The following is a 57,671-nucleotide window of genomic DNA, read 5'->3' as shown; positions in this document are numbered from 1 at the left end:
ATGGGAGCAGGTGAGCGATGAAGTATAAGGTCGCCAACCATAGCGCCAATTTTCCAACACAATTGAATTAACTCCAATTACAAAAATCCCGCACCTAAATGCGGGATTTTATTTTTAACAACTCTTCTACACCTAATCCCACACCGGCGCAAAACTCGGGTTCGCAATACGCTCACCACAATCAAGCCCATCGATCAGCGCCACATCGTCCGGCGATAAATGGATGTGTTGCGCGGCAAGGTTGGATTCGAGGTTGTGCTTTTTTGTCGACATGGGAATCGTGGCCATGCCTTTGTTCAGAATCCAGCGCAGTACCACTTGCGGTATCGGGTGGCCGGTGCGGTTTGAAATGTCTTGCAATACCGGGTCTTTTAACACCTTGCCGACGGCCAGGGGCATGTATGCGGTTGGTTGTATGCCTTGCTGTTTCATAAAACGGCGCAGTGTGGTGTTTTGCAAATAAGGGTGGACTTCGATCTGGTTGGTGGCGATGTTGTCGACGCCGAGGATGTTGATCGCTTCCTGCAATTGCGCCACTGTGAAGTTGGAAACACCGATCTTGCGTGCGAGCCCCTGGGTTTTGGTTTTGTTTAATTCCGCGAGATATTCACTCATCGGTACGCCGTCCGCTTGTGTGGGCCAGTGGATCAAAAGCAGGTCGACGTACTCGGTTTGCAGAGCCTGCAAACTGTCGTTAACGGAGGGGATAAATTTGTCCGCGCCGAGGTTGTCGAGCCAAACTTTGGTGGTGAGGAAAATATCGCTGCGCGCGATGCCGCTGTCGGCAATGGCTTTTCCGACCTGTGCTTCATTGCCGTAGATCTGCGCGGTGTCGATGTGGCGGTAACCGGCGTCCAATGCCAACCGCACGGCGTTGTAGGCGTCGTCATCTTTCAGGCGAAACGTGCCCATCCCTAAAGCTGGAATGGCTTGTGGCGAAATGGTGTCTGTCGTCATGAATAATCTCCGATAAAAAGGACAGGTTTTCCTGCCGGTGATGCAAGGGTTTTACTCTGCGTCAGCAATAACCTGCGCAGGGATGACTTTATCTTTACGCTCCAGGGCGCCGGACCAGCGGGTCAGGGCCAGCGCTAACAGAACCACCAGCGCGCCGATCCAGCCGGTATCGGTCAGGGGTCGTTCCGCTATCACCAGGCCGCCGAACCAGGCGCCGAAGGCGATGCCCAGGTTGAACGCGGCGATGTTTAAACCCGATGCTACATCCACAGCCTGCGGGCGGTATTTCTGGGCCAGTTGCACTACATAGACCTGCAAGCCCGGCACGTTGCCGAAGGCAAAGGCGCCCCAGATCAATACGGTCAGTACGGCAAGTACCGGCGACTGGGCGGTGAAGCTGAACACGGCGAGCACGGCGGCTAACCCGATAAAGATCACCGAGAGCGCTGGCACCGGGCCTTTGCGATCCGCCAGTTTACCGCCCCAGATATTCCCCACCACCGTGGACACACCATACACCAGCATGATGAGGCCGATAGCGCCGGGCGCGAAGCCGGTCACCTGTTGCAGCACCGGGGCAAGATAGGTGAAGGCGATAAAGCTGCCGCCGTAGCCAACGGCGGTCATGGCAAATACCAGCAACAGGCGTGGCTCAGTCAGCACCTGCAATTGTGACAGCAGGGAATTGGCGGGCGTTTGCTGCAGGTTTTTCGGCACCAGTAGGGCGCTGCCGATCAATGCAATCACACCCAACAAGGCCACGACTAAAAAGGTCGCACGCCAGCCAAGCTCCTGGCCGATAAAGGTACCCAGAGGGACGCCGGTCACCAGCGCCAGGGTCAGGCCCGAGAACATCAGCGCGATGGCGCTGGCTTCTTTGTCCTTGCTGACCAGGCTGGTGGCGATGGTCGAGCCGATGGAGAAGAACACGCCGTGGGCCAGGCCGGTCAGTACCCGCGCCAGCACCAGGGTTTCATAACCGGGCGCGAAAAAGGCGAGCAGGTTGCCGCCGATAAACAGCGACATCAATGCCAGCAGCAAGGGTTTGCGCGGCCAATTGCCGGTTAACGCCGTCAATACCGGCGCGCCGACGGCAACGCCCAACGCGTACAGGCTCACCAGCAAACCGGCGGAAGGAACAGAGATCGCGAGATCCTGCGCGATGGTGGGCACCAGACCGACAATGACAAATTCGGTGGTGCCGATGGCAAAGGCGCTCAAGGTAAGCGCCCACAGTGCAAGGGGCATAACACTCTCCTCAATAGGTGATACAGCAGGTTTTTGCATGGGCGCTATTGTGGAGGTAGTTACTTTTGTGAAAAATGAGCAAAACCACAAAAGACTTTTGATGAAATGACAATAATCTCGGAAAGGGCACAACTGGAACAGCTGTTGGCCGTGTATGAACAAGGCAGCTTTTCGGCGGCGGCGCGCGCGCTGGACTGCCAGGTGGCCTCGGTATCCCGCGCGGTCGCCCAGTTGGAGGCGAGGCTTGGGGTGGATTTGTTTGCGCGTACCACACGCAAGGTGATTCCCACGGAAGAGGGGCATCGCTTTGTGCAGCAGATCAGGCCAGCGCTGTTGCAAATCGCCGAGGCGGAGGCCGAGCTCAGGAGTTTATCGGCCGAGCCGGCCGGCAAGTTGCGCGTCGATGCGGCCAGTCCGTTTATCCTGCATCAGCTGGTGCCTTTGATGGCTGAATTCCGCGCGCGTTATCCCCGCATTCAGCTTGAGCTGGTGTCCGGTGAGGCCTTGATTGATTTGCTGGAACAACGCACCGACCTGGCGATCCGTATCGGCGGCCTGACGGATTCCAACCTGCACGCGCGCCTGCTCGGTCGCAGTCCATTGCATCTGGTGGCCAGCCCGGATTATCTGGCGCAGTTGGGCAAGCCGACGAGTATTGAAGAACTCAACCGCCATCGCCTGATCGGGTTTGCCGACATTCCCAAATTAAACCTGTGGCATTTCAGCGCTGGCGCTTTGTCGATCACGCCGGTGATTGCGGCGAGCAGTGGTGAGACGGTGTTGCAGTTGTGTTTGCAGGGGCATGGCATTGCGCTTCTGTCGCGCTTCATGGTGCATAAGGCGTTGGCGGAAGGTGCGCTGGTGGAAGTCTTGCCGGGCAGTTTGCAAAGCCCGCACCCACGGGAGCAGGTGCAGGCGGTTTACTATCGCAATACGGCCGTGTCATCGCGGATCAGCGCCTTTCTGGACCATATTGGGCCGCGGCTTTCGCTTTAATTTGACCGCAATTATTTACGGCGCCTCAGCCACCGGTAACTCCGCCACAATATCCGTACTCGCAATCTGCGTGCGCGCACGGTCGCTGAGAATTTGCAAATCACTGATCACGTCTTTCGCTAACCAACTGACCGATTCATCCGGGTGGTTAACCAACGCCTGCGCCAGGTACACATGGCTTTCGTTGCCGGTAGCGCGTAGCGCGAGGAGCGCATCGAGTTTTACGCCGATGTCCTTGTCTTGTAGTAAGGGCGCGATGGCATCGGCGGCGCTGTGGTAGCGGGTTTTCGCTAGTTCAACCAGGGTTTTTTGGCGCGTTTCCGGGTTGGGGCTGCTCAGGCCGGTTTGCGCGTCGGTGATTTGTTTTTCAATTAAGGTGTTGTCGCCACGCAGCGACATCACTTGTGCGGCAACGCGTTTAATATCCGGGTTGGTTTGATTGTGGTAAAGCGCACTGAGCGCGTAGTCGGGCAGGATGGTCGGGTTCTCTGCCATGTCGTAAAGGCTTTTGCTGGCAATGGCAAGGTTTTCGCGGCTGGGGTTGCTCGCCAGCAGTTCGTTGATTTTTTCGGTGAGCGAGCGCGGGTCGTTTTCCGTTTGCGTAACCAGATCTTTTACCGCTTGATCGCGCGCGGCAGTTGATTCGCTTATGGCTGCTTGAACGTCGGCTTCTTCAGCCTGCATGGCGGTTACCACATCAGGTGTGGTGGTGGTGGTTTTCTTCTCTATAGGGCGCTGTTGCTCGGCGGAATCAAACGCAAATAAACGTGCGTCGAGCAGTTCTTGTTCTTTTTTTGCCAATATTATTTCCAGGTCGATAATTTTATTTTCCAGCGCGGTTATTTTCGGATTTGTTTCGGCATCTTCTGCGCTGGGATGAATAACCATGTAGGTCGTCAGCGCACCGACAGCGGCGGCTAACAGCAAATGTTTTTTGGTATATACCGTAAGACTCATCGCGATACCTCTCGTTATTATTATCCAAAGGTATTGGTGAAAAAGGGGCGAATGATTCGCCCCTTTTTTTGTTACTACATCTAACGTGTTAAACCTTACAAATTACCGAACCCAATGGCGCCATTACAATGCAGCCATTCGCTGCCACCGTTACCACCACCACAGGAGCCGTTTTGGTAAACGCCGGTGTTGTAGGTTTGCGCTTCCGCTTGACGAACAGAACCGTTAACACTGATGTAATCCACTTGCACATCGCGGTTACCGCTGTCGTTGGTGAATTCCACCACGCTGCCACCAGAGAGATTGGTCGAAGCGGTGTAGTTATTCATACCGGTGCTCAGTGTCCAGGTTTGCACTGCCGTGTTGTTCACTCGCAGTGTGATGCTCTCCTGGCCTGTTGTACCGCGTGCGCGCACGACGATGGTTTTGCTACCACCTGATGGTGCAGAGCTGGAGCTACCACCGCCGCCATTATTGTTACCTGAACTCACGGTAATGTCGGAGCTACCGCGGCTTTGATAACCTTCGGTCGCCAATACCATGTAATCGTGTGCGCCGAGGTTCAAGCCTTTGCTGGCCCAGAAATTAAAGTGGTTAGCCACCGTAATGGTGCCGGAGATATTACCAAAACCTTTCTTCGGTGTTCTCACGCTGAAATATTGATAAAAGGTGCGAGTACCGTCGATGGACGGTTGGTTAACACGTTGACAACGACGTACATTGTAAGTCGCGCCATCGCTCTGGAAGCTGCCGTAGTCAACACCGCCGGAGCAAGAAGACGGGTTATACGAGCCGTAACTTTCGATAACGTAGTATTCGACCAACGGGTTTCTGGTCCAGCCATACAGTGCTAGGTAAGAGTTCTGCGAATTGTCGACACCGTAGTAGCCCGAGTAATTGACGACGCGCGGGCCACCGGGATTCCAGCCTTTACCACCAACCCAGTTGTTGGTGCTGTTGTCCCATTGTGAGGTGTAACGTCCACCACCTTGTAAACCGAACGAGGCGTTACCGGAATCCTTCCAGAATGAATAATAGAATCCATTATGGGTGCCGGTTTGGTTTGAGGTGAGCGTTTGCGCGCTAACGGCCGATACACACAGCGCGGCGGCCCAAATCATTGAAGAGATCACGCGTTTACTGGCGATTGTTAATTTCATTATTAGACTCCAGGAGTTAGCCTTTCGACCAATACCGCTTATAAAGGAGGAAGGACTGTGAGGATATTCTGTTCATTGCGAACAGGTTTACATCGGAGAAACCATTCAGCCTGCTGTTATTGTTAAACCGAGTTATGGTTGCTTCGATACTCAAATTTATAAAGCGACTGTGTCATATTGTCAATCGAACAATAACCATATGGTCAAATAAACTATTTAAGAATTTCTCTATAGCGATAAGTTGCTTAAAACCCTGTCTTTACCGATTGTTTTTTCAAAGAAATTTGATCTACAAAGCTGAATTCTGCGCAACATATTTGCCGGTGAAAACGTTGTTATGAATGATTAATTCTGCGTGTTATCACGCAGCGCCCCTCATGGATTTACCAAAGAAAATTATTTTATTTTTAAAAAATATCCCGCTCTGTCGATTTCCCGGCTGCACAACCGACTATAAAGAAATTCACTGCAGCAAAGGATTCCCCATGAAAACCACTTTATCCAAAGACGGCACTGTATTGGCGTATGACACCTACGGCAGCGGCCCGGCTTTGATCTATATCACTGGCGCTACCTGCTTCCGCACTTTTATGCCTGTGGTGCAGGGCGCCAAGACAATTAGCCAAGCGTTCACGGTCTACAACTATGATCGTCGGGGGCGCGGCGACAGTGGCGATACACTGCCTTACACCATCGAGCGCGAGGTCGACGACATTGCGGCGTTGATTGAAGCCGCAGGTGGTTCGGCCTATTTATACGGCCATTCTTCAGGAGCGGTGCTGGCGTTGGAAGCTGCGCTGCGTTTGGGCGATAAGGTTAAGGGCGTTGCGATTTACGATGCCGCCTATGCCGGTGATGAAGAGGAGCGCGCGGATTATGAAATCCTGGCTGAACGTGTCTATGAATTATTGCGCGCGGGCGAGAACGCGAAAGCGATTCGGTGTTTCTATAAAGGCATTGGTATGCCGGCCATGTTTATCATGCTGATGCCCTTGATGCCCGGCTGGAAAACCATGAAGGCGCTCGCACCGACGCTGGCTTATGACATTGCCTTAACGCGCGACTTGCCACCCGTTGAACGCCTTGCAGCGATTAACGTGCCGACGTATATCTGGTATGGCGAAAAGAGTCCGGCGAGTATGCACCGCGTGGCGAAACGCATTGCCGATGCATTGTCTTCGGCAAAACTGACCGAATTTGTGGGTCAGGATCATATGGTGAGTGAAAAACGTTTATTACCGCTGTTGGTGACCTGTTTTAAGAAAAATTTCACATGCCCATGTAGGTCGGATTAGCGCAGCGTAATCCGACAAATATTTGCAACAAAAAAAGCGCCTGTTGCCAGGCGCTGCAAAGCCAATGTCAGTTTGCTGCTCCACCATAAAGATGGCGTTCTTTCATCTTTACCGCGACATCAGCGCTATTCATTGGCGGGGTCTTACCCATCTCACACGAGCAAAACTGCGGGAAAAATTGCCAGCGTTTTTCTGGCAATTTATCTCCTGAAACTTAACGTCTCTATCATTTATCGATTCAAACGCAACAAACCGAGCTTGTAAGGAATCCTGCCGTAGGACGATGCCGTGCCCGCCTCGCCTTGATAGAGGAATTCCAGGTTGCAGGGATCAATCGTGAGTTTTTCATCGTAGCCGGAACGCACCAACTCACCATGACTGATGCCCCGCGACCATTTTCCTTGTGGCCATTGCACATTGTTTTCACCGGCAAAGGGATTGGCTTCGGTATCGGCCAACGCCGTCCAGGGGCCATCAAGACTGGGGGCGGTCCAGGAACGGAAATAACGCGGGCCATAACCGGGCGTGTAGTACGCTTCCACCAACAACAAGTACTGATTAAAGCCATCGACTTTATACACATTCGCCGCTTCAAACAGGAAGCTGTTGCCATTGCCGCGATGATCTTCCATCACGATGGAATAGCCGGAGAAGTTGGGGAAATTGCCGATAGTCGTTTTGGACATGTACAACACGCCGTCGTCGCGCGAGAAATATAAATAGCAGTGGGTATCGTTACAAATCACCCAGAAATCCAGGGCGCCGCTGGGCTCACCTTGCAACAATTTTTGTTTGGGCGACCAGCTGCTCGGGTTGGTGATATCCGTTGTCGTGGAATAAGCACCGGCCCATTGTGTAATTTGATACCAGCGATTATGCGGGCGGAAGAAAAATACCTGTGGCGCAACCGCATTACCCATCGCGGTTCCCTGGAAGGGCACTTGCGTTGCAGAACCGGCCTGATTCCAATCGGCGAAATTCATATAGATCGAACCCCAACTGCCATCACCACCGGTAGAGGTATCAAACACCGTAGCGAAGATGTGATACAAACCGTTGTAACGCACAATGCTTGGATCTTTTACCGATGCCCAGTTGGAACGCTGTGGTGAAATCAGCGGCGGTGTCGAGGTCCAGGAGAAACGATTCGGCAACGCGCAGGACGGCGAGCTGGATGAAGAACTGCTGGAAGAAGAACTGGAACTGGAGCTTGTATTACCGCAGTTGCCCGCCGTTACACTGGCACCGGCAACACTCAGCGAATCGATATTCGGCAAACCTTCTGCAGTTGATGCTGACAATTGCAGAACATTGTTACCTTGCACCAAATCCACTTCAACAGATACGGTTTGCCAGTTTGCCCAGCCGCCCGTTGCAGGCAAGCTGACCGAATAATTTCCGTTACTGCCACCATTAATTAACAAGGCACCATTGCGATTGCCAGTACCGCCGTTGGCCATGCGGAAGGTCAAGGTGCGCGGACCGCTGCTGGCGGCCTGTACGGCCCATACAATTGCCGCACCTTGCGCGTTGTTGGTGTTGGCAAATCCTGCACCGGTAAATCCGCTGTGATTGTTATCGACCGTACCGTCAACGCGACAGAAACCGCCCTGGGATTCCTGCAACACCAGTGTTGATGGTGCGACAGAACTGGCAACCGAACTGCTGCTGGAACTGGTGCTCGGCGCACTGGAAGAACTCGCTGGCGTCGAAGATGTTGAACCACCACCGCACACACTGCCGTTGATGGTCGGGCGCTCGATGCTGCCGCCGTTGGTTTCACCCTGCACACCAAAACTTACCGATTGGCCCGGCGCAATGTTGCCGTTCCAACCCATGTTGGTGGCTGTATAAGGATTGGAGCCGGAAAAATTCGCATTCCAACCGCTCGACATGCGATTGGTGTTGTATTGCCAATTCACACTCCAGTTACTGATCGGTGAGTTGGTATCGTTGGTGATGGTAATGCTCGCCACAAAACCTGAGCCCCATTCGTTATCGATTGAATAGGTACAGGCGGCGGACGCGCCATGCGTGAAGGCGGCAAGCGCCGCACTCACACCAATGACACTGCACGCACGCTTGATCGCGCTCGACAGTGTCGGGTTGAGGTTTACTAAATACATTGTCAGGTTCTCCTTTCGTTATGTTTTTACGCCGCTTTCTGAATTGAACTCGGCGCTGTTTTTTTGCCGGTGAAGTCTTGCTGTTATTTTTTTAGTTGATAAACGCGATGACTACTCCAAACGGTAGTAATCGAAATCGACGTAGCCGCCGGTCGATTGCGTGCCGTAGTTAAACAGTGCAAAGCGATACCCCATGAAATGATCCAGGTCATAGGTCATGCTCAAGGTGTTGCCGATGGCGCGCCAGTTGGAACCGTCGAGGCTGAAATAAAACCGTGCCTGATCGGTCTGGTTGCGGAAGTCCATATCGATGCGGAAATACACACGATTTTGATTGAGGCTGATGCGTTCAATTTCCTGCGGACTGCCGGACGTGGTGTCGACCATGATGATGGATTTATTGCCGCCGGATTGTGTTACGCCCACATAACCATAACGCGCTTGCAGGGCACCGAGCCCGGCGTAGTCACCATCGCGCATGCCGTTGGTTTCCATCGCCACACGCGCGGAACTTTGCGGGCCGAAAGTGCGTTGCGTGAGCGTATTGCGCGTGTTGACAAAACTGCTGTCGCGGCGCGTGTTGGTGATGCGCATAAAACCGGGGCGCGTCTGTAACGACCAGCCGCTGTTATCCGGGTTGTGGTTCCATTGCCACTGCAAGGGCAAACGCGTGCTATTGAATTCATCCGCGGAAACCACGCCGGCCAGCCCGTAATTTTCCACCGCAAAACCCAGTTGCTGCGGCACGCGCCCATTCACACCAAACACCGGCCAACCGTTTTCCCAACGCACCGGGACGAGGTAAGGGATGCGACCGACGGCACCGCTGTCTTTAAATAAAAACGCGTACCAGTCACCGGATGGTGTATCAATTAAATTGCCTTGCGCTACACCTTGATCCTGCAAGGCAATCCGACCTTGATAGGGACCGGTTAAATTGTCGGCGCGATAAATTAATTGTGAACGCCCACTGCCCACTGGCCAACTGATCAGCGAAATGTAATAGCGGCCATTGATTTTTTGCAGGTGTGCGCCTTCGGCGGGAACGTAAAAATTGGTACCGGCGATGGCGGAAGCTTTGGTGATGATGGTTTGATTGATACCGCCGGGCTTGATGGCGGTGGCGTCGGCGGTGAGTTCGATTAATTTAATATCGTCAACGCCGTAAACCAGAAACACGCGCCCGTTTTCAAAGAACAAGGCGGAGTCGTGATACAGACCGTTGAGCACCGAAGTGGTCCAGGAACCGCCTTCGATATTATTGGTGCGATAAATATAGGTGCGGTTAGTGGTGTAGGAAAAGGTACTCACATAGAAGGTACCGTCCAGGTAGCGAATGCTGCTCGCCCAGGAGCCATTACCATAAGCTTCTTGCCCGTTTTCCAGATTCAATTGCGCGGTATTGGCGAGGGTGGAATAGGCGTAATTTACCAGCGTCCAGTTTTTCAGGTCGGTGGATTTCATCACCGGCACACCGGGACTCATGTGCATGGTGGTGCTGGTCATGTAGTAAGTGTCGCCCACGCGAATCACCGAGGGATCAGGCACGTCAGCCCAGATAATTGGATTGCTTGCTTCCACTAAATCAACCGGCTCGTCATCGCGTTCACCGCCTACAGAAAAATCATCGGCGTAATAACTGACACTGGTGTTGGACGATTCAATAATAAAATGTTGAAAGGGTGTGCCGCTCTGCGTGTAATTTCCGCGCACTAATGTCCAGCTGTTGGCATTGGCTGTTGCGCGCGCAATGTTGGAATATTCGTTGTAGCTGCTGCTGTCCGCATCGTCTTCGCGTTTGGCAGTGAGGATAATCTCCGCGTCTGGTGAACCGGCAGCCAGTTTTACCCATACGGCTACGTCATAGGTATTACCTTGTGTGAGTGAACCGACGTTAAACGTTAATCCGTTCCACGCGGATGTGCGGCCAGTGATTAACGCACTGGCGGAACCGCTGCGTCTTTCCTGGGTGTTGCGCGCAATCGTGCCGGCGGTCGTTGCCCAGTTCGTTAAGCCATCTTCCACGCCGCCATTTTCGGCAAAATTATTTGCGGGTGGAGAATAGGACGAGCTGCTAGCGCTGGTCATTACACTGGAACTGGACAGCGCGCTGCTGGATGACACAACAACGGAAGATTGCGCGGAAGAACTGCTGGAAGAAATCGGATTACCACCACCACACAGCGCTCCGCTCAGCGTCGGAATTTCCGGCGCGGCATTGCCCTTGGTGCCCTGGAAACCAAACTCGGTTGATTGGCCCGCTGATAAATTGCCATTCCAACTCGCGTTGCTCGCAGCGTAAGGATTGGAACCACTGACACTGGCATTCCAACTGTTGGTGATGCGGTTATCGCTCGCATATTGCCAACTGACATTCCAGTTGTTTACGGCAGCGTTGGTGTTGTTGGTGATTTTTATCGAGGCCGTAAAACCATTGCCCCATTGGTTGGTGATGGTGTATTCGCACGCGGCCTGCGCCGGTAGCACAATCGAGGATGCAGCCATCGCCAGTATCAATAAGGGCGTCGCGCGTCCGAGTAGTCGTTTGCGTAAATGTTGGGTGATATTCATGGTTGTTGATGTCTCCCGGATACTATTGCTCGCTAATTTGCATTGATTAGCTGGATGTTATGTTTGAATGAATTTTTACTTTCAGACTGAAGGCGATCCCCTGATAAGAGGATCGCCGTTTTCTTATGGGTTATTAACGCCCGATGTAATTCATCAACCAGGTCATGGCAGGGCGGGGCGTGCCATTTTCCGAAATCAAACCGGAGCCCTCAATCCAGGTTCTGCCATTGACATAGCCCCAGATGGTGATGCCTCTCACGTGAGGATGGTTCCAGAACACCGGGAAGTGAGCCTGGAAGTTTTGCAGTTGCACTTGATCATTGTTATCGCCGATATCGTATTCAGAAATGTAGATGGGCTTGCCCACCTGGTTCCAGATATTGTCGATCGCGGTTTTAACTTGCGCAGCGGTCATACCCTTCAACTCGTGCGCTTGCAGGCCGACGGCATCAATGTAATTGCCTTGCGCTCTGGCGAGCGTAATAAACTCGTTGTGCTGCCAGCGAATATTGTTGTAGTCGTTCAGGATCAGGATGGAGTTGGGGCAATATTGACGCGCGAGTTGGAAGGTCCGCTGAATCCAGTTATTGCCAAATGCCCGTTGTGCATAACCGGCTGGCTGGTGTCCGGGTACCGCTTCGTTCACCACGTCGATCATCGCGGTATCCGGGTAGCGCGTGCAGAAATCGCGAATCCACTGTTCAATTTCAACGGCAACTTCCGGGCCGCTCAAATTATTCAGCCATGACGGTGACTGCGCACCCCACACAAAGGTATGCGCTTTTACCGGAATATTATTTTGACGGGCGTAGGCATAGATGCGATCAAGTGGTGCCCAGTTATAGACATTGCGCGTGCCTTCAACAGAACCCCATTTACCTTCATTTTCCGGCGTAATTTGATTCCAGTACTGCGTGAAATCCGATCTCACCGCCCCGGACGTTGTAATGTTACCGACAAATTTTCCGGTATTGCCGCTGCTGCTGGATGAACTTGATGAAGAGCTGGACGATGGCGCCTCGCCGCCGATCACAAAATCATCCGCGTAATAACTGACCGTTGTGCTATCGGACTCAATAATAAAATGTTGGAAAGGTGTGCCCGATTGGGTGTAGTAACCTTCCAGGAGTGTCCAGTTATTTGCAGACACGGTAGCCATGGCAACACGGGTATATTCGTTGTAGGTGGACGTGTCTGAATCCTCCTGACGTTTGGCTGTCAGCATCACCACCGCATCCGGTGAACCCGCAGCCAGCCTGACCCAAACGCCGACGTTGTATTCACTGCCGTTGTTTAAGGCACCTGTATTAAACGTCAAACCATTCCACGCAGACGTGCGACCGGTGATGTACGCACTGGCTGCACCGGTGCGGCTCACGGAAGTGGTACGGGTAACCGTACCGGCAGTCGTTCCCCAGTTAGTCAAGCCACTTTCCACTCCACCGTTTTGCGCAAAATTATTGCTCGGAGACGAGTAGCTGGATGATGAGCTGCTAACCGGCGGTGTGCTGCTGGAAGATGACGAGGCCGGTGTTGAAGACGGTGTAGAACTGGAACTCACGCTGCCGCCACAAAGTGCGCCGGTCACAGCGGGTACTTGCGGCGCGGCGGCGCCTTTGGTGCCCTGGAAACCAAACTCGGCGGATTGGCCCGGTTGTAAATTACCGTTCCAGCTTGCGTTGCTCGCGCTATACGGATTGCTGCCACTGACGTTGGCATTCCAGCTGTTGGTCACGCGGTTATCGCCGGAATATTGCCAGCTGACATTCCAGCCGTTCACCGCCGCGTTGGTGTTATTGGTGACCTTGACGGAGGCGGTGAAACCATTATTCCACTGGTTGGTTACCGTGTATTGGCAGGCTGCATGAGCGGTGCTGGTCAAGGCCGCCGCCGCGAGTGTCAGCATCACACACTGCGCTGGCCGTTTAAGTAGTGCCGGGCAAGACATTGTTTTTATCGATCTATACATGATGTATTCCTCAAAAGAACTACTGATGAAAGTCAGTAATCGGATACAGATATATTCACAAACATTTGTGAATACGATGGTTGCAGAATAACTTGCACAGGCACCCTGCCAGGCAGCAGCGGCCAGTGAAGTTTTCAGCGTTCAGATCGATGCAGGTATATGCCTGCGCAGCAGTACTGCGCAGGTCGATTATTTTTTGGTGTTTCTACTGCTATTGATGGAAATCCTTCTCCATCGGGTATCGCTTTAACGATTCAAATAATTCATCAACCAGGTCATGGCCGGGCGCGGTGTGCCATTTTCCTGGATCAAACCACTGCCGTTCACCCAGGTGCGGCCCACGACGTAACCCCACAGGGTGATGCCTTCAACCGATGGATGGTTATAGAACAGCGGGAATTGTGTCTGCATGATTTGCAGTTGTTGTTGGTCGTTGGTGCGCGCGACATCGTACTCAGAGATATAAATCGGCAAGCCCAGTGCAGCTACCTGATTCAATTTGCTGCTCACATCATTAAACGACCAGTCTTCCAGACCGTGCGCCTGTAACCCCAGTGCATCTACCACACCCGCTTGCACAGCCGGGCGTGCCATGGCGATAAACTCGTTGGTGTTCCAGCTCAACACGTTGTAGTCGTTAAGGATCAGAATGGAATTGGGGCAATACTGCCGCGCAATCTGGAATACGCGAATAATCCAGTCGTTGCCGTAAGCGCGTTGCGCATAGGTCGCCGGTGCGTGGCCGGGTGTGGCTTCGTTCACCACGTCGATCATCGCCGTGTCGGGGTAACGCGCGCAGTAATCGCGAATCCATTCTTCAATTTCGGCGGCAACTTCCGGGCCGCTCAAATTGTTGAGCCAATTGGGCGATTGATTGCCCCACACAAAGGTGTGTGCTTTTACCGGGATATTATTCGCGCGCGCGTAATTGTAGATGCGGTCGAGTGGTGCCCAGTTATACACATCGCGCGTGCCTTCAATGGAACCCCACTTGCCTTCGTTTTCCGGCGTGATTTGATCCCAGTATTGAATAAAGTCGGAGCGCACATTGCCGGAGGTGGTGATATTGCCAACAAAGAATTCATGATCGCCGCCGCCTTGCTCCACTTCACCGCCGATAGAAAAATCATCCGCATAAAAACTGATGGTTTCGTTTTCTGATTCGATGATGAAATGCTGGAAGGGTGTGCCGGATTGCGTGTAATAACCTTGCAGCAACGTCCACTGACTGGCAGAGGCAGTAGCCATTGCCACTTGCGAATATTCGTTGTAAGTCGAGGTATCCGCATCGTCCTGACGCTTGGCCGTTAACATCACCACCGAATCCGGTGAACCAGCGGCGAGCCTGACCCATACCGCCACGTCATATTCATTGCCGGTCGTTAGCGCACCAACATTAAAGGTCAAACCATTCCACGCAGCCGTGCGACCGCTGATGTAGGCACTGGCGGAACCGCTGCGGCGTTGTGAGGTATTGCGGCTTGCGGTACCGGCGGTTGAACCCCAGTTGCTGAAACCACTTTCTACACCGCCGTTTTGCGCAAAATTATTCTCCGGCACTTCATAGCCGCTGGAAGATGAAACGCTTGACGATGGCGTGCTTGAAGAAGGCGCACTGGATGACGGTGTGCTCGATGCGACGCTGCTGGAGGATACCGGCGGCGTGCTGCCACGGTTTGCGCAGAAACCGATAGACGAATCACTCTGGCCCGGTTGCAAGGTGCTGTTCCAGGCAACACCGGACACGTTCAATGTTGAACCGCTTTGACTCCATTCGCCATTCCACAAACTGCTCACGGTACCCTCAACCGTAATACCCAGATTCCAGGTGACCGCTGAACCGCTGCTGTTGGTCACGGTAAGCGACGCACAATAACCGCCGCCCCAGTCATTGGTAATTTGTATCGAACCGGACACGTTACCGCCAGTGGGCGTCGAGCTGGCCACGCTGCTCGCAACGCTTGAACTCACCGCACTGGAGCTGGGGCTTGAACTGACTGAACTGGCGCTGCTTGACGTATTGGTGCTCGCACTGATGGTGCCGGCGCTCGCGGTGAGCGTCACCGCATCCAGACGCGTGCCATCTTCGCGGCGCAAAATTCTCAGCACATGATTGCCCGCCGCCAGGTTTTCAAAATTCGCGACGGACACATTTTGCCAACCGCTGGTAGCGGTATTGTTTTGCGTCGTCCAGGCGCCGTTATCCAGTTTGTAATAGAACGAATCGTCGTCCGCATTCAGCATGGCCGCGCGCATCTGGAATTGCACACTGGCGGATTGCGACAGCGAAAAGGCAATCTGGATTTGTCCGCTCTCGTTGTCGGCGGGCGTGCCCAGCAATTGATTATTGTTGTTGGGCCATTCGATGTATTGACCACCGGAAGCGGCGCTATCGGACTGCACCAGGAACGGACTGAAACTGCTTTGATTGCTGAGCGATTCCAGCTCAACCATCAATTGCCCGCTGCCGCCAGTCGTGCCGGTAAATTGATACCAATTCAGATTGTGTCCGGCGGTTGAACGCAGATACACATCGTGCACGCCGGTGACGCGGCTGAATGAAACGGATTGCGTCTGCCAGGTTTGCCAGCCGCCGGTGTTTTGCACTTGCAAGGTGGCAATAGGTGCGTTGTTGATACTGTCCAGACGAATTTCCAGACCGGAATTAATCGCCGCTGCCACACGCGCATTCATGCCCGTTGCACCCGCCCCGAAATCCACATCGGCAATTTTTACCCAATCGCCAGAGCCCATCATCAGGTTCATGGTGCCTTCGCTGGCGCGCTCGGTTTCAATACCGTTTTCGTTATCAAACATTTCTGCTTGATTGATGTTAAACGCATTCACATTTTTTAATTGCGGAACGCCCACCGGCCCGGCGTTAACGCGCTGCATGGTGCCATCGGCGTTGTAGTACAAACGGTCCACGTTGATGGAACGGGAAAAGGTGCTGTGACCCACTTCATTGGCCACCGCGCGATTGTGGTAAAAGATGTACCACTGATCTTTGTATTGAATAATCGACTGGTGATTGTTGTTGCTGTTATTTTCCCAGGGCTGACCCAACACGGTACCGCGACGGGTAAAACCGGAGGTAGGATTATTGCTGGTCATGTAATCAATGGTTAAACCGCCTGCGGTGTCAGTGGAATAACTTAAATAGTAGGTGCCGTTTCTTTTGTGCATGTACAGCGCTTCAAAGAAATTTGGCACATCCAGGGTAATCGCCGAACCGCTGGTGCTGATCATGTCGTCGTTTAAGCGAATCACCCGCGCATTCCCCGGACCGCCACCGCCGAAATATAAATAGGCCTGGCCGTTATCATCGATAAACACACCCGGATCAAACAACCAGGTCACGTTGGCGTTCGGTGTGCTGCGGCTTACCAACGGGCGACCCAGCGGATCGGTGTAGGGGCCTTCGGGTCGATCCGCGACGGCCACACCAATTGAACCGGCGCCGTCAGGAAAATATAAATAGTAGCGACCGTTGCGCTCGATAAAATCCGGCGCGTACGCCAGGTTCGCCCAGCTGGTATCGTTGCGGGAATTCCAGATAATCCCGTGATCCTGCCAGTTGACCATGTCGTCGGAGGAAAACAGGTAGTAATCAATCAGCCCGCCGTAATCGGCCTGGTTATCCTGATCGTGGGTGACTACGACATAGACGCGATCATTAAATACCCGCGCCGCCGGGTCCGCTGTGTAAACGTGGGACACAAGGGGATTGTCGGCGTGGGCGATGACGGCGAAGAGAAACACTATCGCTGCCATCATGCGAGTAAATGTAGGTAATATAGACGCGGAAACCGGTAAAGCTTTCGCTCGTTGATGAATTTGCTTTTTATCTGTCAGGTTATTATTCATGGCGATCGTCCTGTTCAAGAAAAGAGATTCGGGATTTAACGCGATGCGCAGAAACCGACCGACGACTCTGTCTGGCCAGGCTGCAATTGGCTGTTCCAACCGACACCGGCAACGGTCAGTGTCGAACCGCTTTGGCTCCAGCTGCCGTTCCACAAATTGTTCACGGTGCCCTGAACCGTCACGCTGACATTCCAGGTGACCGGCGCATTGGTGTTGTTATTGACGAGCAGGTTCGCGCAGTAACCGCTGCCCCAATCGTTGCTGATCTCAACACTCGCCGTGACGCCGCCGACAGCGCTGCTGGCACTGGAGGAAGGCTGTGAGGAGGCTTGCGAGGAAACCGCTACCGAAGAGCGGGACGATGAGGTACTGCTGACACTGGATGAACTGCCGCTGCCCGCTTCACTGACGAAGGTGGCAACGCTTTGCGGATCGACCCACACCGATGCGCTATTACCGGCAACACTGGTGCGGCCACCGTAGCCGAGGTTCAATGACGCGGAGGTGCTGTATTTAACAAACTGCCCGACATTCACATTCTGTAAATTCAGGTTCAGATTGCGGTGGGAGGTAGTGGTATTAACCGCGATCACCACCACGCGATTGTCCGGGCCTTTATATGCCGTAACAAAAACGCCGGTGAGCGGTTGTTCCGTGGCGGCAATGCGTACATAACCGGGCCGCACAAATTTCGAATACTGCGCCATCAGATAACCGCGCTTGCTGATGGCGCCGTCTTCGGTCAACAGGCCGTAACTGCGGCGGATATACCACCAGATGTACGCGTTAAAGTTGGCCACCATGCTTTGGTGTAACTCCGTACCGACATCCAATGCCAAGGGCCAGGCATTAGCGGAGTTCTGGCTTTCGGTGTAATGCTCCGTCATCCAGAGTTCCTTGCCTTTGCTACGCGCCAGCGGATAATCGCGCGGCGCGCGGCCGTACAAATGTCCGCCAATAATATCCACATGCTGCGCCGTGGTGGCGTTATTCAGGAAAGGATCGGAAAGCGCCGGATTAAAGTTTAGCGACTCAGGCGCCACCACCTTCAAAGCACCAAAACGCGAACCCTGGCTTAATAAATAATTTACAAAATCGGTCGCGCTCCATTCGGCGGATTCGTAATTGGGATGCCAGTCCGGTTCGTTCTGGATCGATAACGCATAGACCGACGCGTTATTCGCGGCCATGTAATTGGTAAAACTCAACAGATGGTCGGTGTAAGCGCCGTAGTATTCCGGCCGCAGTTTGCCGCCGTTATTCAGGTTGTTATTGGTCTTCATGTAGGCTGGCGGCGACCAGGGCGAGGCCAGCAGGATCGCGCCATGGGATTTTGCGCGCACGGCTGCGGGCACCTGAATGCCCCAGTTATTGGAATTGGGATCAATGCGCATGCGCATGATGGACAATCCCAGCTGCCCGTCACCGTTACCAAACGCGGTGTCCACCTGGGCGGAGGTCAGGTCGGCAATCCAACCGGGGGCGTTCATTCCACCAAAACCGCGAATGGTTTGGTGTTCGGTTGATGGGTTGATGTTGACGGTTTGTGCAAAGGCCGGGCTGCAAATCATACACACACCGACCAACGACTTAAGCACTATCTCTCGTAAGATTTTTATCTTATTAGTCTCCATAGAATTCCCTGCTGTTTTTGATTATTGGACAAGGTAAGGCGTTGCCGCGGGGTTGAGCGCTGAGCAATGCCGAGGCGGGAGAATAATGAAGCGCATCAGGGAAGAGTTGCACTTATGAAAGGGTTTTTAAAAAATGCAAAAAATTTCAGTAGTTATGTAAATAGTTAAATGAATATTGTGCCAATGCGATTTAAAGTGTGATCCAGGCCACTTTACCCAATGTCCGGTTTCGCTGCGGCACAACAGCAGGTTGCAAGAAAGGTGGTTAATAAAAGGACGTTCCAGAATAAAACGAGAAGATGTGGATTTACTGATAACTGGCTTCAATAGTGAGCAAGTTGAAAATATTGTGTGGAATCTTGCATCGACATTTAATGGGAACGGGTCGGTTTTTATGTTTCTTCTTTAGGTTTTTATGTTTCTTCTTTAGATTGATACAAGGTTTTGAATGTTTTTGGCGTGCACCCGTATTCATTTTTAAATAGCTTATTGAAATAAGAGACGTTGTTGTATCCAACCAAATAAGCAATTTCAGAGACGTTGGCATCTTCATTTTCTGACAGAAGTCGCGCGGCTTCTGTGAGCCGTAACTTGTTCAAATAGGCAGTGAAAGTGAGAGCCAGTTCTTCTTTGAGTATTTCATTTATCTTGGTTCGGTTAATTCCCAGTGAGAGGGTAACCGACTCAAGACTGATATCCGGGTTCGCGTATTCCGTGGCCATCAAACGTAACAGTGCACTTTTCTCTTTATCTTTTTGCGGTTCAATTGACAGCTTTTTATAAGCAAGCAACGGCTGATCCAACCTGACTTTTTCTCTGATATCCACGGTTAATACAAAAATGTAACGGCGAAATAACCCGATTAAAAACAACGCCCAGATCAACAGGCTGATCAACACAGCGACATAAATATATTGAGGAGCGGTACCTTCGAGCTTCACGTCCGTGAGTCTTACGTGAGAAAGTGTGTTCAACGGACTCTGCAATGAATTGACAAAGGCAATACCCATGGTCTTGTGTAATTGATAGCCTTGATCGCTGAATTCGTAACCATATCTATCCAGCCACCAATGGGGTGTATCCAATTCATCAAATCCGATCGTTATCGTTGTCCATTGGTTATCGCAGGAGAAAGCACTGGAAGAAACGCGCCGCGTCACCGGCCTGATCGGGTCTGTCACTTTTTCGTCATAACTGAACAGGACAAACAGCAACACATTTTTAGGATCACATAAAATACGAAACGAGACGTTACTATAGCGAGTGAGATCGACCAGTTTGTATGGCTGCGCGGAGTCAATAAAATAAAAAGAATAGTGTGTGTAGGGAAACTCAGCGTCAGGATCAAGAAAGAATTCGTAATCGATGGTTCCCACTTCGCTTTTAACATTTAATACCGTTTTATTCTCTTGCTGTGAGGGTTCAATCGCAGGCGCCCACACCAGCGTCGCGTCACGCTTGGGAAATAGCGACGTGCTGAGCTGCGACTTCACCACACCAACCGCGATGATAAGCGCAGTGAGCAAGAGCAGCATTAAAAATGCGAGCGCCGCATTGCGATAGAATTTAAGCATGCACGGAAAAGGGGTTGTGGCGTCCGTTGGAAAGAGTCGTTAACGGCATCTGATTAACTCCTGCGATTAATTAGAATTATTTAAATAGGAGATTTCGCTTATCCATGGCAAGCGGGAGAAAGCCCGAACCCTGGCGCTAAACTGACATCTTTACATATCTTGTCATACTATCTGACTTAGCGGCAACTCTGGCGCTTGATTGCCTTCGCAAAATCGGGATGATCTTATGAGGATGCAGGAATATGCGCCATCGCGGTCATGGGTTGTGATGATTCAGACGAAAGCCGTGTTGCTCGCCTTTATTTCACGTCGGAAAAACATGGCGGATACCTGCCCGCCATGTTTTCGACATTATTAACAATTACTCAATAATCTGTTCGGTCCAGGTGGGACCATTGATATAAAACATGCCGTCTTTATAGTGAACAGGCTCGATGCCCATCTGCGGTGTCTTTTCCCAGTCTTCAAGTGTTTGGCTGTAGGGATAAGGCCGTTGTTCATACATAAGGTAGTGCGCGGAACTCCAGAGCTTTCCGTCCGGGCCGATGAATAGAGCGTTGTGACCGGTTTCGGAGTAGGGGTCTTGTGAATCCTGAAACTTCAAATGGGCGTAACCGCCTGCTTCCGCCAATTCCGGACGATAGCCTTTTTTGCGTGTACCAAAAATCGGCTCGCGCGACGCCAACACCCATGGCCCCAAGGGTGATTTGGATTTGAGTAACCCCACTTCATACCCGCGTGTCCAGGATGAAAAAAACATAAAGTAGGTGCCTTCCTTTTTGATCACAAACGGCCCTTCAATACCACCAATCATCCAATCCGGATTGCCGGGTGATTGTTTGTCCAGAATTTTTTCAAATTTGCCCATCACTTTGCCGGACGGCAGATCGATTTTCCCCTGGAATAAACCATTGCCGCTGCTGTACAGATAGGTTTGGCCATCATCGTCTTCGAATAAGGTCGCATCGTTGTTGTATTGCGGTGTGAGCGGGCCATTCACTAATGTGTAAGGGCCGGTCACTTTTTCTGCGGAGAATAACCAGATGCTGTGCGTCTTCATTCCTTTGGGATCTTCATCTGTTACTTTTCCACTGTTTACCGTTAACCAATAGGTGTTTTGAATAAAATGAATTTCCGGTGCCCAAAAGCGACCGTTGTAAGGACTGTCGGCAGGTAATTTACTGGCATCAATCAACCAGGAATGTTGTTTCCAATTGAGCATGTCATCCGATACCAATAAGCGGACACCCGGATTCGGGCCGGTCCATATCGGGTTGGAGGTGCCGACGGCATACCATTTTTTATCGACCTTGATAATAAAATGATCGCGCATAGAAATCGCGGCATCCCGTGTAATGGGGTTGGTGTAACGAAACGCCTGCGGTTGTTTATTGTCGGCTAGCGATTGTTTTTCTGCAAAACAGAAAGATGCAAAAACCAGTAAGCCCCACAAAAAAAATCTGTTGATATTCATTGGTTACCTTGAAATAAAAAAGTCGTTGTGAGTGAGTAAAAAACCCCTGCCTTGCGAGCAGGGGAAAGCGGAAAGCTTTATATAATTAATTAAAACGAGGCGCGAACACCCAAGGTGACAAACATGCCTGGGTCGTAGTAACTGAAGGTTGCGGAATCGTAGTGGAACGTCTGCCGAATGGGTTCACTGGTTAAGTTGGTGATATTTAAACTGACCTGGGGTGCACCCGTGATATTTTCAAAATCATAACTGGCTGACAAATCCAGCTGGCCGCGTGCATCGGTTTTTAATTGTGCGTAGGGAATACCATTTTGATTCAGCCCGGAAGACAACTGCTCGTCATTCCACACATAGGTTAAACGAATGGCCGCGCCATAATTTTCCCAGTAGGCCGTGAAGTTGTAGGTTTCCGGTGATACACCAATGGCTTGCGCCGGCGCTCCATTGCCTTCACTTCGTTGATGGATGTGGGTGTAGTTGGCGTTAATACCCAAACCTTCCAGGATCATATCCAGCGGTTGCACCCAGGTAATCTCCGCACCTTCAATCTCCAGGTTGCCATCCGAGTTTACTTGTTGGGTAACCGTAACCTGGGCAACATCCGGCCCGCCGCGACTCATGATGGCGGCTTGCGCCGTCGGTGATAGAGAATCAAACGGAATCATAAAGGGATTACCAATCGCCACCGGCAATTGCGAGAAGGGAATCGTGGTGTTTTGATTGACGGTAAAACCCGTTAGTTGTTTGCCGAATAATGTCAGGCCAATATAGCCTTCATCACCGGTATACCATTCACCACCGATATCCAGATTGGTGGAAAGGTAAGGCTGCAAATCGGGATTACCTTGCGTTGCATTTTGCGCGGAAGGGTCACTAAAGTTTGTTGCGGGCAACATTGCGCTGGGGTTTGGACGGGTCATGGTTCTGGACGCGGAAAAACGCAACACCACATCCTCGGCTGCATCAAAACTCACGTTAAGTGAGGGTAAAAAATAGTTGTAGTTGGAGGAAACGCCGCTGTAAAACCGTTGCGCTTCCACCGGTGGATTGGCCGTGGGTTGCGCAGCAATAGACACCGGACCTTCAATCAGTTGATCGGTTTCCACGTAGCGGCCACCGAGGTTGATCCGCATCGCGCGCCCCGCAATATCCGTGGTTGCATTGAATTCCAGATATGCACCCACCGTGTCTTCATCCACAATCCCGGTAGACGCACCCGTTGCGGAGCCACCACCTTCGGGCGCGTTTCTTGCCAGGTTGTAATAATCCGTGGCCGCAAAAAAACGGTCGAAATCAACACTGATAAAACCGGCCGGGCCGGGGGTTAAATAGGACGCCAATTCTGATTGCGGTACGGCAGAATTCGGGTTTAATCCATTGCAGGGAGCGCGATCCGTGGTCGGCGAGTTGCCGTCCGCATCCAGGCCATTGCGGCACACCACATCTTCCCAGCGACCGCTGTTGTCATAGCCGCGAATCGCACGGCGAATGGTGTCTTGGGCTACACCTACCTTGATGTTGTTATCGTCATCGCCAAAACGATAATCCACATGGATACCATCGGTTTCGGTGTCGCGCTCTTCCAGCGAAATATTCACACGGCCACCGCCCGTCCATGTCCAACCCGCATTGGGATCATTCAAATCCACCGCCGAGGTGTAGGTGGGGACTTCACCGTTCACAAAATCAACTTGCCCGATGGGCGTATTCACCAGCACCGTGGGCTGTGAACGTTTCCAATCGCTACGGCTTGAATTCAATTGCACATCCAGCGCGTGTGCATCACCAAATTCAAAATGCGCGCCCGGGTTGATGTTGTAGAAATCCAGATCTTCCGTATAGGGTCTTGCTTCGAGCATAAATTGCGCCGCACCAAAGGTGGCGGACTGCACGACGTTATTACTATCCAACACCATATCCGTGGGTATGGCAGTGCCATTGCGGCCGATAAACGCCAAGGCCAGACGATTAAAGTCGCGGGTTTGATTGGTCGCGATAACATCGAGATAAAAATGCATGCTGTCACTCGGGCGATATTCAAAAGACACCAGGCCGCTCAAACGATCCTGCTCACCATCCATGTACGCCGAGCGACCCAGGCGAGGAATCAGCGCCTCGGAAATTTGGGTGATATCAAGCCCTGGGTTTTGCTCCAGTAAAAAGCTTTGGTCGATGATAGTGCCCGCCACTAAACCCGCCCCGGCATTGGCCGGAACCACACCATAACCAAAATTGGGATCATTCGCGTCCTGAATCAGCCCCGCCACATTCCAGTTGTTGCCGCCCGAGGGATTACACCCGCCGGTGGTTGCCTGGGTTTGGCCTGCACCTGGCGTGGTGCCGCAAATTCGGTGCGAGGTATTGAGGTTGGTCCAACCGATGGTTTCAAATCCTTCCGTGGTCAATTGTTTATTAAAAACGGAAATGCCGCCCAGCACACCGACCGTGTCATTCGTCCAACTTCCCAGGGCCGAAAATTTTGGACTGATCTCATCATTGATATCAGTGTAAACACCCTGTGCGTTTACGACCGAGTGAAAGCCTTGCTCACTGTTATCAAACGGGCGCGCGTTACGAATGTTAACCACACCCGCCGCACCACCTTCCAGCATGCTGGCCGTCGGGGTTTTCTGTACATCGAAGCGCGTAAAAAGCTCGGTGGGAAACAGATCCAGATCGATCTCGCGATTCTGGTTTTGTGAATCAACACTGCCGGCGGAAGCGACGGCAATTTGTGCGTTATTGAGCGTTACCTTGGTAAAACTGGTGCCCAGTCCGCGAATAGAAACGTTCGTACCGTCGCCAAACACATTGCGATTGATTTGTATGCCGGGCATGCGGTTAATCGCTTCCGCGATATTGGAATCGGCAAACTTACCGATGTCTTCCGCAAAGACGGACTCCACTAACGCGGTTGATGCACGCTTGGCATTAGTGGCGCTTTGCAAACTGCCCTTGTAACCCGTCACCACCAACTCTTCAATCTGGTTTTGCGCAATAGCCCCCGATGACGCCACCGCAAGGCTGAGTAAGCTGATCTTAAACAGGGGAGAGATACGTGTTGAGTCCATAAAAAAATCCCTTACTGGTTGATTATTGTTAGGCAGTTGCATGAGCCCGGAGGAGGATGCAAAAGCCGCCGTTAAGGATCTTCATGCACACTTGCGTACTTGTATACATGATTGGCATCCAATCCTATTCCTTGTCTGTTTATAGATCAACATATTGTCTGATTATATGGAGGTTTTGGCGCTGTAATGCACGGGATAGGGGCGGCGGGGTGATATGCGCCAGGCTTTTTACTTATGTGTGCGGTAGAGCGCGACATGGACGGTAGAAAAATGCGCGAATGACTAGCGCGAGAAACCACACAAAAAATGATTATTGCGACATTTACCAGTTAAACCACCGTTACGTTTGCATAATTGCCATTCCTTACTATTATTTTTCATTTATAAAAATACACATGCTGAGTTAATCGCAATGCAAAAAATAATAATGATCGCTGCCGTCTTCGTTGCAGGCTTTATTGCTGGCGCGCAGTTCTATTCATCGTCCGAACCGGTGCCTGTCAGGCAATCGGACAGAGTGAATACCGATATTCAACAGTTACAGAATCAGATTGCGGATCTCACCCGCTATGTGGACGAGTTGGAGTCTCGCCCGAGGTTAACCGTCGAACAACCATCGTCCGTGGCAACTCACATTTCAGCTTCGCAAAATCCGGTACCACAACTAGCCGTGGCCGATCCTGATGCGGACGAACTCGAACGGCTGCGTGAATATCAATTGAATAATGAAATAGAAAAGCACCAGGTGCGTATGCAAAAACTTGAGGCTGATGCGCATACCTTCGGAACAAAAATGGAACAACAATTTGCGGCTGAAGCTGTAGATGCCTCGTGGGCGAATACAAAAAAATCGCACCTGGATTCTGCTATTGAGCAGGATGAAAATCTGCGTTGGTTACCGAGCATGTCGAGCGAATGCCGTTCCCAACAATGTCGATTGTCCGTTCTCACCACCGATGCGGATCAGCTCGCCAGCCTTAATACATCGCTTAATAACATAATAACGCAACAACAATTATTTGATTCTTACACAGTGGTTGTGGATGAAAAAAATTACAGCACGCAGATTTATTTCGAACGCGCGGCGACAACCCGCTGAGTAAACCGATTTTGGGGTAACCCAAAAATGTCTGTTGATCTACAGAGTCGTGAATACAAAACGATTTTTGTACCTGACTGAGCGGCCACTCTTCAACAGAGACTAACGATGCTAGAGAGCCTCGGCTCTCCTTATCAATCAAAGGAAATCAATATGAACAAAAACGTCAAATTGAGTCTGAAAGGTCTTGTTGCTGGTTTGTTGGCCATGAGTGCCGTCGCGCAAGCGGGATCTGAAACCTACCAATATCCCTGGTGGGGCAATCCCTATGCTTACACCAGCGTCCGCGATTGCACCTGGACGTTCATTACCTCTTACGGTGGCAGTTGGGGATCGCAGTTCCTGTATGAGTCCGTCGGTGCCTGTCCCTGGACGGACATGCAGGTTAATCATCCGGCGGGCGCTAACTACGCGAACGTTGTGCTGATCAACTAATATTTTATTGACGTACTTAAGTCCCGTTCACGTTGTGTAACGTGAACGGGATTTTTATGGCGGGTTTATCAGTTAATACGAATCGGGATATAGGTGGCGTTGTTGCTGGAAACGGTTTCCCCCAGCGCATTATCGTAATCAATGACCGCACCGACCCAGTAATCATTGCCCGATGTCAGATCACCGGGAATGACCAACGTGCGTTTGAAGGTGTAGGGCTGGTTGCGCCCCAGGGTGAGATTACCCGTACCGATCAAACGGTCCAGCGTAGTGATGGTACTGTTGCTGGAGATGTAATACGCAATTTTGACTTCCTGATAACTTTTGCCGTTGTTCTCCGCCGTCAATTCCAGTTTCACTGTCTGGTTTTTGCTGGCGCGGTAGCGGCGTTCACCCTCATCAATAAAAGAACTCAACACCGCGTCAGATGAGTTGTACATGCGCGTGGGTTGATGCGTACTGTACTCGCCGCTGGTTCCCTGATATTTAAAGTTGGTCAGGGATACATCTTCCATCGTGCCAGTCGTGGCACCGTATAAATGAACCGAACCATCCGCTGCATCTTCACCCAAATAGGAACGCGCGGTATTGCCATTTACGTGGATGTGATCCCAATCCTGACCCATGATGTTGTACCAGCGATTTTCATGTTTCAGACCCAGCGCATGACCGAACTCATGGATTGCTGTGGTCTGGAATGGACGTGCCGGACCACCGAAAGGCCAGAGGCTGGTCTTGGCCATCGATGTGGTGTAGTTGGTGGCCACATTAAAAACCACATCTACTTCATCAATGCCGTAATGCCAGCCGAACAACCAGTAACAATGTCTCCAGCTCAGTGCAATCGCCGGCGCACCATCGAGAATATCGGGATTGTTGCTGAACCAGATTTCGTTCTGGTTATTATTACGTCCCACCGATGAGTCGCCGAGTGCCAACGAAAAATTAAATTTGCTGGGATTATCGTTGACCCGGTTGATCGAAGTTTGCAACGAACTGGTGAACGACGAGCCAGGTACAAAACTGACATTGCTCGCGTGCATGGTCACGGTATTGCTGCCCCATTTGATTTTATTGCCATTACACTCCCGCCATTTCGCGGCATTAACCTCAAGGGTAATCAGACTGATGAATAGTGCAGTGATAACTAGAAAATTTCTGTTCATTTTATGCTTCCTTGTCCAAGACGATTTATCCAATACGATGATTATCTGAGAACGGGATTGCCGTTATTTTTCTCAACCATCTCCTCTTCCCAGCGATCAAAGTCACTGGCGTTCGGTACACGGGTTGAGGTGAATTCAAGATCCCTTGGCGTCGTCGGTTTCAAAATAGGGACTTTGATAGCATCGTTGATATTGGCAGAGAAAAAACGAACCGAACCATCGTGTAATGTCGGGAAACCTTTCGATAGTTCTTTCATGTCGGCAATAAATTGCTCCGCTTTTACAACATTGGCAGGTATCGGCTCTGGTTGTGGCTCAGACGGATCAAGACGCGGTTCGGATAGACCGAGACCATACTCTATCGCTTCTCCGGTCGCAGGATTAATCACCGCCGACGAAACACGCAGCGCGTTTTCTTTCGTCGCTACAATCGCCAGATCATCTTCTGTGGCCAACACACCATTGCGAATGCGGAACCGGCCTTTACTGCAGTCCACCAACGGACAAAAGCTGGTGTTATTTTTACGCACGAATAACACATCGGTTTCGCCCACATGAAAATCCGGCGACTCGGATACGCTCAGATAGCGAATGACGTCACCTTTCTGCTGGCGACCGCCGAGAAAGCGCAAGGTAATGTGTTTGTCATCCGGACGGCCGGCAATCACATCACCCACGGCGTAGGTCACGAAGGTATGCGGCGTGCCGTCTTCGGCGTCCTTGTATTGAATATCGATAACCTTGCCGGTAAATACCAGCTCGGCTTGCGGCATCAATTCGCGCGGTTCGATTTTGGTTCTGGTTTCATCAGCGATTGCAGAAGAAGAATAGAACGGAGTTTGAAGGGCGAGTGCAGCCAGCACACCCACCCATAGAGGGGATTTTTTCATAGCAAATTTCCTTTTAAGTTAAAGCATTCCTTTCGGGTCACGTTCATTGACATTGCGTGTCAACGGTCACCACTTTATGACTGTGTTGGTTTGGCAGCTAGTGATAAACGGCTGTATTTCTTGTGAGACTTTGACTGATAAGTCTGGATTTACTGATGTTTAGATGCCACTTGTCACCGAAAATATTTTTCTACGTTTTTCAACAGCCACTGCACGCCATCATCCACATAAGTAAATACCACCGGGATCACCAGCAAGCTCAAAAAGGTTGAGGTAATCAATCCCCCGATCACAACAATTGCCATGGGCGCGCGGAAACTTGAATCGGCGCCCCAGCCCAATGCGATGGGCAACATGCCTGCGCCCATGGCAATGGTCGTCATCACAATAGGGCGAACACGTTTGCGGCAGGCGTCGATAACGGCATCCCACCGGGTCAGGCCATATTCATGGCGCGCGAGAACGATGTAATCAATCAGCAGAATCGAATTTTTGGTGGCGATTCCCATCAGCATAATCAGGCCAATCATTGACGGCATGGACAACGCGGAACCGGTGATAAACAGCGCGAGGAACGCGCCGGGAATCGACAACACTAGCGCGGCGAGAATCGTTACGGGTTGTACGAAATCCTTGAATAACAACACCAGTACCATGTAAATGCACAGCACGCCGGTAGCCATGGCCAGACCGAAACTCGCAAATAATTCGCCCATGTTTTCTGCATCGCCACCGGAGGTTCGGGTGATGCCCGGCGGCAGTGTCTTCAGGGACGGCAGCGCAAGGGCGGCTTGCTCGACATCGCCCAGGGATTGGCCATTCAGCTCGACCTCAACATTGATATTGCGCATGCGGTCATAGCGCGTGATGTCCGACGGACCGCTACCGAGAGTCAGCGTGGCGACATTTTCCAGGGGTACCGGGCCCCGTGCCCCACGCACTGGCAGGCGCTTTAGCGTTTGCAGATCTTCACGGGCAGTCTCGGAAAGCCGCACGACAACAGGCACCTGCCGTTCGCTCAGGTTCAGCTTGGCAAGTTCCTGACCGTAGTCGCCACTGGTAGCCACGCGCAGGGCATCGGCAATGTCGGCCGATGTCACGCCGAGATCAGCGGCGCGGGCAAAGTCGGGACGCACAATCAATTCCGGACGCACCAGACTCGCGGTTGAGATAACGGCGCCTACGCCAGCGATAGTGCGCAACTCCCGCTCCACCTGTTGGGCATAACTGGCGAGCGCGAGGCTGTCCTCGCCTGCGAGCACCAGCTCATAGTTTTCCGATTCACCCGTACCCACCTTGACGCGCGCACCCGGCAACAGCATCAGTGCGTCACGCAGTTGTGTTTCGATCTGCTGCCGGGAGACGCCCGACCGGTCTTTGCGAGGGGTTATCGTGATTGTCATGTTCGCCGTGTGTACGTCGATTGCACCACCATCCGGGATAGGGCCAGAACCCGCCGAGCCGCCACCACCGATAGCGGTGTAGACCCGCTGTACATAAGGGTTCTCTTCTATCAACCGCCGTGCCTGCTCAGCCGCCGCCGAGGTCTGCGTCAGCGTGCTGCCGGGCGGCAGTGTCACGGTTATCTGAGTCTGCGATACGTCGTCCGGCGGGATAAAACCGGTGGGAAGGAGCGGCACCAGCGCAAAACTGCTAATAAAGAAAACCAGCGCGCCGATCACTGTGGTTATGCGGTGTTTCAGACACCATTGCACGCACTGCTCATAGCGCCTTAACCAGTGCGGCGTTGTGTCGTCGTGCCTGGGCAGCTTGAGAAAGTAAGCGGCCATCATCGGCGTCAGCATGCGCGCCACGACCAACGAGAAAAAGACCGAGATAGCGGCGGTCCAGCCGAATTGCACAAAAAACTTGCCGACCATGCCGCCCATAAAGGCGGTCGGCAGAAACACCGCAATCAAGGTAAATGTTGTCGCGACGACCGCCGGGCCGATCTCGTCGGCCGCTTCCATTGCCGCCTGGTAGGGCGTCTTGCCCATACGGAGGTGACGCATGATGTTTTCGATCTCGACGATGGCGTCATCAACCAACACCCCCACCACCAGCGACAGGGACAGCAGCGTGATGGTATTGATGGAAAAACCCATCCAGTGCATAACCGCGAAGGTGGGAATTGCCGACAAGGGCAAGGCAACGGCAGCAACAACGGTGGCGCGCCAGTCGCGCAAAAACAGGAAGACTACCAAGACGGCGAGTGCTGCGCCTTCGTAGAGCAGCGTCATGGAACCGTTGTAATTTTCTTCCACCGGATCAACGAAATTGAGGGCCTCGGTAAAGGTGATATCGGGATGCCTTGCCTGCAGCTGCGCTACGGCAGCCCGCACCGCCTGCATAACATCAATCTCGCTGGCGCCGCGCGAGCGCATAATTTCGAAGCCGACCACCGGTTGTCCGTCGAGCAACGCCATGGAGCGCGGCTCGGCCACCGTGTCCTGTACCCGGGCAATCTGATCGAGACTGACACGCCGACCGTCAGCCAGGGTGATGTCCATACGGGCCAGTTCTTCCGCCGTCTGTACCGTCGCGATCGTGCGAATCGATTGTTCGGCGCCACCCAGGCTGGCACGCCCACCGGCGGCTTCCTGTTGCGTCAGGCGCAACTGGCGCGAGAGATCAGCAGCGGTCGCGTTCATCGCCAGCAAGCGGGCCGGATCAAGTTCGACGCGCACCTCGCGCGTCGCACCGCCGACTCGCGCTACCGCGCCGACGCCGGGTATCGATAACAGGGTGCGAGCGATCTGATTGTCGACAAACCAGGAGAGTGCTTCGTCATCCAGCCTCGGCGAGGCAACCGTGTAGGTGAGAATAGGGCTGCCGGCGATTTCAATTTTTTCAATCACCGGATCACGCAGATCCGCCGGTAAATCTGAACGCACACGCGCTACCGCGTCGCGCACGTCGTCGACCGCGTCCTGAACCGATTTTTCCAGATGAAACTCCACCGAAATCCGGGCGCTGCCGTCAGTCAGAACGCTCTCGATATGCTTGACGCCCTGCAAGGTGGCGATCGAGTCCTCGATCTTGCGCGCAACATCGTTTTCCAGTTGCACCGGTGAAGCGCCGGGCAGCTCTGCCGTCACGATGATGCCAGGCAGATCAACATCAGGAAAATTCTGGACCTTCATTGCCTGAAATCCCATCAGGCCGAAAAAAGTGAGCATCAGGAACAGCATGATGGCGGGTGTGGGATTGCGGATAGACCAGGACGATATATTCACAATAGGTCACCCTGTGGAGGTTGCGCCGCGCTAGTGGATTGAGCGTGGTTCTCAACCACCCGGACCAGATCCCCATCACCGAGAAAACCCCCACCGGCGGCCACAACTCTGGCAGATGCATCAAGGCCATCAAGGATTTCAACGCGATCTCCCGTACGCCGCCCGGTCACCAACTTGGTTTGCACCACCCTGGAATCAGGACCGACGCGCAATGCATAGCTGAAACCATCGCGCAGCAATATCGCGCTCTGGGGCAGCGTCAGGGTTTGCACCTGCTCGATCTCAAACTCACCCCGCGCAAACATGCCGGCGAGCACCCTGTCGTCCGGTGGCAGGTCGACATACACCACACCGTTGCGGGTTTGCACATCGACCATTGGACTGACCATCCGCAGTCTGCCCAGGATAGGTTGTCCGCCAGTCGGCGTAATCTCCGCCAGCAGGCCGGGTTTAAGCTTCGCCAGATCTGAGGCCGCTACCTCGGCTCGCCACTCAAGCCGGCCCTGGCGGATCAGGCGGAAGAGTTCCTGCCCGGCCGGCACTACAGCACCCACGGCGGCGGCGCGTGCGGAGATCACACCGTCATCCGGGGCCAGAACCCGGGTTTGCGCCAGGCGTGACTGTTGCGTCTTTTCCACCGCTTTGGCTGCATCCAGTCTGGCTTGGGCGGCGCGTTCAGCATGCTCGTATTGCTGGATCTGCTGGACCGATAAGGCGCCGCTACCCTGCAAGCTTCGGGCGCGTTGGGCATTGGCCGCCGCTTCAACCAACGCGACATCTGCCTCGGCAACCATCGCACGACTCTGCGCCAACTCGGCTTCGATAATATCGCTGGCAAAGGTCGCCAGTCGTTGGCCGCGCTTCACCCTGTCCCCGACATTGGCCAGTACCTCTATCAGGCGAAGACCATCGGCTTCCGTACCAATGTTGGCTTCCTGCCACGCCATGATGTCGCCATTAGCGGAAACCCGGACCGTCAATGCGGTTGTCTGCGGTGAGGTAACAGCCACCGTCAGTACGGGCCGCGCCGCGACTGTCGGTGAGTCATTCACCGATTCTTTTTTAAAAGGCATAAATGTCATTGCTGCCGTCAGAGCAGCAATGAGGAAGATGACACTAGCGAAGATAAATACAGTCCTACGGGTTTTTCTCTGCATATTCATTCAGTTCCAGCAAATGAGCGGTGTGATGTCGAACACCACTATCCACCACGAAAACTTTCCTGATGCTTACTGGAAAAGAAACCGCCGTAAGGAAGCAGTAAGACGACACAGGTAATACTGAAGCTGCCATCAAACCTATTTGGAGAAACCCTATGCACTTAGCGGTATTACTACGTTCACCTATCATCATGCGCATGATCGCTATTTCAACGCTGGGTCTGGGCTCAGTACTTACAGCCACCGCTCAGGAATCAGAAAACGAGTCAGGAAGCGAGTTAGAAAGCGAGAGAGAATCAAGCTGGAGCCTGGGTATCGCTGCCATCAGCAGCCAGAAACCTTTTAAAGATATTGACCGCGACAACAAGGTAATCCCGCTGATCTTCTACGAAGGTAAATATGTAGAACTGGTCGGGGCCGGCATTGAGTTCAAATTGGCAAACCTTGAACTCAGCGAATCCCAGCAATTTAGCTTCAGAGCAGTTACCCAATACAGCTTTGGCGGCTACGATGAAGATGAAGCGGATGAAACGCCCATACTGAATGGCATGGACGAGCGCAAGGGCGGGTTTTGGGCCGGTGCCAAGATAGAATGGCGCAATCCGTTAGTCGATGTCAGTGCAGAGTGGCTGAGTGACATCTCGGGTAACAGCGAAGGGCAGCAGTTCAATCTCGGCCTGGAAAGAACCTGGGTGTTCGGCCAACGGCTCATCCTTACTCCACGCGTGGTGGCGAGCTGGCAAGACGACAAATACGTTGATTATCACTACGGCGTCCGCACCCACGAAGTTCGCGTTGATCGGCCAGCCTTTATCGGAGAGTCGGCCGTTAATATTGAATACGGTTTACGAGGTATCTATATGTTCGACAGGCACAACGCACTCTTCCTTGATCTTGGCGCAACCAGCCTCGCCCAGGAAATCAAGGACAGCCCATTGGTAGACAGCTCCACCGATAGCCGGATGATTGTTGGTTACCGGTATCAGTTCTGATGAATCGCATTCTTCTGGTTGAGGATCATGAGCGCCTGGCTGAGTTAATCAGCAAAAAGCTGGCAGCAGCCGGCATAGCCGTTGATGTGTTTGACCGTATGGATTCGGCGATGGCGGCTGTTCAACAAGTGCCTTACCAGGCGCTGGTCCTTGATCGGGGATTACCCGACGGCGATGGAATCAATTTCCTCCAGCGATTGCGCAACACCGGCCTCAGTATTCCCTGCCTTATTCTGACCGCACGAGATGCCTTGCATGATCGTGTAGAAGGACTCGAAGCAGGCGCCGATGATTACCTGCCCAAGCCGTTTGCCATGGACGAGATGGTGGCCCGCGTTCGCGCGTTGCTCCGCCGTCCCGTTCACAACATCGCACTCGATCCCGTCCATGGCGATCTACTGATAAAACCCGCTATCGGCATCATGTGCTGCAAGGACGACAACGTGACCCTGGCGCCTGCCGAACTACAGATTATGTTGCTTCTGGTGAGCAAGAAGGGAAGCGTCGTACGGCGCAGTGCGCTGGAAGCTGCCGGTTGGGGACTGAGTGAAGCCGTCACACCCAACGCCCTGGATGTGGCGTTGCATCGTCTCCGCCGCAAGTTGCTTGGTATTGGCTCAAACCAACAGATCGTTAACCTGAGAAACCTTGGCTATGCGCTTCGTGAAACAGATACGACAACTGCCGTTGAATAGTCTCAGCGTCAAAGTGTTGCTGGCCTATGTGGTCGGCGTGTTGTTGAGCACGCTTTGCATCGGGCTTGTGGCAATAGCATTAATGATTGCCCAGGAAAGCGATATGTTTTCGCCCACCAATCTCGCAGAAGTCGCCGATGGGCTGGCCGGGGAACTCGTGTTTGACGATCAGGGCATTCCTGTCGGTATGGAAGAGGAAGACAATGACATGGAGGATGCATGGTTTTTCTTTGATAGCCTGAATGAGGAGGCCGCTTACCGTGTGCTGGATTCTTCTGGTCACACAGTGATGTCTTCCTCCGCCGGCACGGCATTCTGGTCCTCAATCCCCGCCATTCAAGAACTCCGGCAAGAACAATTTGAATTCGACCGCAATGGCATAACCATCCAGGGTGCTACCAAATCCATTGAACATCAGGGACAAACCTGGTTTGTACAAATTGGCATCAGCAACCGGTTCCTGAATCTTATCAATGATCATATTGCCGTCCCATTTATGGTCAAAGGCGTCGCACTATTCGGTTTGGTCTTGCTTTTTATCTTCGGCATTTGCGGCTACGTCACCCTGAAATACACACTCAAACCTTTACGCAAAGTGTCGACGTCCGCTGCAAAAATTTCACCGCATTCTCTTCATGCACGTTTGGCTGCGGATTCGGTACCGCGTGAGATCGTACCGCTGGTCACCAGCTTCAATCATGTACTTGACCGGCTCGAACAGGGTTACCGTGTGCAAAAGGAATTTCTCGCCACCGCCGCCCATGAATTGAAAACACCATTGCTGCTGATCCGCGCGCAAATTGAACTGGAAAGCACAAGCAGTCATCGCGATGCGCTGCTACTCGATATCGAACATATGACCCGCCAGGTCCAGCAACTGCTGATATTGGCCGAAACCATTGAAGCGCAAAACTATCGCTTCACCGAGGTGAATGTATATGACGTTGCAAAGGAAACGGCCACCTATTTACTGCGCATGACAGACGCGGCAGGCGTGCGGCTGGTGATACTCGACAATGCGCGCGGATCGACCTGGAAAGCGGATAAAAGTGCGCTGTTTACCTTGCTGAAAAATCTCATTGAAAACGCTATTCAGCATGCGCCTCAAGGAACCGAAATCAGAGTTACCCTTGATGCAACAACCGTGGAAGTAAGGGATCAGGGGCCGGGCGTCACGGAAGAACAACTCCCGCTGATATTCAACCGATTCTGGCGCGGCGCCCACCGGCGTGATTACGGCGCAGGACTCGGCCTGGCCATTTGTAAGGAAATCGCCCAAGCGCATGACTGGACATTGTCCGCGCATAGGATGGAACCGGGTTTGTGTTTTAACGTGAGGCGCGGATGACTGCATCGGAGGTGCTTCGATTCAGTCATCCACGCACATCGGTAATCCTTTAATCAATAGCGCCAGGTAACAGAGCCAATCAGATTACGCGGAGCACCGAAGTTGGCTTGCCCCCACTGCGGACTCAAACGGTATTTTTCATCGCCGATGTTGTTAACGTTCAACGCGACCGTCAGGTTTTTGGTCAACGTGTATCGAGCAAAGATATCCACCAAGGCATAACCGCCTTGCACCTCGGTATCACCGTAATAAATTTCATTTTGCCAATTAATACTCGCACCTACACGCAAGCCTGAGATTGATGACAGGTTGTAGGCCGAGGCCAGTTTGAATTGTTGGGTCGGAATAAAGCGACGCGTGTCATTGCCGTTGTCATCGTCGACCTCGACTTGTGTATAACCGCCACTGATATTCAGGCCAGAAAATATTTCGCCAGCGAGTTCCACTTCAAAACCATCGCTTTCAAATCCAACGCCCCGATAAATATTCAAACCGGATTCGGTATCGCGAGTTACCCATTCACCGAAATTTTCCTGGCTGGACTCAAACAATGCCAGGGTAAGAACCGCATTCCCCGCAAAGACTTCCTGCTTGAAACCGACCTCCGAACTTTCTCCGCGCACCGCGCCCAATGGCAAAAGGTCAGCATCGACCCAGGTTTGCGGATTAAACACTTCGCTGTAGCTGGCATAGATCATAGTGCCCGGAAGCACTTCGTAAGTGACGCCCGCATAGGGAACGGTTTCTTTGTCGGACGCAATTTGGGGTGCACCGTAACTGATGCCGTCTTGTTCAATATCAACGGTGCGGGCGCCCAGCAGAACGGACAGCGCATCGGTCAAACTCAAGCGTGTGGAAAGGTAAAAGGAATCCTGTTTTTGATCGATGTCGGTGGATTGCGTTGTTGCATCGTAGACATCGAATTCTGGCAGCGGTGTATTTCCCTCGGCCCAATCAGCATCCACGGGATCGTAATTCCATTCGTCGGTGTAGATGGAGCGCCCGGTCAGTTTGATGTCCGCCATGTTAAAGCCGGCTACCAACTCGTGCTCCTGGCCCCACAGCGAAAAAGAACCGCTGATAAAGAGGTCCACAATTTCTTCTTTGTCCGCTGCCTGATAAAGACTCGCGTGCGCTAACAAACCTTCTTCGGTGATCGGGTCGGGAGCACCCGACAAATAGAGCGAGGTCCACTCACTGTCCAGGTCATTGCGGGTGAAGATGGCCTTTGCCATCCAGTTCTCGCTCAAGTCCTGTTCCAGTTCGACGAAGGTGCGGGTTTGTTCTACATCCTGATAGGCCCAACCCGGCGCGGTGTTGGTGGACACATCGTAATCCGTCAGGGAGCCATCGCTGTAGAACACCGGCAAGGCGCCGGATGAATTAGCATCGCTGTGGCTGTCATTGAGACTGTGTCCCAGGGTAAAGCGCGTGGTATCGGTGATGCCGCCACTGACAATCCCGTACACGACATCCAGCTCTTTGCCGTAACGATCCAGATAGGAATCCCCATCCTGCTTGACCACCACTAAACGACCATTGAGTTTGTCCGCAATAATTGGCCCGGAAATATCCCCGTCCACGCGGTATTGATTCCAGCTTCCGGCGGCGGCTGTCGCTGAGGCTTGCAGGTCTTCAGTGGGACGTTTGCGCAAATAGTTAATGGTCGCCGAAGGGTTAGCCAACCCGGTAATCAAACCGGTCGCGCCTTTGACGACTTCCACCTGCTCGTACATAGCGGTGTCGTCATGGCCGTGGCCTAAACCGTAAGAGAAAGGAACACCCACGCCGTCGTATTGAAAGTTAACAATGTCAAAACCGCGCGCCGTGTAATAAGTACGACCGGTTTCCACCTGCTCCACCGTCACACCGGGAACCTGGGCCAACACGGCGTTGATCTCCAGCAGAGAAAAGTCGTCGATCTGGTCCCGGGAAATCACTGACACCACCTGGGGCGTTTCCAGCACCGTCAGGCTCAGCTTGGTGGCCGTTCTGGTTTTATCGGCCTCGCCGTAAATATGGATAGTCTCAATTTCACCTTTGCTGCCCGGTTGCTGACTGGTCTGGGCAAAGGCACTACCGCCCCACATAGCGCCTGCCACTGACAGAGCCAAAACGCTGCGAATAAATGTATGCATAACAACTCCCCAATGCTGCTGAACCCGGCGGAATAGCCGGAGCGTTGAAATTGGCGCATTTAACCATTAACGCAAATGCTAATCAATCTCATTTTTATTGGGGCATCATAAACGCACTCAAAGCGTCTTCATATACTCAATCAGTTGTCTTTTCTCGTCATCCGAAAGATCTGTTCCCGCCTCATGGCCGCGGTTGGAGTTGCCGGCCTGGATTGCACCGGCGGGAGTCAATACCTGGAACTCATTGAGACCTTCCGTGGTAACGAAACCAACATTGACAGGGTCAAATTTTCGACTTCCAACCCAAAACCTGACGACCCGTTTTTCAGGCTTCTGCAGCAATTCCCACAAGTTAGGCACGGAGCCGTTGTGTAAATAAGGCGCTGTCGCCCAGATGCCATTGAGAGGACGCGCTTTATATACCAGCCCCTTTAATCTTTATCTATCGAGTGTTCTGCCCCATTTTTGGAGGGCGGGGCATTGGCGGAAACTGAATACTTGGATGCTGACACCTAGTCTTGCGGGATTATTTTACGAACGTCTTCACGCGCTGTATTGCGATATCTAGACGTATAAACGGGTATTTATTGATTTTGATACTAAGTGCTTTTCGTGTCTCAACTTTGCCAAAGTACCGCTGCCACGAATCACCATGCCTCAGGAGATCCAACAGCATTGTCTCGAACTCAGCTTGAGTCCAGTACGTCCGGAATCCATTTCCAGCAGGAGGGAGACTTGGAGCTGGATTCTTACCATTAATGTAATCGCCCAAGGTATACATGTTTACGTACGCCATGAATATCGAGTACACCCACGTCGGTGTTCCTTCTTGGGTTTGCCATGGAATCGCTACAAAGTGATGACAGCCAGGAAGGGTTTGAAAGTGCCAGACCGCCGTTCCTATTCGATTCAGATTTTCCGGCAGTGCTATTGCGTTTGCTATGGCATTTCTAATTTCCTCTTCTGACTCCTTCAACGTAATCGATATGTCGTCGCGATCCGTTTGGTATTTCGTGTAGACCGCTCTGCCGATCTCGGCTGGTACCGAACCGCAATCAGCAAGTTCTTGTAAAGATTTATTTTTTGAAATTGCCTCTACCAATGCCAATCCTGTCGTCATGCTAGATTCTCCCTCTCGTGATTTACTCTAAACAACGCTACCATTTTCATTTCGCAAAGAACAGGCGGATCTTTAGACTTTGGGTCTGTTGCGTAAATTTCGGCTGCCTCGGAATCATCACCAACTCTTTTATCATCCTCTGGTGGGAGCCGTGACCGCGACAGCCGAGATCGAGACTATGGCGTCAATTGCCCGGACTGCATTGAGTACACAGCCCCCTTCTGAGGGTTTCCTCGCTCGTGGATTCCTAACTTCGGGGTTACTGCTGAGGCAGCATGCAGTTTTTTTGTGCGGCTTTAATACCGTCCAGATTAAGAACCGCCCCTGTAGATGACGGCTTTTGTACCGCTATCACAAACTGCTGTAAGTACGCACGGTATAGCGCCTAATGGAGACGAATCCTTCAATCGCATTTTAAATTGATTCGATAAGCTGCTTCAGTCGTTGGGGAACAAATTCGAATGCCCGGAGCTCACCGCGAAGCCAATCGAGGTAGTAAGTCCCTTGAGTCGCCAGCTCTTAAAACCCAGCAGTGGCTTAATGTTGATCACGGCTGGGTTAGTATCACCAATTATTTTAAAGTATCGGCATTTATTTTAACGTATCACTAATTATTTAAAATCGACAACAATCTTTTCTCAAGAAACCCTCCTCACTCCACCGTCACACTCTTCGCCAAATTCCTCGGCTGATCCACATCCGTTCCCTTGATAATCGCCACGTAATAACTCAGCAACTGCAAGGGCAGGGTGTAGAGAATCGGCGCGAGCCAGGGGTGGGCGTGAGGCACGTTGATTACGCGCATGGTGTCATCCGATTCAAAGTGCGCATCCACATCGGCGAACACGTAAAGGATACCGCCGCGGGCGCGGACTTCTTCGACGTTGGACTTTAATTTTTCCAGCAAATCATTATTCGGCGCGACGACGATGATGGGCATCTGCGCGTCGATTAATGCGAGCGGGCCGTGTTTTAATTCGCCGGCGGCGTAGGCTTCGGCATGAATATATGAAATTTCTTTTAGCTTTAACGCGCCTTCCATTGCGATGGGGTATTGATCGCCGCGACCTAAAAATAACGCGTGGTGTTTATCCGCAAATTCCTCGGCGAGGGCTTCGATGCGATTGGCCAACGCGAGGGATTCTTCGAGTTTGGCTGGCAGGCTTTTTAGCGCGGCAACCATGTCGGCTTGTTGTTCGGCGGTTAAACCATTGTATTTACCCACAGCTAACACCAGCATCGCCAAACCAACCAATTGCGTGGTAAACGCTTTGGTAGAGGCTACGCCTATTTCGGCTCCGGCGCGTGTCATAAACGCGAGGTCGGATTCGCGTACCAGCGACGAGCCGGCAACGTTACAAATCGTCAGGCTGCCGAGGTAACCCAATTCTTTTGCCAAACGCAAAGCCGCGAGTGTGTCAGCGGTTTCGCCGGATTGGCTGATGGTGACGATCAAACTGTTGGGTTGCACAAACGATTTGCGATAGCGAAATTCGCTGGCGATTTCGACGTTGCAGGAAATGCCTGCAAGGGATTCCAGCCAATAGCGCGCGACCATGGCGGAGTGATAGCTGGTGCCGCAGGCGACGATCTGGATGTGTTTTACTTTTTTGAATAATTCCGCCGCGCCGTTACCGAAAGTTTCGTCAAGCACGCTGGCGTTGCTTAAACGGCCCTCAAGCGTGTTCATCACCGCTTGCGGTTGCTCGTGAATTTCTTTCAGCATGAAGTGGCGATATTGGCCTTTATCGCCCGCGTCGTAACTGGCCGTCGATTCGTGGGCCTGACGCTCCACGGGATTGCCGTCTTTGTCAAAGATACTGATGGTTTGTCGGGTGATTTCTGCAACGTCACCTTCTTCAAGAAAAATAAACCGGCGAGTGACCGGCAGCAACGCCAGTTGATCGGACGCGATAAAGTTTTCACCGATGCCCAGACCAATAACCAAGGGGCTGCCGGAGCGCGCAACAACCAAACGCGAACTGTCGCTGCGGTCCATCAGTACCGTGCCATAAGCACCGTCCAATTGTTTAACCGTACGCTGTACGGCGTCGAGTAAAGAACTGGCGGTTTTTAATTCGCGGTGCACCAAGTGCGCGATAACTTCGGTGTCGGTATCGGAATTAAAGATGTAACCCTGCGCTTGCAATTCACTGCGCAGACGCGCGTGATTTTCGATGATGCCGTTATGCACCACCGCGATGTTATCCGGTGAAACGTGCGGGTGGGCATTGCGTTCGCTCGGCTCGCCGTGGGTGGCCCAGCGGGTATGTGCGATGCCAGTACCGCCGGGCGTTGGGCTGGCGGCTACAGCGTCTGCCAATTCTTTTACTTTGCCAAGGCGGCGCAGGCGTTGCAGTTCGCCGTTGTTGTTGATCACCGCCACACCGGCTGAGTCATAGCCGCGATATTCGAGGCGACGTAATCCTTCCACCAGAATATCCACCACATCCCTTTGCGCTACCGCGCCGACAATTCCACACATGTTGTTCTCCAATGATTGTTTGTTGCTGTTCAGTTGTTGGTTCTCTCCTGCGTGGGAGAGCCGGTGCTGTGCCGGATTTTTTTGGCTCGTGCGTCTGATGACGCTGTTGTTTTTTTGTTTGGTTTTCTGTCGGATTACGCTGCGCTAATCCGACCTACGGGTTGCGGTGCAAATGACTTGTACGCCGTGTTGTTCGATGTGTTTTTTGGCAACGGGGCTGATGCCGTCGTCAGTGACGAGCACACTAACCGCCGACCAGGGTAATTCCAGGTTGTGTATCTTGCGGCCGATCTTGTCGGATTCGGCCATGACGATCACTTCGCGCGCGACCTCGGCCATCACGCGGCTAAGGCTGTAGAGTTCGTTGAAGGTGGTGGTGCCGCGCTCCAGGTCCAGCCCGTCGGCGCCGATAAAAAATTGATCAAAGTTGTAGGAACGCAGAATCTGTTCCGCTAGTTGGCCTTGAAAGCCTTCGGATTTCGGGTCCCAGGTACCGCCGGTCATCAGGATCGTGGGTTCGTTTTCCAGCTCGCGCAGGGCGTTGGCGACACTGAGGGAGTTGGTCATCACCACCAGGCCTTGCTTGTGGGACAACTCCGGCAGCAGGGCAGCCGTAGTTGTGCTGCCACTGTCGAGGATGATGCGGTTGTGATCGCGGATGAGTTCAGCGGCGGCTTTGGCCAGTGTCTGCTTACGAACCGAAACTTTTTCGATAGAAGGGTCGGCAATAAGTTCTTGCGGCACAGGAACCGCACCGCCATAGCGACGCAGAAGTAAGCCATTACTTTCAAGGGCGGACAGATCTTTACGGATAGTAACTTCAGACGTCTCAAAGCGCGCTGCCAGCGCTTCAACGCTGACTTCGCCTTCGCTGTTGAGCAAATCAATGATGGCGCGACGGCGCTGCTGGGTATTGCGTTTGGTCATTTGCGGGCGGCTCCGTGCCGTAAGTTTCGAAACGAAAGGCATTCTACGCCTTCGAAACTTTTATGCAAGTGGGAAACGCCGGACACCGCCGCTCCCGTAGGTCGGCTTAGTACAGCGTAAGCCGACGCGATATGCTTATGAAGGGCATTGTCGGATTACGCCTTTGGCTAATCCGACCTACATGGAAGAAAGAGGCCCGGTTGAACCGGGCCTTGGGGTTACTGCACGAACTTGGAGAGCAGGCGGATGTAGGCGACTTGATAGTCGTTGTGGTTTTCGGTGACCTGCCAGGAATTGAGCGGCCAGCTGGTGTTGAAGTCGAGGTAGGACTTCATTGGCGGTTGGCCTTTGGGTGGCGTTGGTGCGGCGGTGCCACAACCGGGGTTGGGATTAGGCGAGGTGCAGTTGCCGTCCCAATCGTAATTCGGGTTCGGCCCGCCAACCAAAAAGCCGGGCGCCGGGCCGTAAACGGACTCACCAACTCTGTCCCATAAATCGCTGCCGTTGGCGAACCAGGAATGGTAGAACTCATTCACCGAACTGTGCGCGCCGACGCTGCCCATATTGGAGAGGTAGGTCATGGCCTGGGGATTTACGCCATGGATGTAGTTGATGTAGCCAAGCGCCGCGTTGCGCACTTCTGCTTCGTCCGCATCGCCGAGGTCAAAGCTCAGCAAGTTATAAAAGGTGGTGCCTTTGCGGGACATGGTGCGATTGCTGCCCCAAGTGAAATTACCGTCGCCAAGGAAAGCGAGATAAGCGTCGGCGTTATTGCGCACAGCGCCCCAGTTTTCATCAGTATTCATCGCTGTCGCGTAGTTGGTTTTGATGCTGTTGGCAACCGACGAAGTAGCGTTGGGTAGTGAGGCGTAATAAAGGAAGTTGGTCAGTTGCGGCTCGTTCCAGGGGGATACCCAATCGATAGGAGCAGCGTTGTATTGTGTATCTACAAAATCGCGATAGCTGGTATTGCCGGTAGCGGCAAACAGGTAGATAGCGGCGGCAAGTTTTTTGGCGGCGCGACCGGCGTCATCAACTTCCTGTTGGCCGGCGGCCAGGCCCAGCGAGCCATTTTCTGACACATTGTTGGAGAAGGTTACGTTTGGATTGGCATTCGCCCAGGCCCAGGCTTCTTCCGCACGATTGCCAAGATCTTCTGCATAAGTATTAAGCGATGCAATACCTAATGATCCGAGAACTTTGCTTCCCATCGCAAGAGCTGAAGCACTGGTGAGAGTTGCAGAGGTACTTGCTGGGCCGTACAAACTTGGACCGTTCGCGCTGGACGGTGGACTGGCATGGGATAAACCCATCACCGACAGCACTGAGCCATTGTCTTCTTGCATCTTGATCAGCCAGTCGAAACCCCATTTAATTTCATCGATTAAATCTGGAATACCATTACCAGACTCGGGAATATTAAAGTCGTCAGTCCATATCGTCGGGTTTTCCAGGTAGGCGTGAAGCAGAACGATCAAGTAATCCGCATGCCAGTTGGTGTACTTGTTGTAGTCACCGGCATCGTACCAACCGCCGGATAAATCCCGCTCTGTTGCAGCATTGCCGGTATCGTTGTACAAGCGCGCATTTGTATCCTGACCTGCACCGATATGACTGGCCGTGTCAGTCCATCCAGCTTCAGCGTAAGGCTCCTGTTTGGAAAAACCTGCACGTTGATAAAAGAAGGTGCGCACGGCGTGTTTCAAAACGGGTTTATAAACGTCCGCATGAATTTTAAAACCCGCTGACCGAACATTATTCTCCGCATCCACAACAGCATAGTTGCCTTGCGCGATGATCGAACTGAAATCGAACCACCAGGCTTTATCACCGGAAGTCGTATGCGTAGCTCCTGCATTCCACATCTGTACAGCGCCGCTATACACGATTGCTCCGGTATCCATATTGACTACGTTATAGGTGGCACCGGGGACAAAACTTTCGGCGGCGTCGTAACCAGTTTGAGGATCACGGATAACCGCAACTTTTTCCGCTGAGGGTAAATATCCGAATTGGTCCACCACAATAAATGAGCTGACCGTTGTAGGAATTGTGGCAGCGGAAGAGCTGGAAGCTTCACTGCTTGTTGCCGAGCTAACCGAACTGGATGCTTCACTCGAATTCGCGGCACTGGAACTGGAGGGATTGGGAGTGGGATCGGGGGAGTCGCTTCCGCCACCACCGCAAGCTGAAATAAGTCCGCCAAACAGCAGGATCAACGTGAGTTTATAGTTATTCATAAACCGGGGCCTCGTTATTATTGTTGGATAGATGGCGCTGATGATACCGGTTTCACACTTGACTAACAGCTAATGCATCGCATTATTTTGATTCTTTACATCCTGGGCAGGGTGACCTGCCCAGGATTTTTTATGCATAAAAACGTCGTTTCGATTTCAGTGCATATCGTAAATTTCAATTCCCACGGCAAGCATCAGGATTTCTTCTTCGGCCGCTCCCAGCCCTGAATATTGCGCTGCTTGCCGCGTGCAATGGCCAACTCTTCATCCGCAACATCCTTGGTGATAATCGAGCCGGCCCCGACGGTCGCATTGGCGCCGACCTTGACCGGCGCGACCAGGGCCGAGTTGGAGCCGATAAAGGCGTTGTCACCAATCTCGGTTTTGAATTTGTTCACGCCATCGTAATTACAGGTGATGGTGCCCGCGCCGATGTTGGCTTTTTTCCCGATGGTGGTATCACCGATATAACTCAGGTGATTCACTTTGCTGCCTTCACCGATCACGGCCTTTTTGGTTTCGACAAAGTTGCCGATCTTCGCGCCCTGCGCCAATTGCGTGCCGGGGCGCAGACGGGCAAAAGGTCCAATATCGCAGTCGCCTGCAGTGACCGTATCTTCAATGTGGCTATTGGCTTTGATATGCGTGTTATTGCCGATGCGGCTGTTGATGATCACGCAGTTGGGTTCGATGGTAACGCCGTCGCCGAGCACGACCTCGCCTTCAAACACACAGTTGATGTCGATCACGACATCGCGGCCAACCTCAATAGTGCCACGGCAGTCAAACCGCGCCGGGTCCAATAACGTCACTCCAGCAACCATGAGTTCGTTGGCTTTTTGTTTTTGATAGAAACGTTCCAGTGCGGCCTGTTGCTGACGATTGTTGATGCCTTCCACTTCTTCGATAGCGTTGGGCTGTTCAACCTGGATCGCCACACCGTTCTGGCGGGCGAGAGCGATGATGTCCGTCAGATAATATTCGCCTTGCGCATTGTTATTGGTCAGTTGCGGCAACCATTGTTGTAGATGCTTTGCCTTCACCGCCATGATGCCGGTATTGATTTCGTTGATCTGGCGTTGCGCGTCAGTGGCATCTTTGTGTTCGACGATCGCGCTCACCGCACCATCGCCGTCACGCAAGATACGCCCGTAACCGGTGGGGTCGGGGAGGTTGACGGTCAATAATCCCATTTGATGATCGTTCACATGGGCGATCAGTTTTTGCAGGGTTTCAGCGCGCGTCAAAGGAACGTCACCGTACAGGATCAGGACGGTAGCCTCGTCGCGCAGTTGCGGCAGGGCCTGTTGTACCGCGTGACCGGTCCCCAGTTGTTGGGCCTGCAAGATGAAGCTCACATCCGGTGCGGCCATCTTCTCTTCCACCTTTTCCGCACCATGGCCAGTGATAATCAGGATGCGCTCACTTCCCACCTGGCGCGCGGTATCCACCACATGCTGCACCAACGCTTTGCCGCCCACAGGGTGCAGGACTTTGGGTAAATCAGAGCGCATGCGTGTGCCTTTACCGGCGGCGAGAACAAGAATATCGAGCATGATGATTCCTTTTCGGTGGATGTGGATGGGATAAATCGGTGCACATTCTAACGGTTTATGACCGTTGATGCTGCCGTTACGACAAGCCGGCGGTTACGGATATGTCATAAGCTTTGTTAAATATTTTGACTTCACTGCGAGGCACAAACACTATCAATGTCATCAATTACCGGGTGACATTATGAATAGGTTCCTGACATCTTTTATCAAGGTTTTGTGTCTGCTCGTCGGTAGCCAATACGGTGCTCAGAGCCTTGCTGCCAATCCCATTGATCCGGGTTGGTATGCCGATCCGGAGATACGGATCTTCAACGACCAGTTCTGGATTTATCCAACTTATTCTGCCGGCGAAACCACGCCCGACCTACCGGTCACCCTGAGCGAAAGCCAGCGCGAACAACGCAACCAGCCTGGTATCTGGTCGCCGTTCCTGAAACAGACGTTTCTCGATGCCTTTTCTTCCCCGGACCTCGTCAACTGGACCAGACATCATCGGGTATTGGATATCAAGGATGTAAGTTGGGCTGCCTATGCCGTCTGGGCGCCCTCCGCGATCGCGGCTAACGGTAAGTACTACCTGTTCTTCAGCGCCAACAATATCCTGGACAACGAACAGCTCGGCGGCATCGGTGTGGCGGTCGCCGATAAACCCGAAGGCCCTTATCGCGATGCCTTGGGCAAACCGCTGATCGGCCAGATTCACAAGGGCGCGCAGCCCATCGATCAGATGGTATTCAAGGACGACGATGGCCAGTTCTACCTCTATTACGGTGGCTGGAAGCGCTGCAATGTCGTCAAGCTAAGTAAGGATTTACTCAGCCTGGAGCCCTTTGCTGATGGCGAGTTCTACAAAGACATCACACCGAGTGAAGACTATGTTGAAGGCTCGTTTATGGTGAAACGCAAGGGGATGTATTATCTGATGTGGTCCGAAGGAGAGTGGACGGGGCCGGATTACAGCGTGGCCTACGCCATGGCTTCATCGCCGCTGGGGCCGTTCAAGCGCATCGGCAAAATCCTGCAACAGGATACCAGGATCGCCAAGGGCGCCGGCCATCATTCCGTGGTGAATATTCCGGGTACAGATAATTGGTACATTGTTTACCATCGCCGCCCTTTGGACACTAATGACGGCAACCATCGGCTGATGGCGATTGAGCACTTGTATTTCAATGAAGATGGTTCCATCAAACCGGTCGTGATGACCAACGAAGGGGTTGCACCGGTGCCTTTATAGAAGCTCTGAAATCGCTGCGGTGCAGGAAAGTAAAAAGGGTAGCCTGAGCTACCCTTTTTTAGTTTGGTGAATCCACACAAGAGTTGTGTTTATTTACCGAGTTTCTTACGAATCGATTGCAATGTGCGTAACTGGGCAGAGGCTTCTGCCAACTGGATAGCCGCGCGGGAATAATCCACTTCACCCGATTGATTTGCCAGTTGTTGCGCAGCGTGCTCTTTGGCTTGTTGCGCTGCCGCTTCGTCCATGTCACCGGCGCGCAGGGCGGTATCAGCCAGCACCGTCACATGGTAAGGCTGCACTTCAAGATAGCCACCGGAGACGTAGAAGATCTCTTCCTCGCCACCTTGCTTCTTGATGCGCACCGGGCCTGGCTCAAGGCCAGTTAACAAGGGCGCGTGGCCGTAGTTAATACCCAGATCACCCAGCGAACCGTTGGCCACTACCATCTCGACCAGACCGGAGAAAATCTCGCGCTCTGCACTGACGATATCGCATTGAACAGTCATAGCCATGTCTCTGTCTCTCATGCTGAGAACAACCCGGCAGGCTCTTAATAAGAGGCGCTACCGGGTATGGTCATTATTTCAGTTTGGCAGCTTTCTCGACCACTTCATCGATAGAACCAACCATGTAGAACGCCTGCTCTGGCAGGTGATCGTACTCACCGGCAAGGATGCCTCTGAAACCGCGAATGGTTTCTTTCAGCGGCACGTATTTGCCCGGTGAACCGGTAAATACTTCTGCGACGTGGAATGGCTGGGACAGGAAGCGCTCGATCTTACGCGCGCGGGCTACGGTTTGTTTGTCTTCTTCTGACAATTCATCCATACCCAGGATCGCGATAATGTCTTTCAGCTCTTTGAAACGTTGCAGTACGGTTTGCACGCCGCGCGCGGTTTCGTAGTGTTCCTGACCGATGATCAGCGGGTCCAACTGACGTGAGGTTGAATCCAGCGGGTCAATTGCCGGGTAAATACCTTTTGCAGCGATGTCACGGCTCAGTACTACGGTTGAGTCCAAGTGCGCAAAGGTGGTGGCCGGTGACGGGTCGGTCAAGTCATCCGCGGGTACGTATACGGCTTGTACCGAGGTGATAGAACCGGTTTTGGTTGAGGTAATACGCTCTTGCAGAACGCCCATCTCTTCCGCCAGGGTCGGCTGGTAACCTACCGCTGAAGGCATACGGCCCAACAGTGCAGATACTTCCGTACCGGCTAGGGTGTAACGGTAGATGTTGTCCACAAACAACAGAACATCTTTTCCTTCGTCACGGAATTTTTCAGCCATGGTCAAACCGGTCAAGGCTACGCGCAAACGGTTGCCTGGTGGCTCGTTCATCTGGCCGTATACCATCGCTACTTTATCCACAACCTTGGAGTCGGTCATTTCGTGGTAGAAGTCGTTACCTTCACGAGTACGCTCACCCACACCGGCGAATACCGACAGACCGCTGTGCTCTTTGGCGATGTTGTTGATCAGTTCCATCATGTTGACGGTTTTACCTACACCCGCACCACCGAACAGACCAACTTTACCGCCCTTGGCGAAAGGACATACCAGGTCGATAACTTTAATACCGGTTTCCAGCAAGTCATTGGATGCAGCCAGTTCTTCGTAAGCGGGCGCCTTGCGGTGAATCTGCATGCGCTCTTGCTCGCCGATGGGACCTGCTTCATCAATGGGGTTGCCCAATACGTCCATGATGCGACCGAGGGTTTCTTTACCGACGGGTACTTTGATGGGCTCATTGGTGTTGGAAACAGCCAGACCACGACGCAGACCCTCTGAGGAGCCCAGTGCAATAGTGCGCACTACGCCGTCGCCCAATTGTTGTTGTACTTCCAGCGTCAAGTCGCCTTCGGTGACCTTCAGTGCATCATAAATTTGGGGCACGGCATCGCGCGGGAATTCCACGTCGATAACGGCACCGATGATTTGTACGATACGTCCGCTACTCATTTCCGGTTCCTCTTCATCTCAGGCTGGCTAATCTGTTAGCGCGGACCTGAAGGTTTAAACTCAAAATTGTTGCATCAGCTTAGGAAGCGACCGCCGCTGCGCCACCCACGATCTCGGACAACTCCTGGGTAATCGCTGATTGACGGGCCTTGTTGTAGATCAACTTGAGGCTATCGATCAGCTCACCGGCGTTATCAGTGGCGCTTTTCATGGCGATCATGCGCGCAGCTTGTTCAGCCGCCGCATTTTCCACTACCGCTTGATACACCTGGGATTCGATGTAGCGAGTCAAGAGGCCGTCGAGTAACACTTCGGCGTTGGGCTCGTAGATGTAATCCCAATGGTGTTTCAGCTTTTTGTTTTCTTCCGGTTCCAGCGGCAATAACTGACGCAGGGTAGGGCTCTGGGTCATGGTGTTGACGAATTCGTTACTCACCAGAAAGAGACGATCAATCTTGCCGTCGGCGTATGCGTCGAGCATCACTTTAACGCTACCGATCAGGTCGGCCACGCTGGGTGCTTCACCCAGGTCGCGGGTAGCGGCAACCACATTGCCACCAAAGCTTTTAAAGAATGCCGAGGCTTTTGCACCAATCAGGCAAAGATCGATATCCACGCCCTGATCCGACCAGGGTTTCATATTTCTGATAGCGGTTTTGAACACGTTAATGTTCAAGCCGCCGCAGAGACCGCGGTCACTGGATACCAGGATAAAACCGACGCGTTTAACGTCGCGCTGTTGCATAAAACTGTGCTTGTACTCGGGATTGGCGTTGGCCAGATGCCCGATCACCTCACGCATACGCTTGGCGTAAGGCTTACCCAACTGCATCCGCTCCTGAGCACGGCGCATCTTACTGGCGGCGACCATTTCCATCGCGCTGGTAATCTTTTGCGTGCTCTTGATGCTGAGCATCTGGGTCCGTATTTCTTTTGTGCCTGCCATTCTCAAAGGCCCTCAAGATGTGCGTTACGACATGGAAAGGCCCGCATAATCGCGGGCCTGCAATGTCTTACCAGGTTTGGCTCGCCTTGAACTTGGTGATCAGTTCTTTGAATTTGCCTTCCAGTTCCGCGTTCCAGTCGCCGGTGGTGTTGATGGTCTTCATCACATCGGCGTATTCACTGTTAGCGTAAGAGAGGATGGCAGCTTCAAAATCCAGCACCTTGTTTACCGGCACATCTTTCAGGTGACCTTCGTTGGCCGCATACAGAACCAATGCCATCTGCGCGATGCTCATGGGCGAGAATTGCTTCTGCTTCATGAGTTCTGTCACGCGTTGGCCGTGATCCAGCTGTGACTTGGTCGCTTCATCCAGATCAGAGGCAAACTGGGAGAAGGCGGCCAATTCACGGTACTGTGCCAGAGCGGTACGGATACCACCGGACAACTTCTTGATGACCTTGGTTTGCGCCGCACCACCTACCCGCGATACCGAAATACCGGCGTTCATCGCCGGACGGATACCGGAGTTAAACATGGAGGCTTCCAGGAAGATCTGACCATCGGTGATCGAAATCACGTTGGTCGGAACGAACGCCGACACGTCACCCGCCTGGGTTTCAATCATTGGCAGCGCCGTCAAGGAACCGGTTTTGCCGGTTACTTCGCCCTTGGTGAATTTCTCCACCCAAGCTTCGCTCACACGCGAAGCGCGCTCCAGCAGACGGGAGTGCAAATAGAATACGTCACCAGGGTAGGCTTCACGGCCTGGCGGACGACGTAACAACAGGGAGATTTGACGGTAAGCCCAAGCTTGTTTGGTCAGGTCGTCATAAATGATCAACGCATCCTGACCGCGGTCGCGGTAGTACTCACCAATGGTGCAACCGGCAAAAGGAGCCAGGAATTGCATCGCCGCCGGGTCAGAGGCCGTAGCCGCTACCACTACGGTGTGCTCCATAGCGCCGTGCTCTTCCAGTTTGCGCACAACGGCAGCAATAGAAGAGGCTTTTTGGCCGATAGCGACATAAATACATTTAATGCCGGAATCTTTCTGGTTGATAATGGCGTCGATCGCGATAGCGGTCTTACCGATCTGACGGTCACCAATGATCAGCTCACGCTGACCACGACCAATCGGCACCATGGCGTCGATGGCTTTCAAACCGATTTGCACCGGTTGGTCGACCGACTTACGCCAGATTACGCCGGGTGCAACTTTTTCGATGGCGTCAGTCAACTTGGCGTTGACAGGGCCTTTACCGTCGATAGGGTTACCCAGTGCATCGATTACGCGACCTTCCAGCTCCGGACCAACCGGCACTTCAAGGATACGGCCAGTACATTTACAGGTTTGGCCCTCGGCGATGCCGATATAGTCACCCAGGATTACCGCACCGACAGAGTCGCGCTCCAGGTTCAGGGCCATACCGAAACGACCGCCGTCGAACTCGATCATTTCACCGTACATCACGTCCATCAAGCCGTGAATACGGACGATACCGTCGGATACAGATACTACGGTGCCCACATTACGGGCTTCAGAAGACACATCGAGCTGGTCGATGCGCTGCTTGATTATTTCGCTAATCTCGGATGGATTCAGCTGCTGCATGCTCTATTCCTCAATCCTACGAATTGATTGCTTTGGCGAGTTTCTCTAACCGACCGCGCATCGAGCCGTCGATGACCAAATCACCTGCTTTGATAATTACGCCTGCCAGCAAATGCTGGTCGACAACCGTCTGGACATTTACCTTGCGCGCCAACTTGCTACTCAGTGCTTCTGCAAGATTGGCTTGACTCGCATCGTCCAGGGCGATGGCGGTGGTCAATTCAACGTCGATTGCTTGCTCTTGTGCAGTCTTGAGAGCATCAAATAATTGATAGATCTCCGGCAGCAACAGCAGGCGCTTGTTTTGCGCCAATAACACAATGAAATTACGCACGGGTGCGCTTAACTCGTCACCACATGCATCGATCAACAGCTGTGCTTGTTGCTGAGCAGACAATGACGGCGATGCGACCTTTTTCTGCATTACGCCATAACGGCTGACGGCAGCAAGTGTTGCCAATTGCTTGCCCCAGCCTGCCAGGTCCTTCGCTTCCAGCGCGTACTGAAACGCGGCTTTCGCGTATGGCCGGGCGAGTGTAGTCAGTTCAGCCACGGTTCACCTCGCTTATAGACTGGCAGCCAGTTTGTCGAGCATGGTCTTGTGTGTGGCTTCATTGACTGAAGCTTGCAAGACTTTCTCGGCACCGGCCAGCGCCAGAACGGCGACTTGTGAGCGCAGTTTTTCTTTCGCGCGATTCACTTCCTGCTCAACTTCTGCCTCGGCGGCAGCTTTGATGCGATCAGCTTCAGCGCGTGCCTGTTCTTTGGCTTCCTCAACAATTTGCGTAGCGCGTTTGTTGGCGGATTCAAGGATGGCAGCAGCTTCTTGCTTGGCGTCGCGCAGGGTGTGGGTGGCTTTTTCCTGGGCTAACTCGAGATCCTTGCTCGCACGATCTGCGGCAGCAAGGCCGTCTGCGATTAACTTCTGGCGTTCGGCCATCGCAGCGGTGATGAACGGCCACACGAACTTCATGCAGAAAAGCACGAAGAATAAAAACGTGATGGACTGTCCGATTAAGGTCAAATTAATGTTCACGCCGATAACCCCTGTTGTGGAAAGCTTTTGGCTGTTGGTAGAAACCTTCGAGAGAAACCCTCAAAAAATTTCTGTTAAAAGCACAAGCGTTTCAAATTAAGCCAGAGTTGGCACAACAACGAACAGAACGTACATCGCGATACCTACACCGATCATTGGAACAGCGTCGAGCAGACCGGCGATCAGGAACATTTTGCCTTGCAGCATCGGCGCCAATTCCGGCTGACGCGCAGAACCTTCCAACAACTTACCGCCCAAAATAGCGAAGCCAATAGCGGTACCCAACGCACCCAAACCAATCAACAGTGCAACAGCGATCAGAGCTAAACCCATGGTGTTTCTCCTCAAATGGTCAAAAGTTAAAAAATAAAGCTAAACAGTGAATGAAAAAATTAATGCGTAAACTGGTCTTCTTCTTCCACATTGTGTGCCATAGCCATGTACACGATGGTCAATACCATGAATACAAATGCTTGCAGCGTGATCACCAGGATGTGGAATACGGCCCAACCCCATTGCAGGAAGCCCCCGAAGATACCGATCAACAAGCCGGCACCGAACATGGTGGCAATCAGGATGAAGATCATTTCACCGGCGTACATGTTGCCGAACAACCGCAGGCCAAGCGAAATCGGCTTGGCGATCAAGGCGATGGTTTCGAGGGTGAAGTTAATCACGATCAACAGCGGCGCAAAGATGATACCGATGCCGTGGAAAGACGGGTGGAAAGGGTGGAAAGTTAATTCCTTGATAAAGCCGATCAGGCCTTTTTTGGCAATACTGAAGCCAATCATCAGAGCGAATACGGTGAAACCCATGGCCATGGTGATATTCACATCGGTCGTCGGTACGACCTTGAAGTAGAAGTGACGGTCGCCCGTGATCCACATCGCCAACTCCGGCAGCCAGTCCACCGGCACCAGGTCCATCAGGTTCATCAGGAATATCCAGACGAAGATAGTCAAAGCAAGAGGAGCGATGAAGGGATTTTTATGTTGGAAACCGTCTTTCACGGTCTTGTCGATAAATTCGATGATCATCTCAACAAAGTTGAGGAAACCGGTGGGCACACCGGCGTGGGCTTTTTTGGCCGCCCACCGGAACAGGGTGACGAAGATCAAACCCAGACCGATAGACCAGGCCATAGAATCCAGGTGGATCGCATTGAAACCCATGGCTTTCATTTCTTCGGAACAATGTGCAACCACCCAACTGGTGGTTTCCTGTACCCGAGTGCCATCGCAATAAGTGCCTGCGGGCAACTTGCCATAGGTCCAGTTGGTCAAGTGGTGCAGGATATATTCAGTCGTAGTGGGGGCGTGCCCTTCCGCTGCCATGGTTAATTCTCACGTTGCAAGTTGGATGAATATGGATCAACGGGGCTGCTTCAGCGTCAGGGCTGTAAGCAACCACGAAAAAATCTGTGCGGCGATGAACGCGAGGAAGAATACGAGCAGATTGACCTTGTCTGCGCGATGGAAAACCGCAGCAAACAGCAATGCCGTGAGAAAAAACTTTATAGCCTCGGCGCGGTAAAATGCACTTACCGCTGTTACAGCCGCACGTGCGCCCCGGTATTTAAACGAATACCAGGAGAAGCAGATGGCAGGTAACAAGCAAACCGAAAAACCCCATAAAAGTGATAGACCCCATTTGGAATCTATCGGCATTACCGCCACTGCCAGTACAACCGCCGCCAGCCACAACATAAACAATCGCTGCACAACTGGTGGTCTGGCTATGGTGCTTGGACGGAGTCGACCTATCTCAGGCTTTGTTTTTCTCAATTCTTCGACGTTTTTGCCGCTTCTTATCAACTAACAGCCCAAGTTGGTGCAACCTTTGTGCTACCTGATTGGGCCGCCGCATTATAGGGACATTAAATAGGCGCAGCAAGTTTAAATCCGCCGCGCCCGTGGCTCTCTACGTTAAATAACTTACTAAATCCACTATCTCACTTGATATGGGCGAGAATGCCATCCAGTTCATCAAGGGTGTTGTAGTTAATCACCAGTTTGCCTTTGCCTTTGGCCGTATGCTGGATCTCCACACCCGCGCCCAGCGTATCGGACAATTGTTCTTGCAGGCGCCGAATATCAGCGGAGGGTGCAGCTGGCGCCTTGATCTTGTCCTTGTGTTTATTTTCCTGAAAGTTGCGTACCAGGGTTTCCGTTTGGCGAACCGATAAGCCCTTCGCCACGATCTGCCGGCCGATATCGCGTTGGTCTGGTGCATCCAGCGTCAAGAGCGCGCGGGCGTGACCCATCTCCAGGTCGCCGTGTTCCAGCAGGGTTTTGACTTCATCAGTCAGGGCAATCAAGCGCAACAGGTTGGTCACTGTCGTGCGCGACTTACCCACCGCTTGTGCCACTTCCTGGTGCGTTAATTCAAATTCATCCTGCAGACGCTTGAGCGCAACCGCCTCTTCGATAGGGTTGAGGTCTTCGCGCTGGATATTTTCGATCAGCGCCATAGCGATTGCCGCTTCGTCGGGCACATCGCGGATTACCGCTGGAATCTTGTCCAGTCCGGCCAATTGAGTAGCGCGCCAGCGCCGTTCGCCGGCAATAATTTCGTACTTATCCGGACCTATCTGCCGCACCACAATCGGCTGCATCACGCCTTGGGCTTTGATGGATTCCGCCAGTTCTTCTAGTTGTTCCGGGTGCATGTCGCGACGCGGCTGATATTTACCGCGCTGACAAAATTCCACGGGAATATGCGCCAGTTTGCCATCAGCGGGTAACTGTTCAGCTGTTGAAACGGTTTCTCCGGTGGGAGATGTGGTGGCAACCTGTGGCGGTGACATTCCCAACCCGGCACTCAGGAGTGCATCCAGTCCCTTACCTAAACCTTTGCGTTTTGACGACATATCTTGCGAGCCTGTGTTCTGAGCTCCGCTATTCGGAGCGGGCTTGAATCCTAGTGAATCGGGTCTTCCGCCGCAGCGACGAATTCTGAGGGTTTGTAATTGGGATCGTTGCGGCGAATGATTTCCCCGGCCAGAGCCAGGTAAGCAATCGCACCCTTGGATACCCGATCGAACGCCAGCACGGGTTGACCGAAACTGGGCGCTTCCGCAAGGCGGACATTGCGCGGGATGCAGGTGCGATAAACGCGATCGCCAAAATGCTGGGTCAATTGGGCCGAAACATCATTGGTCAAACTGTTGCGCGGATCGTACATGGTGCGCAGTAAGCCTTCGATCTTCAATTGCGGGTTTAGCAATTGCTGAATCTGGTTGATGGTATTGACCAGGGCCGACAAACCCTCAAGGGCGTAATACTCACACTGCATGGCAATGATGACGCCATCGCAGGCCGTCAGTGCATTCACCGTCAACATGTTCAGCGACGGCGGACAATCGATGATGACGTAATCGTATTGTTCGCGAATCTGTTGCAAACCCTGTTGCAGCAGGCGCTCTTTGTTCGCCAGGGAAAGCATCTCCACTTCCGCCGCCGTAAGATCGCTGTTGGCAGGCAACACCTGATAGCCGCCACTTTCCGAGGTGAGGATACAGTCGACCGCTGCCGCGCGCTGGGTCAGTACATCATAGACACTGCGCTCAACATCATCTTTGTCGATACCACTGCCCATGGTGGCATTACCTTGCGGATCGAGATCCACCAGCAGGACACGCTTTTTGGTTGCCACCAGCGAAGCGGCCAGATTGACGCAGGTAGTGGTTTTACCTACTCCGCCTTTTTGGTTGGCTACAGCGTATATCTTGGTCAAGTGATGTTCCTTAACGGGCCCGGATGAGACAGCGGGCTATTGTGTGGCAGTTATTTTTTCAGGGCAACCGGGAAGATGGGATTTTTACCACCGCAACCAGAGGTTGCCAAGGCTTAGTCGACGGGTTTGAGAATCAGCAAGTGTCGTTCCCCGTCCGTTTCGGGGACATTGAGTGGATAACTCGCCTCAAGGCTGACCTTGCCTTGCAACGGCAGCAGTTCATCATCGGGATACAGGCCCTTCATCGCCATAAAGATACCTTCGTCCGCCAGCAGATGGATACAACCTTCGGTCATATCCTGCAAACTGGCAAAGGCGCGGCTGATCACCACCTGGAATTTTTCGGTCGGCTGAAATTGTTCAACACGACGGTTTTCCACGGTGACGTTATCCAAATCGAGTAAGGTTTTTACGTGAAATAAAAAGCGGGTTTTTTTACCGTTACTGTCGAGCAAGGTAAACCGTTTTTCGGGAAACATGATGGCTAGGGGAATACCCGGCAAACCTCCGCCAGTTCCTACATCGATAATATTTTCAAGATGGGAATAGGTCGACTGCTGAAAGTAGGGCACCACACTCAAGCTATCCAGAATATGCCGTGCAACCATTTGTTCAATATTACGAATGGCTGAAAGATTGTAAGCCTTGTTCCATTTATCAAATTCGTTGAGGTAAGCCAGTAATTTTTCTATCTGCGTTTCATTTAATGACACAGACAATTGATCAGCACCATCAATCAATTGTTGTTGTAGTT

General features: G+C 52.6%; 43 protein-coding genes and 1 pseudogene (2 of these 44 running past the window's edge). 9 read left to right on the top strand and 35 right to left on the bottom strand.

Going from position 1 to position 57,671, the window contains the following annotated elements:
• Window positions 1-28, top strand: partial view of a hypothetical protein gene (locus CBR65_RS14120; protein ID WP_087467454.1) — the final stretch only. Its footprint begins 287 nt before the window's first position; only the last 28 of its 315 coding nucleotides appear in the window; the start codon falls outside the window, past its left edge; its stop codon occupies window positions 26-28.
• A gap of 104 nt (window positions 29-132) precedes the next feature.
• Here CBR65_RS14120 and dkgB read toward each other — a convergent pair whose 3' ends face one another.
• Window positions 133-957, bottom strand: coding sequence for a 2,5-didehydrogluconate reductase DkgB (dkgB, locus tag CBR65_RS14115; protein WP_198300746.1), 825 nt, complete (start codon window positions 955-957; stop codon window positions 133-135).
• Between the two features lie 51 nt (window positions 958-1,008).
• Complete coding sequence (locus tag CBR65_RS14110; RefSeq protein ID WP_087467453.1) at window positions 1,009-2,205, bottom strand: MFS transporter; 1,197 nt, start codon at window positions 2,203-2,205, stop codon at window positions 1,009-1,011.
• Window positions 2,206-2,310: 105 nt separating this feature from the next.
• Between CBR65_RS14110 and CBR65_RS14105 the strand changes: the two genes are divergently transcribed.
• On the top strand, window positions 2,311-3,201 hold the full coding sequence (locus CBR65_RS14105) for a LysR family transcriptional regulator (RefSeq protein WP_087467452.1): 891 nt from the start codon (window positions 2,311-2,313) through the stop codon (window positions 3,199-3,201).
• Window positions 3,202-3,216: 15 nt separating this feature from the next.
• Here the strand turns inward: CBR65_RS14105 and CBR65_RS14100 are convergent, their stop codons facing one another.
• Both CBR65_RS14100 and CBR65_RS14095 read right to left on the bottom strand, forming a co-directional pair.
• On the bottom strand, window positions 3,217-4,158 hold the full coding sequence (locus CBR65_RS14100; protein ID WP_087467451.1) for a HEAT repeat domain-containing protein: 942 nt from the start codon (window positions 4,156-4,158) through the stop codon (window positions 3,217-3,219).
• Between the two features lie 101 nt (window positions 4,159-4,259).
• A pseudogene (locus tag CBR65_RS14095) lies at window positions 4,260-5,318 on the bottom strand (glycoside hydrolase family 11 protein); the annotation flags it as partial.
• A gap of 485 nt (window positions 5,319-5,803) precedes the next feature.
• Between CBR65_RS14095 and CBR65_RS14090 the strand changes: the two are divergent.
• Entirely contained in the window at window positions 5,804-6,613 is an 810-nt protein-coding gene (locus CBR65_RS14090) for an alpha/beta fold hydrolase (RefSeq protein ID WP_087467449.1), read from the top strand.
• A 230-nt stretch (window positions 6,614-6,843) separates the two neighbouring features.
• Here CBR65_RS14090 and CBR65_RS14085 read toward each other — a convergent pair whose 3' ends face one another.
• The 8 genes from CBR65_RS14085 to CBR65_RS14050 form a co-directional block, all read right to left on the bottom strand.
• Window positions 6,844-8,739, bottom strand: a complete 1,896-nt coding sequence (locus CBR65_RS14085) for a non-reducing end alpha-L-arabinofuranosidase family hydrolase (RefSeq protein ID WP_087467448.1) — start codon at window positions 8,737-8,739, stop codon at window positions 6,844-6,846.
• 111 nt (window positions 8,740-8,850) lie between these two features.
• Complete coding sequence (locus tag CBR65_RS14080) at window positions 8,851-11,310, bottom strand: family 43 glycosylhydrolase (protein ID WP_087467447.1); 2,460 nt, start codon at window positions 11,308-11,310, stop codon at window positions 8,851-8,853.
• Window positions 11,311-11,443: 133 nt separating this feature from the next.
• Window positions 11,444-13,279 carry an endo-1,4-beta-xylanase gene (locus CBR65_RS14075; RefSeq protein WP_087467446.1) on the bottom strand — a complete coding sequence of 612 codons (1,836 nt, stop codon included), beginning with the start codon at window positions 13,277-13,279 and terminating at the stop codon, window positions 11,444-11,446.
• A gap of 246 nt (window positions 13,280-13,525) precedes the next feature.
• Window positions 13,526-17,146, bottom strand: a complete 3,621-nt coding sequence (locus tag CBR65_RS14070; RefSeq protein WP_087467445.1) for an endo-1,4-beta-xylanase — start codon at window positions 17,144-17,146, stop codon at window positions 13,526-13,528.
• A 35-nt stretch (window positions 17,147-17,181) separates the two neighbouring features.
• Complete coding sequence (locus tag CBR65_RS14065) at window positions 17,182-18,780, bottom strand: cellulose binding domain-containing protein (protein ID WP_157672077.1); 1,599 nt, start codon at window positions 18,778-18,780, stop codon at window positions 17,182-17,184.
• Window positions 18,781-19,193: 413 nt separating this feature from the next.
• The gene (locus tag CBR65_RS14060; protein ID WP_087467444.1) at window positions 19,194-20,354 is read right to left on the bottom strand and encodes an AraC family transcriptional regulator; all 1,161 of its coding nucleotides are present in this window, start codon (window positions 20,352-20,354) and stop codon (window positions 19,194-19,196) included.
• Between the two features lie 361 nt (window positions 20,355-20,715).
• Window positions 20,716-21,828, bottom strand: a complete 1,113-nt coding sequence (locus CBR65_RS14055) for a glycoside hydrolase family 43 protein (protein WP_087467443.1) — start codon at window positions 21,826-21,828, stop codon at window positions 20,716-20,718.
• 89 nt (window positions 21,829-21,917) lie between these two features.
• A complete protein-coding gene (locus CBR65_RS14050) occupies window positions 21,918-24,899 on the bottom strand; it encodes a TonB-dependent receptor (RefSeq protein ID WP_087467442.1) in 2,982 nt (993 codons plus the stop codon).
• Between the two features lie 412 nt (window positions 24,900-25,311).
• Here CBR65_RS14050 and CBR65_RS14045 point away from each other — a divergent pair, with 412 nt between their 5' ends.
• Window positions 25,312-25,998 carry a hypothetical protein gene (locus CBR65_RS14045; RefSeq protein ID WP_157672076.1) on the top strand — a complete coding sequence of 229 codons (687 nt, stop codon included), beginning with the start codon at window positions 25,312-25,314 and terminating at the stop codon, window positions 25,996-25,998.
• Between the two features lie 153 nt (window positions 25,999-26,151).
• Complete coding sequence (locus CBR65_RS14040) at window positions 26,152-26,433, top strand: hypothetical protein (protein WP_087467440.1); 282 nt, start codon at window positions 26,152-26,154, stop codon at window positions 26,431-26,433.
• Between the two features lie 68 nt (window positions 26,434-26,501).
• On the opposite strand, the gene CBR65_RS14035 is transcribed toward CBR65_RS14040, so the two are convergent.
• The 4 genes from CBR65_RS14035 to CBR65_RS14020 form a co-directional block, all read right to left on the bottom strand.
• Window positions 26,502-27,599: a hypothetical protein gene (locus CBR65_RS14035; protein ID WP_087467439.1), complete on the bottom strand. Its 1,098-nt coding sequence runs from the start codon at window positions 27,597-27,599 to the stop codon at window positions 26,502-26,504.
• A gap of 41 nt (window positions 27,600-27,640) precedes the next feature.
• Window positions 27,641-28,489, bottom strand: coding sequence for a hypothetical protein (locus CBR65_RS14030; RefSeq protein WP_087467438.1), 849 nt, complete (start codon window positions 28,487-28,489; stop codon window positions 27,641-27,643).
• Between the two features lie 173 nt (window positions 28,490-28,662).
• Window positions 28,663-31,725 carry an efflux RND transporter permease subunit gene (locus CBR65_RS14025; protein WP_087467437.1) on the bottom strand — a complete coding sequence of 1,021 codons (3,063 nt, stop codon included), beginning with the start codon at window positions 31,723-31,725 and terminating at the stop codon, window positions 28,663-28,665.
• Window positions 31,722-32,798 (bottom strand): efflux RND transporter periplasmic adaptor subunit, encoded by a 1,077-nt coding sequence (locus tag CBR65_RS14020; protein WP_198300745.1) that lies wholly within the window; start codon window positions 32,796-32,798, stop codon window positions 31,722-31,724. Before CBR65_RS14020 ends, CBR65_RS14025 begins: the two co-directional genes overlap by 4 nt.
• 242 nt (window positions 32,799-33,040) lie before the next feature.
• On the opposite strand from CBR65_RS14020, the gene CBR65_RS14015 reads away from it, so the two are divergent.
• Genes CBR65_RS14015 through CBR65_RS14005 form a run of 3 tightly spaced genes read left to right on the top strand, consistent with a single transcriptional unit; the run spans window position 33,041 to window position 35,920 of the window.
• A complete protein-coding gene (locus tag CBR65_RS14015) occupies window positions 33,041-33,877 on the top strand; it encodes a MipA/OmpV family protein (RefSeq protein ID WP_198300744.1) in 837 nt (278 codons plus the stop codon).
• Window positions 33,877-34,572: a response regulator transcription factor gene (locus CBR65_RS14010; RefSeq protein WP_087467435.1), complete on the top strand. Its 696-nt coding sequence runs from the start codon at window positions 33,877-33,879 to the stop codon at window positions 34,570-34,572. Before CBR65_RS14015 ends, CBR65_RS14010 begins: the two co-directional genes overlap by 1 nt.
• Window positions 34,532-35,920 (top strand): ATP-binding protein, encoded by a 1,389-nt coding sequence (locus CBR65_RS14005; protein WP_087467434.1) that lies wholly within the window; start codon window positions 34,532-34,534, stop codon window positions 35,918-35,920. Before CBR65_RS14010 ends, CBR65_RS14005 begins: the two co-directional genes overlap by 41 nt.
• 53 nt (window positions 35,921-35,973) lie before the next feature.
• On the opposite strand, the gene CBR65_RS14000 is transcribed toward CBR65_RS14005, so the two are convergent.
• The 7 genes from CBR65_RS14000 to glmU form a co-directional block, all read right to left on the bottom strand.
• Window positions 35,974-38,058: a TonB-dependent siderophore receptor gene (locus CBR65_RS14000; RefSeq protein WP_087467433.1), complete on the bottom strand. Its 2,085-nt coding sequence runs from the start codon at window positions 38,056-38,058 to the stop codon at window positions 35,974-35,976.
• Window positions 38,059-38,175: 117 nt separating this feature from the next.
• Window positions 38,176-38,484 carry a di-heme-cytochrome C peroxidase gene (locus CBR65_RS22510; protein ID WP_255377181.1) on the bottom strand — a complete coding sequence of 103 codons (309 nt, stop codon included), beginning with the start codon at window positions 38,482-38,484 and terminating at the stop codon, window positions 38,176-38,178.
• A 100-nt stretch (window positions 38,485-38,584) separates the two neighbouring features.
• Window positions 38,585-39,178: a hypothetical protein gene (locus CBR65_RS13990; protein ID WP_087467431.1), complete on the bottom strand. Its 594-nt coding sequence runs from the start codon at window positions 39,176-39,178 to the stop codon at window positions 38,585-38,587.
• A gap of 652 nt (window positions 39,179-39,830) precedes the next feature.
• A complete protein-coding gene (glmS, locus tag CBR65_RS13985) occupies window positions 39,831-41,663 on the bottom strand; it encodes a glutamine--fructose-6-phosphate transaminase (isomerizing) (protein WP_087467430.1) in 1,833 nt (610 codons plus the stop codon).
• Between the two features lie 144 nt (window positions 41,664-41,807).
• Window positions 41,808-42,590: a DeoR/GlpR family DNA-binding transcription regulator gene (locus CBR65_RS13980; RefSeq protein ID WP_087467429.1), complete on the bottom strand. Its 783-nt coding sequence runs from the start codon at window positions 42,588-42,590 to the stop codon at window positions 41,808-41,810.
• Window positions 42,591-42,808: 218 nt separating this feature from the next.
• Complete coding sequence (locus CBR65_RS13975) at window positions 42,809-44,830, bottom strand: glycoside hydrolase family 9 protein (protein WP_087467428.1); 2,022 nt, start codon at window positions 44,828-44,830, stop codon at window positions 42,809-42,811.
• A gap of 194 nt (window positions 44,831-45,024) precedes the next feature.
• Window positions 45,025-46,386, bottom strand: a complete 1,362-nt coding sequence (glmU, locus tag CBR65_RS13970) for a bifunctional UDP-N-acetylglucosamine diphosphorylase/glucosamine-1-phosphate N-acetyltransferase GlmU (protein ID WP_087467427.1) — start codon at window positions 46,384-46,386, stop codon at window positions 45,025-45,027.
• A 181-nt stretch (window positions 46,387-46,567) separates the two neighbouring features.
• On the opposite strand from glmU, the gene CBR65_RS13965 reads away from it, so the two are divergent.
• Complete coding sequence (locus CBR65_RS13965; RefSeq protein WP_087469075.1) at window positions 46,568-47,623, top strand: glycoside hydrolase family 43 protein; 1,056 nt, start codon at window positions 46,568-46,570, stop codon at window positions 47,621-47,623.
• Between the two features lie 89 nt (window positions 47,624-47,712).
• On the opposite strand, the gene CBR65_RS13960 is transcribed toward CBR65_RS13965, so the two are convergent.
• From CBR65_RS13960 to rsmG, 12 genes are all read right to left on the bottom strand, one after another.
• Window positions 47,713-48,138, bottom strand: a complete 426-nt coding sequence (locus CBR65_RS13960; protein WP_087467426.1) for a F0F1 ATP synthase subunit epsilon — start codon at window positions 48,136-48,138, stop codon at window positions 47,713-47,715.
• Window positions 48,139-48,205: 67 nt separating this feature from the next.
• The gene (gene atpD, locus CBR65_RS13955) at window positions 48,206-49,585 is read right to left on the bottom strand and encodes a F0F1 ATP synthase subunit beta (RefSeq protein ID WP_087467425.1); all 1,380 of its coding nucleotides are present in this window, start codon (window positions 49,583-49,585) and stop codon (window positions 48,206-48,208) included.
• Between the two features lie 79 nt (window positions 49,586-49,664).
• Window positions 49,665-50,531, bottom strand: a complete 867-nt coding sequence (gene atpG, locus CBR65_RS13950) for a F0F1 ATP synthase subunit gamma (protein ID WP_087467424.1) — start codon at window positions 50,529-50,531, stop codon at window positions 49,665-49,667.
• Between the two features lie 67 nt (window positions 50,532-50,598).
• Complete coding sequence (gene atpA / locus CBR65_RS13945) at window positions 50,599-52,143, bottom strand: F0F1 ATP synthase subunit alpha (RefSeq protein WP_087467423.1); 1,545 nt, start codon at window positions 52,141-52,143, stop codon at window positions 50,599-50,601.
• Window positions 52,144-52,159: 16 nt separating this feature from the next.
• Window positions 52,160-52,696: a F0F1 ATP synthase subunit delta gene (locus tag CBR65_RS13940; protein ID WP_087467422.1), complete on the bottom strand. Its 537-nt coding sequence runs from the start codon at window positions 52,694-52,696 to the stop codon at window positions 52,160-52,162.
• A gap of 12 nt (window positions 52,697-52,708) precedes the next feature.
• Window positions 52,709-53,179, bottom strand: a complete 471-nt coding sequence (locus CBR65_RS13935; protein ID WP_087467421.1) for a F0F1 ATP synthase subunit B — start codon at window positions 53,177-53,179, stop codon at window positions 52,709-52,711.
• Between the two features lie 96 nt (window positions 53,180-53,275).
• Window positions 53,276-53,512, bottom strand: coding sequence for a F0F1 ATP synthase subunit C (gene atpE / locus CBR65_RS13930; RefSeq protein ID WP_087467420.1), 237 nt, complete (start codon window positions 53,510-53,512; stop codon window positions 53,276-53,278).
• A 59-nt stretch (window positions 53,513-53,571) separates the two neighbouring features.
• Window positions 53,572-54,516, bottom strand: a complete 945-nt coding sequence (gene atpB, locus CBR65_RS13925; RefSeq protein ID WP_087467419.1) for a F0F1 ATP synthase subunit A — start codon at window positions 54,514-54,516, stop codon at window positions 53,572-53,574.
• Window positions 54,517-54,552: 36 nt separating this feature from the next.
• Window positions 54,553-54,888, bottom strand: coding sequence for an ATP synthase subunit I (locus CBR65_RS13920; protein ID WP_087467418.1), 336 nt, complete (start codon window positions 54,886-54,888; stop codon window positions 54,553-54,555).
• A gap of 245 nt (window positions 54,889-55,133) precedes the next feature.
• Window positions 55,134-56,051 carry a ParB/RepB/Spo0J family partition protein gene (locus CBR65_RS13915; RefSeq protein WP_087467417.1) on the bottom strand — a complete coding sequence of 306 codons (918 nt, stop codon included), beginning with the start codon at window positions 56,049-56,051 and terminating at the stop codon, window positions 55,134-55,136.
• A gap of 50 nt (window positions 56,052-56,101) precedes the next feature.
• Complete coding sequence (locus CBR65_RS13910) at window positions 56,102-56,917, bottom strand: ParA family protein (protein ID WP_087467416.1); 816 nt, start codon at window positions 56,915-56,917, stop codon at window positions 56,102-56,104.
• Between the two features lie 113 nt (window positions 56,918-57,030).
• A protein-coding gene (rsmG, locus tag CBR65_RS13905; protein WP_087469074.1) for a 16S rRNA (guanine(527)-N(7))-methyltransferase RsmG crosses the window boundary here: on the bottom strand, window positions 57,031-57,671 show its 3' portion. 19 nt of this gene lie beyond the right edge of the window; only the last 641 of its 660 coding nucleotides appear in the window; its start codon lies off the right edge, out of view; it ends in the stop codon at window positions 57,031-57,033.

The sequence above is a fragment of the Cellvibrio sp. PSBB006 genome, assembly GCF_002162135.1.
Classification (GTDB): Bacteria; Pseudomonadota; Gammaproteobacteria; order Pseudomonadales; family Cellvibrionaceae; genus Cellvibrio.
Note: the sequence above shows the minus strand (reverse complement) of the source record. Positions and strands in the feature narration are given on the sequence as shown.

Bases quoted from the DNA above. Each gene is read 5' to 3' on its own strand.
- dkgB (WP_198300746.1), bottom strand. From the start codon at position 957: ATGACGACAGACACCATTTCGCCACAAGCCATTCCAGCTTTAGGGATG.
- CBR65_RS14110 (WP_087467453.1), bottom strand. From the start codon at position 2,205: ATGCCCCTTGCACTGTGGGCGCTTACCTTGAGCGCCTTTGCCATCGGC.
- CBR65_RS14105 (WP_087467452.1), top strand. From the start codon at position 2,311: ATGACAATAATCTCGGAAAGGGCACAACTGGAACAGCTGTTGGCCGTG.
- CBR65_RS14100 (WP_087467451.1), bottom strand. From the start codon at position 4,158: ATGAGTCTTACGGTATATACCAAAAAACATTTGCTGTTAGCCGCCGCT.
- CBR65_RS14090 (WP_087467449.1), top strand. From the start codon at position 5,804: ATGAAAACCACTTTATCCAAAGACGGCACTGTATTGGCGTATGACACC.
- CBR65_RS14085 (WP_087467448.1), bottom strand. From the start codon at position 8,739: ATGTATTTAGTAAACCTCAACCCGACACTGTCGAGCGCGATCAAGCGT.
- CBR65_RS14080 (WP_087467447.1), bottom strand. From the start codon at position 11,310: ATGAATATCACCCAACATTTACGCAAACGACTACTCGGACGCGCGACG.
- CBR65_RS14075 (WP_087467446.1), bottom strand. From the start codon at position 13,279: ATGTATAGATCGATAAAAACAATGTCTTGCCCGGCACTACTTAAACGG.
- CBR65_RS14070 (WP_087467445.1), bottom strand. From the start codon at position 17,146: ATGAATAATAACCTGACAGATAAAAAGCAAATTCATCAACGAGCGAAA.
- CBR65_RS14065 (WP_157672077.1), bottom strand. From the start codon at position 18,780: ATGGAGACTAATAAGATAAAAATCTTACGAGAGATAGTGCTTAAGTCG.
- CBR65_RS14060 (WP_087467444.1), bottom strand. From the start codon at position 20,354: ATGCTTAAATTCTATCGCAATGCGGCGCTCGCATTTTTAATGCTGCTC.
- CBR65_RS14055 (WP_087467443.1), bottom strand. From the start codon at position 21,828: ATGAATATCAACAGATTTTTTTTGTGGGGCTTACTGGTTTTTGCATCT.
- CBR65_RS14050 (WP_087467442.1), bottom strand. From the start codon at position 24,899: ATGGACTCAACACGTATCTCTCCCCTGTTTAAGATCAGCTTACTCAGC.
- CBR65_RS14045 (WP_157672076.1), top strand. From the start codon at position 25,312: ATGCAAAAAATAATAATGATCGCTGCCGTCTTCGTTGCAGGCTTTATT.
- CBR65_RS14040 (WP_087467440.1), top strand. From the start codon at position 26,152: ATGAACAAAAACGTCAAATTGAGTCTGAAAGGTCTTGTTGCTGGTTTG.
- CBR65_RS14035 (WP_087467439.1), bottom strand. From the start codon at position 27,599: ATGAACAGAAATTTTCTAGTTATCACTGCACTATTCATCAGTCTGATT.
- CBR65_RS14030 (WP_087467438.1), bottom strand. From the start codon at position 28,489: ATGAAAAAATCCCCTCTATGGGTGGGTGTGCTGGCTGCACTCGCCCTT.
- CBR65_RS14020 (WP_198300745.1), bottom strand. From the start codon at position 32,798: ATGCCTTTTAAAAAAGAATCGGTGAATGACTCACCGACAGTCGCGGCG.
- CBR65_RS14015 (WP_198300744.1), top strand. From the start codon at position 33,041: ATGCACTTAGCGGTATTACTACGTTCACCTATCATCATGCGCATGATC.
- CBR65_RS14010 (WP_087467435.1), top strand. From the start codon at position 33,877: ATGAATCGCATTCTTCTGGTTGAGGATCATGAGCGCCTGGCTGAGTTA.
- CBR65_RS14005 (WP_087467434.1), top strand. From the start codon at position 34,532: ATGCGCTTCGTGAAACAGATACGACAACTGCCGTTGAATAGTCTCAGC.
- CBR65_RS14000 (WP_087467433.1), bottom strand. From the start codon at position 38,058: ATGCATACATTTATTCGCAGCGTTTTGGCTCTGTCAGTGGCAGGCGCT.
- CBR65_RS13990 (WP_087467431.1), bottom strand. From the start codon at position 39,178: ATGACGACAGGATTGGCATTGGTAGAGGCAATTTCAAAAAATAAATCT.
- glmS (WP_087467430.1), bottom strand. From the start codon at position 41,663: ATGTGTGGAATTGTCGGCGCGGTAGCGCAAAGGGATGTGGTGGATATT.
- CBR65_RS13980 (WP_087467429.1), bottom strand. From the start codon at position 42,590: ATGACCAAACGCAATACCCAGCAGCGCCGTCGCGCCATCATTGATTTG.
- CBR65_RS13975 (WP_087467428.1), bottom strand. From the start codon at position 44,830: ATGAATAACTATAAACTCACGTTGATCCTGCTGTTTGGCGGACTTATT.
- glmU (WP_087467427.1), bottom strand. From the start codon at position 46,386: ATGCTCGATATTCTTGTTCTCGCCGCCGGTAAAGGCACACGCATGCGC.
- CBR65_RS13965 (WP_087469075.1), top strand. From the start codon at position 46,568: ATGAATAGGTTCCTGACATCTTTTATCAAGGTTTTGTGTCTGCTCGTC.
- CBR65_RS13960 (WP_087467426.1), bottom strand. From the start codon at position 48,138: ATGGCTATGACTGTTCAATGCGATATCGTCAGTGCAGAGCGCGAGATT.
- atpD (WP_087467425.1), bottom strand. From the start codon at position 49,585: ATGAGTAGCGGACGTATCGTACAAATCATCGGTGCCGTTATCGACGTG.
- atpG (WP_087467424.1), bottom strand. From the start codon at position 50,531: ATGGCAGGCACAAAAGAAATACGGACCCAGATGCTCAGCATCAAGAGC.
- atpA (WP_087467423.1), bottom strand. From the start codon at position 52,143: ATGCAGCAGCTGAATCCATCCGAGATTAGCGAAATAATCAAGCAGCGC.
- atpE (WP_087467420.1), bottom strand. From the start codon at position 53,512: ATGGGTTTAGCTCTGATCGCTGTTGCACTGTTGATTGGTTTGGGTGCG.
- atpB (WP_087467419.1), bottom strand. From the start codon at position 54,516: ATGGCAGCGGAAGGGCACGCCCCCACTACGACTGAATATATCCTGCAC.
- CBR65_RS13920 (WP_087467418.1), bottom strand. From the start codon at position 54,888: ATGTTGTGGCTGGCGGCGGTTGTACTGGCAGTGGCGGTAATGCCGATA.
- CBR65_RS13915 (WP_087467417.1), bottom strand. From the start codon at position 56,051: ATGTCGTCAAAACGCAAAGGTTTAGGTAAGGGACTGGATGCACTCCTG.